Origin of the sequence: Mycobacterium sp. IS-3022, from assembly GCF_001500065.1 — a bacterium.
Taxonomy (GTDB): Bacteria; Actinomycetota; Actinomycetes; order Mycobacteriales; family Mycobacteriaceae; genus Mycobacterium.
In genome coordinates, this window is the sequence record NZ_LQIN01000045.1 from 113,398 (window position 1) to 168,002 (window position 54,605).

Consider the following 54,605-nt stretch of genomic DNA (forward strand, 5'->3'; position numbering starts at 1 on the left):
CACCGACCCGGGCTTGTCCAACACGACCTGGGCATCGACAACACGCATCAGATAAATCATCCACAGGTGCCTGCCCTGGTCCCAGGCGCAGTGATAGTCGACGGTCCCGGCCGCTTCGTTGGCCACGGTGCGGGTGAAAATCTGTGTCTGCGAACCCAATCGGTCATGAGCCAGCCATAATCCGGGCTCCTCGGTAGGGGTGAACCCGCGCAGGCTGTAGGTCCACTCCTCCAGACACCGGGTATCGGCCAGATAGTCGAACAACTCGTCGGGCGGACAGTCGATGTAATCGTTGACGGTGCAGTACTGGCCGTACACCTCGTCGTGCGGGTACACCGACCGCATCATCTCCATGATGATCGGGGTGGCCTTCTCGCGCGGTGAGGTCTCGATGCGGATCAGGCCGTCCAGCGGTTCTGCGGTCCCCCGGTGAGCAGAGATGTCGTCAAGTGCGGGCAGCGACATTGGTCGGGATCTCCTTTGTGACAGACGGATTACTGGTGGCGCCGTCGAGAAACGCTGCGAACGGCGGGATCTCGTCGGCCGAACATTCGATGCTGATGACCGCCGGACCGTCGGTGTCCAGGGCGGCGCCGAGCGCGGCGGGAAGCGAGGCAAGCTCGTCGACGTCCGTCGCGGGCAGTCCGGGGAACATCGCGCTCAGCCCCGCCCCCAACCGGCTGGGCCCGAACCGGTTGTAGCTGTAGCGATCCCGATAGAACATCTGCTCACGGGTGACACACATCGCGTGCGCGTGGTTGTCGAACAGCAGGAAGGTCACCGGCAGCCCGTACTCCCTGGCGGTGTGGATCTCCATGCCGTGCATGAAGAAACTGCCGTCGCCCGCGATGACCACGGTTCGCCTGCCGCGCCCGAACGCCATTCCGATCGCGGCGCCGAAGCTGTACCCCATCCCGCCCATACCGAGCGCGACGACGAACCGGCCGTTGCGCCGCACCGGCAGGTGGTGTATCGCCGCCGCCCCGATGTTGCCCGCGTCGACCACGATGTCCACACCGGCGGGCAGCGTCGCGTCGAGCGCGGCCATCGCGTCTCGGTACCGGATGCCGGGACCGCGGTGCGGCGGCGGTCGCAACTCGGCGTGCGCCACCACATCGGGCACCCGTACCGCAGCAGGGCGGCCCTGCCCGGACAGTGCGGCGGTGAGCGCCGACAGCGACCCGCGGAGGTCTTCGCTCTGCAGGTGTGTGCACGCGAGATACGGTGCCGCCGAACCGATCGAGTACACCGGCACCGAAGCCAGCGCGTCGTCCAGCCCGGCGCGTGCGGTCACGGGCAACCGGGCACCCACGAGCAGGCACAGCGCGCTGCCGGCCACGGCCGCCGCGATGCTCGGATGGCCCATCACACCGGTCACCCCCAGCGCCGAGGACGAGCCCATCCCGGGTGTGCCCGCGACGTCTTTGGCATCGGGCACGGTGGCCACCCGGGCGCGCAGCACGGCCCGCAGCGCCTCGAGTTCGGCGCGCGCGTCGTCACGCGCCACCTGATCCCCGGCGATCAGCGTGACGGGGCCGGCGGCCCGCCGCAACGCTCGGGCGATCGGATGCACATCCGCCTGCTGTACGGTGGCCCGCTCGCCGATGACCACGCCGCCGTTGACGGGCACGTCCGCTTGTTGGATGTCCTTGGGCAGCAACAGCACCGCCGGCCCGCGCATCGCCTGCGCTGCCGCAATCGCGGTGGGCAGCGCGGTGATGATGTCCGCCGGAGCGAGCACCCGTCGGCAGTGCACCGAGACCGCCGAGAACAGCGCGTGGCCATCCAATGCACCGTTACGGCCGCTGGTGTCCTGGAACGCGCCCCGCCCGTCGAGGCGGGTCGGCGGCTGCCCGATCAGGGCCAGCACCGGCACCCGGCTCGCGAGGGCCTCGCCCAGCGCGGGCACCGTGTTCAGGCAGCCGCCGCCGGAGGTCGCGGCGACCACGCCGATGCCGCAGCCGCTGCGGCTGTATCCATCGGCCATCGTCGCTGCGGAGAACTCGTGTTTGGCGAGCACCGCGGTGATGTCGGAACGGAAGAACGCTGCGTCGTAGAGGTCCTCGATGTTGGCGCCGTCGACACCGAAGACATACTCGACGCCGATCGCGGCCAGGTGCTCGACGATGTGGTCGACGACCCGATGGCCCATAGCTCACCTGCTTTCGCACGCTTCAGCAGTGACACGGAGCGTGGGCCGGTTGGGTTCACCCGTCGCGCAGATTCACAGTGAGCGTTCCAGGAGCACCTCGCCCGATTCGGACGAGACCAGTTGCACCGCAGCGATTTCGTCCATCTGCATCGGGGTGTTGGCGCTGGGCAACGCGGTCGCCCCGGACAGTCCCAGCCACGTCGCGATCTGGTTGCGGCTGCCGTCGTCGCCCACCACCACCATCGCCAGGTCCTGGGGCGGCGCATCGCGTTGGCCCCAGTCGCCGTAGGTGCACGCCATGTCGATGCGCGTGCCCCAGCCGTAACCCGTCATCGAAATCGTTGCGTTGATGGGTGTCTCGGACACCTTGTTCATCTCCAGTTGCTCGCCCGACGCCTGCGGCGGCGTACCGGTCTGCTGACCGAAGGTGTCGGGGCGCATCACGATCGCGATACCGACCGCCAGCACCGCGGCGGCCAGGCCGACCGCGGCCGTGGCCATCCAGCGCGACCGTCGGCGCCGGGCCCGCACCTTGTCCAGCAGGCCGGGCAGCAGCTCTGGAGGCGGTTCGGCAGCAGCCGAGTCGAACTCTCGGAAGTCGGCGGGCCCGACCTTGCTCAACAGCGCGGGGATGCCACTCAACTCGGCGACCGCGGACCTGCAGTGCGCGCACGTCTTGAGATGCGCCTCGTATTCGCGGCGCTCCTCGCTGGAGAGTGAACCCAGAACGTAGGCGGCGTCCCAGGTCGCGTACCGATCGTCGTCCGCCCGGACGAGGGCTGGGTCGAATGCGGTCACCGCGTCACCCCCATTTCCTCCAACTTGAGCTTCAGCGCTCGTACCCCGTAGTGCAGCCGCGACTTCACGGTGCCCTCCGCGATGCGCAGGTCGTCGGCGATCTGCGCGGTCGTCCAACCCTGGTAATACGCGCGGCTGATGACCGCGCGATGCTCCTCGGACAGGCAGGCGATGGCTTCGCCGAGCATCATTCGGTCCAAGGCAGCCTCCACCTCGTCGGGTCCGGCCCGGTCCGCGGTTGCCTCGATGTCGGGGGTGCCGGACTCGCTGCGGAACCGGGCGCTGCGCCGCTCATCGATGATGAGGTTACGGGCCACGGTGAACAACCAGGCCCGCACGGACCTCGTGGAATCGGCCGTCACCTCGGGGTGGCGCCACGCTCGCAGCAGCGTTTCCTGCACGACATCCTCCGCCCGGGCCGTATCACCCGTCAGCCGCACCGCATAACGCCAGATCGCGGCGGCGTGCTCCGCGTAGAGCACCCGCACGACGGTCGCCTCCGGGTCGTCCAAATTCAACCTCCGTTATGGATACGAGGTTGCCGGTCGTCCGGTTCAAGTATTCGCCGTCAAGACCCCTGCGTGAGGATGCGAGGTCCGTTCTCGGTGACCGCGACGGTGTGCTCCCAGTGTGCGGCCCGCGAGCCATCGGCGGTGACGACGGTCCACTCGTCTTCGAGGACCACCGTTTTTGTGCTGCCCAGGGTCAGCATCGGTTCGATGGCCAGCACCGAGCCGACCGCCAGATGGGGACCGCGGCCCGGGGCGCCCTCGTTGGGCAGGAACGGGTCCATGTGCATCTGTCTGCCGATGCCGTGCCCGCCGTAGCCGTCGACGATGCCGAACGCACGCCCGTAACGCTTCTCGGCCGCGCGCGTTGCGGTCTCGATGGCGTGCGACACGTCGGTGAGCCGGTTGCCCGCCACCATCGCGGCCGCACCGGCTTCCATGGCCTCCTTGGTGGCCTGCGACAGCGCGTCGTCGACCGGGATCAACGTCCCGATGCCGAACGTGATCGCCGAGTCACCGTGCCAGCCGTCGACGATGGCGCCGCAGTCGATGGACACCAGGTCGCCGTCGGCCATCGTCTCGCTCGCCGACGGGATCCCGTGCACGACACGGTCATTGACCGACGAGCAGATGCTGGCGGGGTAGCCGTGGTAGCCGAGGAACGACGGCACGCCGCCGCCGTCGCGGATGACCGACTCGGCGATCTCGTCGAGCGCCAGCGTGGAGACCCCCGGGGCGGCGGCCCGACGCACCGCGGCCAGGGCCGCGGCCACCAGTGCGCCCGCGACGGCCATCGCGTCGAGCTCACCGGGTGTGCGCTGCGGTACCACCTTGCGGCTGCGCAGACCCATCAGGCCCATGTCCGACTACTTACCGAGCGCCTGCAGCGCCCGCGCGAAAACCTCGTCCAGCGCGCCGACCGCGTCGACCTGTTGGAGGTTGTTGTGGCTGTAGTACTCCAGCAGCGGGTAGGTCTCGTCGCGATAGACCTGCATCCGGTTGCGGATCACGTCTTCGGTGTCGTCGTCGCGGCCGCGCGCCTTGAGCCGCTTGAACAGCTCGTCCTCGGAAACCTTGAACTCCAGCACCGCGTCGAGTTTGGTGTCGTGACGCTTGAGCATCTCGTCGAGCGCCTTGGCCTGCTCCACCGAGCGGGGATAGCCGTCGAGAATGAACCCCGCAGCCGCATCCTCCTGCTCGATGCGGTCCTCGACCAGCTTGTTCGTCAGCTCCGAGGGCACCAGGTCACCCGCGTCGAGGTAACGCTTGGCCTCCAGGCCGAGCGGGGTGCCGTCGCCGATGTTCTGCCGAAACAGGTCGCCTGTCGAGATCTGCGGGATGCCGAGCTTCTCGGAGAGCTTCTGGGCCTGCGTGCCTTTACCGGCACCGGGTGGTCCGAGCAGAACGACTCTCACTTGAGGAACCCTTCGTAATTGCGTTGCATCAGCTGGCTCTCGATCTGCTTCACGGTATCCAAGCCGACCCCGACCAGGATCAGAACTCCGACACCGCCGAACGGCAGGTTCTGCACGGGGCCGCTGGCACCGACCTGAAGGAACATGTTCGGCAGGACGGCGATGACACCGAGGTAGATCGAGCCCGGCAGCGTGATGCGGCTCAACACGTAGCGCAAGTAGTCGGCGGTCGGTTGGCCTGGGCGGATGCCGGGGATGAACCCGCCGAACTTCTTCATTTCGTCCGCGCGCTCGTCCGGGTTGAACGTGATCGACACGTAGAAGTAGGTGAAGAAGACGATCAGCACGAAGTAGACCGCGATGTAGGCGGGGCTACTGGGATCCGTGAGGTAACTGGCGACGAACGAACTCCACCAGTTGGTGCTGTTCGGATTGGAGCTGCCACTCTGGATCAGCTGGGTGATCAGCTGCGGGATGTAGATCAGCGACGAAGCGAAGATGACCGGGATGACGCCGGCCTGGTTGACCTTCAGCGGCAGGTACGTCGACGTGCCGCCGTACATCTTGCGTCCGACCATGCGCTTGGCGTACTGCACCGGGATCCGGCGCTGGCCCTGCTCGACGAACACCACGCCGACGACGATTGCCAGCGCGCCGAGGCACACCAGCGCGAACACCAGGCCGCCGCGGCTCTCCAGAATGGCCTGGCCTTCGCCGGGCATCGCCGAGGCGATGCTCGCGAAGATGATCAGCGACATGCCGTTGCCGATGCCCCGCTCGGTGACCAGCTCGCCCATCCACATCAGAAGCGCCGCGCCCGCCGTCATCACCAGGACGATGACGACGAGGGTGAAGATGTTCAGCCCCTCGCTCTGGCCCTGGATGATGTCGAGCGTGCAGCCCTGCAGCAATCCGCCGTTGGCGGCCAGCGCCACGATGCTGGTGGCCTGCAGAATGGCCAGCGCAATCGAGAGATAGCGCGTGTACTGCGTCATCTTGGTCTGGCCGGACTGTCCCTCCTTGCGCAGCTGCTCGAACCGCGGAATCACCACGGTCAACAGCTGCACGATGATGCTTGCGGTGATGTAGGGCATGATGCCGACCGCGAACACCGACAGCTGCAGCAGCGCACCGCCGGAGAACAGGTTGATCAAGGAGTACACCTGGCCGGCGTCGCCGCCGCTGACCTCAGCGATACACGTCTGGATGTTCGGGAAGTTCACGCCGGGAGACGGTATGGAGGCGCCGACCCGGTAAAGGATCACGATGCCCAGGGTGAACAGGATCTTTCGCCTCAGGTCGGGTGTCCTGAGTGAAGAGATGAAAGCCGAGAGCACTCTTCCTCCTGCGCAGCCGACCTTTTGATCGCGGCGTGCGGATGGGGCTGGATTCGACCAGCGTCTTGGTTAAGTCGTGTGCGGACCCCCGTCAAGCGCACAGCCTGCAGAGTTACCCGCCAAACAGTCTACGAGAGTAACAGTTAGGGCACTGTCGGCCCGCATCCCGCCGACGGTCTGGTTCTCACAGCCACTTCTCAGGCCGGGAACATATCGTGGACCCCATCTCGTTATATCCCCTAAGTAATAACCGGCAGGAGCGGATGAATGGCACGGACGGACAATGACACCTGGGATCTGGCTTCGAGCGTCGGCGCGACGGCGACCATGGTCGCGGCGGCGCGGGCAATCGCGACCACCGGCGATGACCCGCTGATCTGCGATCCCTACGCCGAACCGCTGGTGCGTGCCGTCGGTGTCGACTTCTTCACCCGCCTCGCCGGCGGTGACCTCAAGCTCGAAGATCTCGACGCCGACAACGCGGCGGCCGGGATGGCCCGGATGACCGACAACATGGCGGTGCGGACCAAATTCTTCGACGAGTTCTTCGAAGACGCGGGCAACGCGGGGATTCGCCAGGCGGTGATCCTGGCGTCGGGGCTCGACGCGCGGTCCTACCGGCTGGCGTGGCCGGCCGGCACGACGGTTTACGAGATCGACCAACCCGAGGTCATCGCGTTCAAGAGCCGGACGCTGGCCGACCTCGGCGCCCAACCGACCGCCGACCTCAGGTCCGTGTCCATCGACCTGCGATTCGACTGGCCCGCGGCGTTGAAGCAGGCCGGTTTCGACCCGGCTGTTCCGACGGCGTGGAGCGCCGAGGGTCTGCTCGGCTATCTGCCGCCGGAGGCGCAGGACAAACTGCTCGACACCATCACCGAGCTGAGCGCCCCGGGTAGCCGGGTGGCCGTGGAAAGCGGCCCGACCAGCACGGGCCCCGAAGACCGCGAGAAGGTGCTCGAGCGCATGCAGGCGACCGCGCAGCGGTGGCGCGAGCACGGCTTCGAACTGGATTTCGCCGAACTCGTCTACCTCGGCGATCGCAATGAGGCCGGCGCCTACCTGGCCGACCGCGGCTGGCGGCTGAGCCGCCGCACCGTAGGCGAGCTGCTGGCCGACAGCGGTCTGCCGCCGTTGCCTGAGGACGAAGACGCCGCCCACTTCGGCGAGCTGCAGTACGTCACCGGGATACTCGAGGCGTGAGCCGGACCGATTCGGACAGCTGGGACCTCGCGTCCAGCGTGGGCACCACGGCCACGATGGTCGCGGCCGCCCGCGCGATCGCCAGTCGCGAGGACGACCCGCTGTTCGACGACCCGTACGCCGCGCCACTGGTGCGTGCGGTCGGGGTCGATTTCTTCACGCGTCTGGTGGACGGTGAGATCGAGCTGAACGACGCCGACGGTGCCGGGGCGCGGTTCATGGCGCGCCTCATCGCGGTCCGGACGCGGTTCTTCGACGACTTCTTCCGCGATGCCGGGGCCGCGGGTATCCGGCAGGCGGTGATCCTGGCGTCGGGCCTGGACTCGCGGCCCTACCGGCTGCCGTGGCCCGCCGGCACCGTCGTCTACGAGATCGACCAGCCGCAGGTCATCGAGTTCAAGTCGGCGACGATGGCCTCGCTCGGCGCGGCGCCGGCGGCCGAGCTGCGCACCGTCGGCATCGACCTGCGAGAGAATTGGCCGAAAGCGTTGCGGGACCGTGGTTTCGATCCCGGCCAGCCGGCCGCTTGGAGCGCCGAGGGGCTGCTGGTGTACCTGCCGCCCGAAGCGCAGGACCGGCTGTTCGACAACATCGCCGCGCTCAGCGCACCCGGCAGCCGGCTCGCGACCGAATACCACCCCGACGCCGCGGCGACGATCGGCGAACGTAGCAAGGCGATCAGCAGGCAGTGGGGCGAGAACGGAATGCATTTCGACATCTCCGACCTGTTCTACGCCGGCGAGCGCAGTCACGTCGCCGACTATCTCACCGGCACCGGCTGGCACGTGTCCGCCCGCAACCGCCCCGAGGTGTTCGCCGCATACGGCCAGGAGTTCCCGGAGACGGAACTTCTTGCGCCGATGCGTGATTCACTCGCGATCGTCGCGACCCGCAACTGAGGAGAAGAAATGGCACGCACGGATGACGACTCCTGGGACCTGGCCTCCAGCGTCGGCTCGACCGCGACGATGATCGCCGCACAGCGCGTGTTGAGTCACCGCGAAGGCCTGATCGACGACCCTTACGCCGAACCGCTGGTGCGCGCGGTCGGACTCGACTTCTTCGTGCGGGCGCTCGACGGCGAGATATCGCTGGACGACATCGACCCCCGCTTCAACACGCGTCGCGCCGCCGAGGGGATGGCGGTACGGACGCGCCATTTCGACCGGCTGTTCACCGACGCCGCAGCGGCGGGTGTCCGGCAGGCGGTGATTCTGGCCGCCGGCCTGGACGCGCGCGCCTACCGCCTGCGGTGGCCGGCGGGGTCGACCGTCTTCGAGCTCGATCAGCCCGAAGTCATCGCGTTCAAGAGCGACACCCTGGCCGGGCTGGGCGCCGACGCCAAGGCCGATCGGCGTGCCGTGGCGATCGATCTGCGCGACGATTGGCCGAAGGCGCTGCTGGCCAACGGTTTCGACTCGACGCAGCCGACGGCGTGGATCGCCGAGGGGCTGCTGATCTACTTGCCGCCGGAGGCGCAAGACCTGCTGTTCGACTGGATCGACGAGCTCAGCGCGCCAGGCAGTCGCGTCGCGACCGAGCACATTCCCGACGTCAGTATGTTCTCCGACGAGCGGTCACGGGAGATCGCCGACCGGTTCAAGGCCTACGGCCACGACATCGAGATGGGTGAGCTGATCTACCACGGCGAGCGCAACGACGTGATCGACTATCTGACCGCCCGCGGATGGGACGTCACGACGCAGCCGACCCGGGATGCCTACGCCGCCAACGGGTTCGAGTTTCCCGAGGACGGCCCCATGGTTTCCTTCGCCGACATGAGCTACCTGTCGGCAGTCAAACGTTAGTACACGCCGAACGGACGCTTGTTCACGCCTCTTCTCGCGATTTGTGTACATCAGCCGTAGCGGTCGGCCAGTTCGAGAAACCGGCCGTAGCGGTCGGCGACCGCTGACGCCCAGGCCGGATCGGGTTCGACGACGCGTCCCGTGCGCGCCCAGCGGACGGCGTCGGTGGGCGACGACTCCAGACCCGCCGCCATCCGGGCGAGAAACGCCGCGCCCAGCGCGGCACCTTCGGCGACGGCCGACACCTCGACGGGCAGTCCCGTGGCGTCGGCGATCGCTTGCATCCACGACTCGACCCGGGTGCCGCCGCCGGTCGCGACGATGCGGGTCGCACATGCTCCGCTCATCTCGATCAGTTGCCGCACCACAAATCCCGACGCCTCCAAGGCGGCGCGGCGGATCGCGGCGCCGTCGTGCGTGAGGTCCAGGGCGTCGAGCACTCCACGGCGGTTGGGATTGTGATACGGCACCCGTTCGCCGCGCAGATAGGGCGACCATACCGGGACACGCTGCGGGTCAACCGAATCCCCCGCAGCCACGACGCGGTCGACCCAGTTGAGGAAGATGCCGCCGGCATTGCTCGGCCCGCCGATCTGACACTTGCCCGGCGCGGTGTGCGGCAGCGTCCAGAGCCCCGGCACCTCGCGGTACTCCGGGATCGTCACCCACACGATCAACGTGGTGCCGCACAGCACCAGGACGTCACCATCGCGCTGGGCCCCCGCGACCAGCTGCTCGCACACCGCATCCACCGCCCCTGCACCCAGCAGCGCGTCAGAACCTCGAAGCCGACCCGCGGCAGCGCCGGTGGCTTCGACGCGCGGCAATTGTGCCGGCGTGACACCGCAATCGGCACATCGTGTCTCGCTCCAGCCGGTGTCCTCGAACAACGGGTACATCGTGGCGGCTGTCGCGCTGTCCACGACGTCCTCACCGGCCAACGCGTAGTTCGCGACCGCCGCCGCCGGCCAGTATCCGCGTGCGCCCGGCCGCTGCCCGGCGGTCCAGCGCAAGAATTCGGCCGTCTCCCGACTGAGGAACGTCGAGCTTGCACCGCCCGGCCCGCGCCCGCGGCCGTCGCCGTACAGCAGTCCCGGTGTCTGCGGCGTCCCCTCGTCATCGACGGCGGTCAGCGAAGGCACCATCGCGGTGACGGCGACCGCGGCCACGTCTCGGCGTGCCAGCTGTTCCAGCGCCGCGAGCGGGCCCTGCCGCCACGCCACGCCGGCGTCGTGCTCGAAGCGGTCGGGACTCGGCACGTGGAGCGTGTGCGGGATGCGGGCCCGGGCGGTCACCCGGCCGTCGCCATCGGCGACCACGGCCTTGACGGCGGTGGTGCCGATGTCGACGCCGATTGTGGCCTCTTTGGCTGACACGCGCGTCACCGTACGCCAGCATGTGCAGTCGTGACCCGACTTCGCGCGCTCGTGACGGCCCCACTGCGCGGCCCCGGCTTCGCCAAACTCAACGAGTTGATGGAGGTGCTCTACGACCCGTGGATCGAACAGCGCCCGCTGCGGATCCACACCGCCGAGCAGCTGGCCGAACGGGCCGCCGCCGAGCACGCCGACGTGCTTGTCGTCGAGAGTGATTCGGTCGCCGGACCGGTGTTCGACCTTCAGCTGCGGGCGGTCGCCTCGACGCGCGGCGACCCGAGCAACGTCGATGTCCGCGCCGCCACCGCCGCGGGAATCCCGGTGCTATACACGCCCGCCCGCAACGCAGACGCCGTCGCCGAGATGACGCTGGCGTTGCTGTTCGCCGCGACGCGCCACGTGCTGACCGCCGACGCGGATGTCCGCGCCGGCGAGATATTCCGCGATGGCACCTTGCCCTACCAACGCTTGCGGGCATGGGAGATCGCCGGCCAGACCGCCGGACTGGTTGGACTCGGAGCGGTCGCCCGAGCGCTGCGATGGCGACTGGAAGGCCTCGGCGTGAACGTGATCGCCTGCGACCCCTACAACGACGAGGCCGGCCACACCCTGGACCAGTTGTTGGCCGACGCCGACATCGTCTCGCTGCACGCGCCTGTCACCGAGGAGACCGAGCGGATGATCGGCCCCGAGCAGTTCGCCGCGATGCGCGACGGCGCGGTGTTCCTCAATACCGCCCGCGCGCAGCTGCACGACACGGACGCGCTGGTCGCCGCGTTGCACAGCGGCAAGGTGGGCGCGGCAGGCCTTGACCACTTCGCCGGCGAATGGCTGCCCGTCGACCATCCGCTGACCGGCATGGCCAATGTCGTGCTCACGCCTCACATCGGCGGCGCCACCTGGAACACTGAGGTACGGCAGGCGCAGATGGTCGCCGACGACCTCGAGTCGCTCCTGTCCGGGCGCACACCCGCCCACATCGTCAACCCGGAAGTGCTCAGCTCATGAAGTTCGTCGACCACCCCGAGGACGCCGTGCTCGCCGCCGCGAAAGACATGTTGCGCCGCGGCCTGGTGGAAGGTACCGCGGGCAACATCTCCGCCCGTCGCGAGGACGGCAACATCGTGATCACGCCGTCGTCGGTGGACTATCACGACATGGCACTCGACGACCTCGTGCTCGTCGACCCCGAAGGCGCCGTGGTCACAGCCAAGGACGGCCGCACGCCGTCCACGGAGATGGCACTGCACCTGGCCTGCTACCGGGCATTCGACGACATCGGCAGCGTCATTCACAGCCATCCGGTGTGGGCGACGATGTTCGCGGTTGCGCGCCAGCCGATCCCCGCCTGCGTAGACGAGTTCGCTGTCTACTGCGGCGGGGACATCCGCTGTGCGGACTACGCGGCATCTGGCACACCGGACGTCGGCCACAATGCCGTCAAGGCGTTGGAGGGCCGCGCCGCAGCGCTGATCGCCAACCACGGCCTAGTCGCCGTTGCGCCCCGGCCGGACAAGGCGCTGCACGTCACCGCACTCGTCGAGCGGACCGCCCAGATCGCCTGGGGCGCAAGAGCTCTCGGCGGGCCCGTGTCGATTCCTGACGAGGTGAACGCGAACTTCGCCGCGGTTTACAACTACCTGCGTACCAACCCGAGTTGACTTCTTCGCGAGCGCGCGTGTTTCTGATGCTGGCGTTAGAAGCGGTAGTCGCCCGGCAAGAGCGCGCTGACCCCGCTCAGCGATCGCTCGGCTTCACTGACGACCTGCGCCACCGAGCGACCGAGCAGTGCGGCAACGGCCTCCGGCACCGACGCCGCGGCGGGTTGCGATGACGGCTTGGGCCGCAACCGGTCCAGTAGCGACGAGCCCGGATATCCGACGATGCGCACGTCGGCGTCGGGATCCAAGCCGGCCCGCACCTTGGCCCGGGTCACCGCCTCGCGCAGCCCGCCGAGGTGGTCGACCAAGCCGCGCTCGAGCGCGTCGGCACCGGTCCACACCCGGCCGCGCGCGATCGCATCGACCTCCGTGACGCTCATCGAGCGGCCCTCCGCCACGCGTTCGACGAAATCCCCGTAATACAAGTCGGTTTCGGCGTCCAATTGCGCGCGTTGCTCGTCGCTGAACGGCTCGTTGATCGACCAGACATCCGCGTTCGCGTTGGTGCGCACCGAGTCGAAGCCGATTCCGAGCCGGCCCTTGAGTTCACGAGCGACGAATTTGCCCGCCACCACGCCAATCGATCCCGTGATCGTGCCGGGATTGGCGACGATCTCGTCGGCGGCCATCGACACGTAGTAGCCGCCCGACGCCGCGATCGCGCCCATCGACGCGACCACCGGCTTGCCCTTGTCACGTATCCGGGCCACCTCGCGCCAGATCGTCTCCGAACCGTTGATGGATCCGCCCGGTGTGTCGACCCTGAGCACGACCGCAGACACGTCGTCGTCGGCGCCCACCTCCCGCAGCGCCGCGGCGATGGTGTCACCGCCGACGCTCGAGCCGCCCAGCAGCGGCCGCGGACCACCTCGCCCACTGACAATCGGTCCGTGCACTGTCACCACCGCGATCGTCGCCTTGGTCTTTCGTCCCGGGATGGGCGGTGTCGGTAGGGCATGGCGTTCGGCGGTGGCGCGCGCGTATCGCGACAGGTACAACCGCGGGGGCGCGTCATCGGAGTCCGCGTCGGCGTTTGTGATCTCCGGCGCGCCAACCAGTTCGGTGATCCGGGCGTAGGCCTCGTCGCGGAAACCTATCCGGTCGATCAGGCGAGCGGCAACCGCATCGTCACGCAGCAGCGGTGCCCGGTCCGCGAGCGCGTTGACCTCGTCAGGCTCGATGTGGCGCGAGTCCGACACCGCCCGCAGCACCTGTTCGTGCAAGCTCTGGATGACCCGCGAGTCTGCTTCGCGATGGGCATCGGTGTAGTGGTCCTGCGTGAAACGGTTCGCCGCGGACTTGTATTCGCCGCGAGCGACGAGTTCCGCCTCGAGACCAGCCTTCTCCAGCGCGCCGCGTAGGAACAGCGCGTTGGTGGCGAATCCGACCAACCCCACGGTGCCCGACGGCTGCAACCAGATTTCCCGAAATGCCGTCGCCAGGTAGTAAGAAAGCGTCCCAGGGTAGGTCTCCGCCCACGCCAGCGAGGGCTTCACATCGCTGAACGCGGCGATGGCCGAGCGCAATTCCTGCACCGGACCTGCAGGGGCGAGGGGATACTGCACCCGCGCAATCAACCCCGCGACCCTGGTGTCCTCGGCCGCCCGGTGAATCGCCGCGACGGCCTCCCCGAGCAGCAGGGGCTTGCCGGCGCCGGCCAGCAAGGCGAACGGGTCGAACCCGCCGGTTTCCTCGGGGACAGACAGCAGGTCGAGTTCGAGCACGCACCCGTTCGGCACGCCGTTGTGGCGGGCGGTGTCGACGCGCCGGGTCAGCGCGCGCAAGGTGTCGGGACCGGGCAAGCCCGGTAGTCCGGGCAGGAATGCAGGCATGCTGCGAGCCTACCGACGCCGGATCGACCGGGCCTGTCACCGCGATTGCTGACGATTAGATGCTTTAACTTGTTGATCATGAATGGTAGAACCGAAACCATGACGATCAAGATGAGACTCATCGCACCGGCGGTGTTGGTGGCTGCGGCCGCGATCGCCGCGGCGCCGGTGGCCGCCGGCGAAACCTACGGTGCTGCAGCACAAGCGTCGATCGTCCCGTTGTCGCAAGGCCCCGACTACAGCGGGTGCACCGCCGACGGGACATGCGGTCACGGCGGTGCGGACGGAGGCGGTGGCTGCACGGCCAACGGCGTCTGCGGCCACGGCGGACCGTCGGGCGGCGGCGGCTGCGTGCCGGGTGTCGGCTGTTTCGAGTGGAAGCCGTAGCGCGGAAACAGAAAGCCCCGCCACGCCGTCACGGCGTGCGGGGCTCTCGTCCCCCGCTTGCGCGGGAACCGACCGCTGAGATCAGAGCTCGGTCGCGGAACCGCCTGCGGCGGAGATCTTCTCGCGGGCGCTACCGCTGAACTTGTGCGCAGTGACGTTCACCTTCACGGTGAGCTTGCCGTCGCCCAGCACCTTCACCAACGTGTTCTTGCGCACCGCACCCGCGGCCACCAGCTCGTCGACTCCGACGTCGCCGCCCTTCGGGAACAGCTTGTTGATGTCGCCGACGTTGACGACCTCGTACTCGGTGCGGAACCGGTTGCGGAAGCCCTTCAGCTTGGGCAGCCGCATGTGGATCGGCATCTGCCCGCCCTCGAACGTCGCGGGGACGTTCTTGCGGGCCTTGGTGCCCTTGGTGCCGCGACCCGCCGTCTTGCCCTTGGAGCCCTCACCGCGACCCACGCGGGTCTTGGCGGTCTTCGAGCCGGGGGCCGGCTTCAGGTCATGCAATTTGATGGGTGTCATTTGGTCTCGACCGCCTCTACTTTCACGAGGTGGTGCACGGTCTTGATCAGACCGCGCGTCTGCGCGTTGTCCTCACGGACGACGGACTGGCGGATCTTCCGCAGCCCCAACGACCGCAGGCTCTCCCGCTGCTTCCAGCGCGCACCGATGGTGCTACGCACCTGGGTGATCTTGAGCTCTGCCATGGTTACGCCGACCCTTCACGTGCGGCCGACGCGGCAAGCGCCTCAGCCTCGCGCCGCGCCCGCAGCATGCCCGCCGGCGCGACGTCCTCGATCGGCAGCCCGCGCCGGGCCGCGACCTCTTCCGGACGCTGCAGCAGCTTGAGCGCGGCGACGGTGGCATGCACCACGTTGATCGCGTTGTCGCTGCCCAGCGACTTGGCCAGGATGTCGTGCACGCCAGCGCATTCCAACACCGCGCGAGCGGCGCCGCCGGCGATCACACCGGTACCGGGGCTGGCCGGGCGCAGCATCACGACACCGGCGGCGGCTTCGCCCTGCACCGGGTGGGTGATGGTGCCGCCGATCAGCGGGACCCGGAAGAAGTTTTTGCGGGCCTCTTCGACGCCCTTGGCGATGGCAGCCGGAACTTCCTTGGCCTTGCCGTAGCCGACGCCGACCATGCCTTTACCGTCGCCGACGATCACCAGCGCGGTGAAGCTGAACCGGCGGCCACCCTTGACCACCTTGGACACGCGGTTGATCGAAACGACGCGCTCGAGGTAGTTGCTCTTGTCGCCGCCGTCGCGGCCACGACCGCCACGGTCATCGCGGCGGCCACGGCCGTCGCGGTCACCTCGCGAGCCACGACCTTCCGGGGGGCCGCCGGCAGTTGCCTGTTCGGCCATCATGCAGTCCTTCCGTTGTGAGTCATCAGAATTCCAGCCCGCCTTCGCGCGCCGCATCGGCAAGCGCCGCGATCCGTCCGCCGTAGGTGTAGCCACCGCGGTCGAACACGACCTTCCCGATCCCCGCGGCTTTCGCGCGCTCGGCGATCAGCTGGCCGACCCGCACGCTGTGGGCCTTCTTGTCGCCGTCGACCGCCCGCACATCGGCTTCGGTCGACGAAGCGGCGGCCAGCGTGGTGCCGTTGAGGTCGTTCACCAACTGCACGTGGATGTGCCGCGACGAACGGTTGACCACCAACCGCGGCACTTCGGCCGTACCGGAGATCTTCTTGCGCAACCGCGCGTGCCGACGCAACCGCGCCACCCGCCGGGTCTCGGAGATGTTCTGCCCCACGGGCTTACGCGTCGTCGGCGCCTCAGTCTTCGCAGCCATTTCTTACTTACCTGTCTTTCCGACCTTGCGGCGGATCTGCTCACCCTCGTAGCGGATGCCCTTGCCCTTGTAGGGATCGCTCTTCCGCAGGCGGCGGATGTTCGCCGCGACCTGGCCGACCTTCTGCTTGTCGATGCCCGAGATCGAGAACTTCGTCGGCGTCTCCACCGCGAACGTCACACCCTCGGGGGCGTTGATCGTAACGGGGTGGCTGTAGCCGAGCGCGAACTCGAGGTTGGAACCCTTGAGTTGCACGCGGTAGCCGACGCCGAAGATCTCCATCTTGGTGGTGTAACCCTCGGTGACGCCGGTGATCAGGTTCGACACCAGCGTGCGTGACAATCCGTGCAGCGAACGGCTGCGCCGCTCGTCGTCGGGGCGGGTCACCAGGATGGCGCCGTCGTCGTCGCGCGCCACCTTGATCGGCTCGGCGACCGCCAGTTCGAGGGTGCCCTTGGGCCCCTTGACCGACACGTTCTGCCCGTCGATCGACACATCGACCCCGGCGGGAACCGGGACCGGTTGCTTTCCAATACGCGACATTTGAGCTCTACTCCCCTACCACACGTATGCGAGGACTTCGCCGCCCACGCCCTCTTGGGCTGCCTGGCGGTCGGTTCGGAGGCCCGACGACGTGGAGATGATCGCCACGCCGAGGCCGCCCAGGACCCGCGGCAGATTGGTGGATTTCGCGTACACCCGCAGGCCGGGCTTGGACACCCGGCGCAGCCCGGCGATGCTTCGCTCCCGGCTGGGGCCGTACTTCAGTTGCACGACAAGCGACTTGCCCACCCGCGCATCCTCGGTGCGGTAGTCGGCGATGTAGCCCTCTTTCTTCAGGATCTCGGCGATGTTGGCCTTGATCTTGGAGTGGGGCAGCGTCACCTCGTCGTGATACGCCGAATTGGCGTTGCGCAGACGGGTCAAGAAGTCTGCGATCGGGTCCGTCATGGTCATGACAGCCGGCTCACCTTTCTCGCGGTGGTTCCCGGTCCCAGAGCCTGGAGTCGGGCCTGCCGCAACCTGTTTGGTTGGTCTGGTCGGTTGGCTGGATTACCAGCTGCTCTTCTGCACACCGGGCAGTTCGCCGGCGTGGGCCATCTCGCGCAGGCAGATCCGGCACAGGCCGAACTTGCGGAAGACGGCGTGGGGGCGGCCGCAGCGCTGGCAGCGAGTGTAGGCGCGCACCTTGAACTTCGGCTTCTTGTTGGCCTTGTTGACCAGTGCCTTCTTTGCCATTACTCAGTTCTCCTTGAACGGAAAGCCCAGCGCCCGCAGCAGCGCTCGGCCTTCGTCGTCGGTCGTCGCCGAGGTGACGACGGTGATGTCCATGCCACGGGGCCGGTCGATCGAATCCACGTCGATCTCGTGGAACACCGACTGCTCGGTCAGGCCGAAGGTGTAGTTCCCGGTGCCGTCGAACTGCTTGGGCGACAGCCCGCGGAAGTCGCGGATACGCGGCAGTGCGATGGAGATCAGCCGGTCGAGGAACTCCCACATGCGGTCGCCCCGCAGCGTGACGCGCGCGCCGATCGGCATACCCTCACGCAATTTGAACTGGGCGATCGACTTACGTGCCCGGCGGATCTCCGGCTTCTGACCGGTGATCAGTGCCAGGTCGTTGACCGCACCGTTGATCAGCTTGGCGTCGCGGGCGGCGTCGCCGACACCCATGTTGACGACGACCTTGACCACGCCGGGGATCTGCATGACGTTGCCGTAGCCGAACTCTTTTTGCAGCGCGGTCCTGATCTCCTCGCGGTAGCGCTGCTTGAGGCGAGGCAGGGTCTTTTCAGCAGTAGTCATCAGATGTCCTTGCCGTTGGTCTTGGCGATGCGGACCTTCTTGCCGGTCTCGTCGTCAACCCGGAACCCGACGCGGGTGGGCTTGCCGTCGGAGTCGACGACCATCACGTTGGAGGCGTCGATCGGCGCCTCCTGGGTGACGATGCCGCCGGACTGCGCGCCGCGCTCGTTGCTCGACACCGCGGTGTGCTTCTTGATCCGGTTGACGCCCTCGACGAGCACCTTGTTGCGGGCCGGGTAGGCGACCAGGACCTTGCCCTTGGCGCCCTTGTCCTTGCCGGAGATGACCAGGACGGTGTCGCCCTTGTGGACCTTCATCTACAACACCTCCGGAGCGAGCGAGACGATCTTCATGAAGCGCTTCTCGCGCAGTTCCCGGCCGACCGGGCCGAAGATGCGCGTGCCACGCGGATCGTTGTCGGGCTTGATGATGACGGCGGCGTTCTCGTCGAACTTGATGTAGCTGCCGTCGGCACGACGGCGCTCCTTGACGGTGCGCACGACGACGGCCTTGACGATCTCGCCACGCTTGACGTTGCCGCCGGGAATGGCTTCCTTGACGGTCGCCACGATGACATCGCCGATGCCGGCATAGCGCCGCGACGAGCCGCCGAGCACGCGGATGCACAGGATCTCCCTGGCACCCGTGTTGTCGGCGACCTTCAGCCGCGATTCCTGCTGAATCACTCGATCTCCTCGACCTGGTTTTTGTCTGCACGCCAGATACCGACCTGGACGTGCGCGGTCTTGCTGTCACCGAAGAGCACGCGGGGCCTGCCACGAAGGCTGGCCGAGGTCTGCCCAAGGCAACCGCCTGATTCTATGGGACGACCTGCGGGAAACCAAATCCGTGCCATTGCCGCGACCGACCGCGTCTGTACGCCGACACGCCGTCTCTCCATGTACGGGAGCGGTCGCTCGCGGGCGGTGAGAACCCGCTACAGGTCGGCGACGCAGCGGAAGCCGATGTGGCTGGTCGCGCTGTCCTGCGATTGCGGCGAACGGGCGGCCGGTCGGTAGCGAAGGCAGTACTCGGGAGCGCACAGATGCGAACCGCCCTTGAGGGCTTGGTTCACGTTCGGGTCCGCGCGGCCGCTCGGCGCGCAACACGCCTTGACCGGCTGATCGAGGCGGTGGTGGGCAAAGAACTGCGTCGTCGTCCACTCCCAGACGTTGCCGATCATGTCGACCAGTCCGAACCCGTTCGGCGGGAAGGTGCCGACCGGCGAGGTTCCTACCCACCCCCGCGCACCGGTGTTGCGGTAGGGGAACCTGCCCTGCCAGGTGTTGGCCATCAGCCGACCGTCGGGAGCCGCCTCCTCGCCCCACGGGTACGTGGTGATGGCCCCGCCGCGCGCCGCGTACTCCCATTCCGCCTCGGTGGGCAGCCGGCGCCCGGCCCACCGGGCGTAGGCCGCGGCGTCGGGATAGGCGATCTGCACGACGGGGTGGTCGAGTCGGTCCGCGAAAGTGCGGTTGCCGCTGTCGGGCCCGAACGGGTGCCGCCAGTCGGCCCCAGGCGTCCAGCGCCACCATTGCCGCCAGTCGCGCAGGTCCACCGGCCCGGGCGTCGGCCGGAACACCAGCGCCCCCGCAACCAGATCCTGCGGCGCGGCCCCGGGATAGAGACGCGGGTCCGGGGCTTCTTCGGCGACGGTTCGGTAGCCGGTCGCGGCGACGAACTCGGCGTACTGCGCATTCGTGACGGGATGGCGATCGACGGCGAACGCGGACACGTGGACGGTGTGCGCGGGCGCCTCTTCGGGATAGAACTTCGTCGAACCCATCCGGAAAGATCCCCCCGGCAGCTCGACGAGCTCGGTGAGCATGAAGCCAGGGTATGACGAGCAGACCTCAATCCTTCGCGAAAGCCCGCGCGAACTCCTTCTCCAGATCCGCATACGGCTTGCCCGAGACGTCGATGTTCACCTGGGCGATGGTGCCGCCGGTGAACGCGAAGGGTGCCTTGTACGAGCGCGAGACCGGCGAGCCGGTGTTGCGGCCGACGCTCAGGCTGGCACCGGCGAGCCCGAACGTCCCCGGATGCACACGCATCCCGGTCAGCGCGGCGACCTGTTCGACGTCGATGTACAGCGCGGCATCCCCTATCGGGGTGTGACTGCCCTCCACCGTTCCGGTACGCACGTACGCGACTCCGAGGGTGTGGCGCCCCATCGGCACTGCACCCGGCGACGACAACTCCTGCTCTTCCTCGCCCAGGAAGTTGTAGACGTAGTGCAGCCGCCCGTCCTGGACGAACATCACATGTCCGCCGTGGGCGCCGCCGTGTTTGAACACCACGCCTTCGACGCCGGGGGTTTCGACGGTCACCTCGGCCATCGCCGAGAACGACCGGCCCTGGATCTCGACCGCCGCGCCCATGCCGACGTCGGCCGTGCCCGGGTAGTAGAGGTACGAGTCACGCCGGCCCGCGAGATGAGGCCGCCATCGCGAGATCGTGTCGAAGATGTTCAGGTCGCCGAGCGGCAACCCGTTGTACTTGTCGGCCTCGGCGAACCACAGCGCCTTGAGTTCTTCGAGTTTCTCCGGGTTTTCGGCCGCCAGGTCGTGGCACTGACTGCGGTCGGCCTCGATGTGGAACAGTTCCCAGCGGTCGCTGTCGAAGTGCGACCACCCGGCAGGGGATGCGGCGTGAACCGTGTTGGCGAACCAGCCGTCGTGCCAGATACCCCGGGTACCGAGCATCGTGTAGAACTGCGTCTGCTTGTCGGTCGATGCCGACGAGTCATCCAGTATCTGCCTGAAACTCACACCGTCCAGCGGCTTCTGCGCCACTCCCTTGACCGTTTCGGGCGGGGTGATACCGAGCAGTTCGTAGATCGTCGGCGTGACATCGCAGACGTTGATGTAGTCGTCGCGTACTTCACCATGTGCCGCAATGCCTTTGGGCCATGAGATGATCGCCGGATCGGCGATCCCACCCTCGTGTGACGCGTAGCGCTTGAACAGTTTGTAGGGCGTATTGAACGCCATCGCCCAGCCGGTTGGATAGTGGTTGTACGTCTCGGGACCGCCGAGGTTGTCGAGCAGTCGCAGGCTCTCCTCGACGGTGTCGATGTATCCGTTGAAGAACTTGACCTCGTTGACCGAGCCGTTCGGGCCACCCTCTCCACTGGCGCCGTTGTCGGAGATGACGACGACGATCGTGTTGTCGAGCTGACCCGATTGCTCCAGATAGTCGAGAATGCGCCCGATCTGGGCGTCGGTGTAGGACAGGAAGCCGGCGAACACTTCGGCCATGCGGGCGAAGACTCGCTTCTCGTCGTCACCGAGTTCGTCCCAGGGCCGTACCGTGTCTTGAGCCGGCCACGGTTCGCCGTTGGGGCCCTTCACATCTCGGTACGGATTGATCGGCGAGAGTTCGGTGTCGGCAGGCACGATACCGAGCGCCTTCTGCTTCTCGAGCACCATCTCGCGGTACCGCTCATAACCCATGTCGAACTTGCCGGCGTACCGGTCGGCCCACTCCTTGAAGACGTGGTGCGGCGCGTGCCCGGCTCCGGGGCAGACGTAGGAGAACCACGGTTTGTCGGGCGCGATGACCTTCGCGTCGCGGATGAACTCGATGGTCTTGTCCGCCAGGTCCTTCGACAGGTGGTAGCCGTCCTCCGGAGTCGCCGGCGGCGCCACGGGATGGTTGTCGTAGACCAGGTCTGGATACCACTGGTCGGTCTCGCCGCCCATGAAGCCGTAGAACCGCTCGAAGCCCCGCGCCAGCGGCCAATGTCGTTTGGTCGACGCCAGATTGGACTCTTCAAGCGGCGTCAGGTGCCATTTCCCGACACAGTAGGTGTTGTATCCGTGTTCGGCGAGCACCTCCGGCAACAGCGCGGTGTCGAATGGTATGCGCCCGTTGCAACCGGGGAAGCCGTCGGTGAACTCCTCGATGGTCGCCATGCCGACCGTCGTCGGATTTCGACCGGTCAACAGGGACGCGCGGGTCGGCGAGCAGAGCGCGGTGGTGTGGAACTGCGACAGCCGGACACCGCGTTCGGCGATGCGGCTCATCGTCGGCATCTCGACCAGACCGCCGAAACAGTCCCAGGTGGCGATCCCGGTGTCGTCCCAGACGATGTAGAGCACATTGGGTGCATCGTCCGGGGCCGTCGGTGCGGCGTACGGGCCCCAGTCCGGTTCGGAGTCACGGATATCGAGTTCGATCCTGCCGTTGAATTCGGTAGCCATGCTCTGCCTCGTCCCGTGTCGCCTCGCAGTTGGCCGGAGATTACACCCGCGACGTCTCCGTCAGCCGACGAATTGACGACGACGCCATTAATGGCCGCCTGATCAACCACCACTGCACGATTCCCAGCGGGACGGTCCAGCCCAGCCATCCCCCGAGGCCGGCGACGAACCACAGGAAGTGCTCCGGATTGCCACCAAAAACGCTGTCCTGCAACGGTTGACACGTTACGAAGATGATCGGCGTCCAGATCCGGTTGGTAATGACCGACAGCGCCAGCGTCGCGCTGCGCACCATGTGGCGGCGGTGCACGGACAGGCGTCGCTGCCGTGCGGCGAGGAAGCCGTTCACCGTGAACCACAACCACAGGGCCGCGAGCACGACGTTGCTCACCGCGAGCAACGGCCCGAACGGGGTGGCTGCCCCGATCACCATCGCAGACGCGGCCGCTGGGATGGCGGCGGCGACGTAGATGCGACCGCACCGCCGGTGCAGCGCCGGACGACGGGCCCGCAGGCGGGGCCAGATCTGCACGACGGCGGCGACCATCGCGACGCCGGCGAGCATCACGTGGATCACCAACAGCGGGTAGTGCAGCGGGAAGGTGGCGGGCACGCGCGTGCCGCCGGCGAAATAAGGCGGAAGAGAGAAAGCGAGAAACCCCGCGACGACGACCGCGAGCACGGCTGCGAGCCAGCGCGGGCGGGCACTTGATGCGTATGACATACGCAACAAGCGTACGGCATACGCTAGCGTTGTCCAGTCGTTTAGGCTGGCGATCGATGAGCGAACCACTGCCCCGCGCGCTGCGGATTCTCTGGCACGAGCCGAGCGCGCCCGGGCGGTCCAGGGGGCTGACCCGGGAACGGATCGTGCGCGCGGCCATCGAACTGGCCGATGCCGAGGGGCTGGCGGCCTTGTCGATGGCGCGACTGGCCGAGCGCCTCGGCTGCGGCACGATGTCGCTGTACCGGCACGTCGCGAACAAGGACGAGCTGGTGATGTTCATGCTCTCCGCTGCTCCCGGCCCCCCACCGTCGATGGATACGACGAATTGGGCTGCCGCACTGACGAACTGGGCGGTCGGACTGTGGGAGGTCTATCACTGCCACCCGTGGATCCTGCAGGCAGCGGCCGCGGGCGCACCTGTGGACCCCGGCCAGCTGGCATGGCTGGACGCCGGACTCGCAGCGCTGGGCGACACCGGGCTCGCCGAACGCGACAAGCTCACCGCCGTGATGGCGGTTCTGCACTTCGTCCGCGGTGCGGCCGCGTTGGACATCGAGGCGGGCAGCGTGGACTGGCCCGACTATCCGGCCTTGCTGCGCAGGCTGGTCGAGCCGGAGCAGTTTCCCGCGCTCGCGGCGGCGTTGCAGGACGGTGTGTTCGACCGAACGGATGACGATCCCCATGCGCAATTCCGTTCGGGTTTGAACCAATTGCTCGACGGTATCGCCGCCCGGATCGGCTAGCGGAACGCGGGCGAGTTGCTCGCAGTCGAGCGAGCCGTATCGTCTCAAACGCGCCCGTCAATATGTGAAGTCAGCCGCGCAATTCGGATACCGTTCCCTACGTGTCTACGTCGTTGCCGGGATTCGATGACTGGCTGAACCGCTCGCTCGAAGAATGTGCCCGCAACGCAGGCGAGGACCGCGATACCTATGTCGCGCGTGCCGTGGCCAGACAAATGATGGCCGACAAGGTGCGAACCGACAAGACGTCGACCAGGGAACTTCTCGACCACCTCTCCGAATGCGGGGTGCTCGATACCGACTTGATGCCGGACGTATCGGCTGTGATAGCCGACCCCGATCGGCTGCGCTCTGTTCGTGCCACCGGGCTGCTCGATACGCCGCCGGAAGAGGTCTACGACCGGATCACCCGCGCAGCCGCCGACGCGCTGGATGTCCCGTTCGCGGCATTGTCGCTGGTAGACGCCAACCGGCAATTCTTCAAGAGCACTGCGGGACTGGGCGATTTGTCAGTCCAGGAAAGTCAGACGCCACTGGACCAATCCATCTGTCAGTTCGCAGTCGCCGCCGGCACGCCGTTGGTTCTCGAAGATGCAAGAAGTGACCCGGTTTTCAGGAATCATCCGGTGGTGCGCAGCGGTGCGGTCATCGCCTATCTCGGCATACCCCTGAACGATCACGACGGAAACGCCATCGGCACGCTTTGCGTATTCGACAGCAAGCCACGACTGTGGGGCACCGGCCACGTCCAGGTCTTGAGTGATCTGGCGCAACTCGCCGCCGAGCGAATTTTCGGTCCAATGCCTGCTTCGAGCCAGTAAGACGTCTCCCGGTTTCTCCGCGGGTGGGGCAGCCGTCCCTGCGACGGGCAAAGATGCGACCGAGCCGCTCATTCGGCTGTCTGCCTCGCCGCGGCGCATCTAGGATTGGTTGCCACTGTTCCGTTCGGGGGGTTGAAGATGCAGCTAGACGCGCGTTCGACGACGGACCCGTCAATTAGCCGTCCCACGATCCCGCGACTGGAGGCCACGCCGGAACCGGTCCAAATCGGCGTCCCGACGCTGCCGCGCTGGCTCGAACGCATTCGCACCGACCCGTGGTACTCGATGATCACCGTGGTGGTCGATGCTCTGTACGCCGCCATCGCGGTACTCCTGGCCCATTGGTGGATCCCGGGCGAGCTGGAGCAAGAGCGCAACATCGCCCTGTATTCGTGGATCTTCGTGCCGGTAGTGGTTTTCGCGTTGGCCACCCGGTCGCTATACCGGCAAAAGCTCAACGACGGATTTCTCGACGACTTCGAACCGGTGGAGACGTCAATCGCAGTGGCCGCTCTGGCGACGTTGACGATCATGCTGCTGCTTGTGCCTCGCTTCGAGGCCGGCGACGTTGTCGTCCCCTATGTCCGTCCCAGCGAGATTGTCTTGCGGATCTGGGTATGCGCGGCCATTCTCATCCCGGCGGTCCGCCTGCTCAGGTCGTTGATCAACCGCTGGCTACGACGCAAGTTCCATGTTGGTGTGCCGGCGCTCATCGTCGGCTCCGGCCCGATCGCCCATCAGCTCATCTCCCGGATGCGCCAGGTGCCGGACTACGGCCTCTGGCCCGCAGGCATGCTGGACGATGTACGGCCAACTGACGCAGAGGAATCCGGGGTGCCGTACCTGGGCACCACGGGCAATCTCGAGAGCGCCGCGCGCTACTGCCGCGCCGAGGAGCTCCTCATCGCGCCGTCGACGTTGTCTGACGAGCAATTGGCGCGGACCGCCCATCAGGGCCAGCAGCTCGGAATGCGGGTTCATGTTGTGCCCCGGTTGATGGACGCCGTCGGCAGCGGCACCAGGATCGAGCACCTGGGCGGCATACCTCTGATGGTGCTAGCCCGCGTGGATCCAAAAGGTTGGCAGTTCGCCGTCAAGCACGTCCTCGACCGGGCGGCTGCCCTGGTCGGCCTGGTGCTCGTCTCTCCTCTGTTGATCGTGCTGATGCTCGCGGTAAGACTCAGTTCGCCCGGGCCGATCTTCTTCGGTCAGGAGCGGATCGGACGCGACGGAAAAGTCTTCCGCTGCCTGAAATTTCGCACTATGCGCCGCCAGGATCCGGCCGAGGCGAGTTTTGAATTGGAGACAGGGGCGGCACCTGGCGGAGTGGAGGGCGATGATCGGCGCACTCGGATAGGCAAGATCATGCGCAAGGCGTCGCTGGATGAGCTGCCTCAACTGTTCAATGTGCTGCGCGGGGAAATGAGTCTGGTCGGCCCGCGTCCCGAACGCCCCGAGTTCGTCGAGTTGTTCGAGATGCACGTACGGCGCTACGGCGAGCGGCACAGGGTGAAGGCAGGCGTCACGGGCTGGGCTCAAGTGCACGGCCTTCGGGGACGGACCTCAATTGCTGACCGGGCCGAATGGGACAACTATTACATCGACAACTGGTCGCTACACCTGGACTTCAAGATCCTGGTGCTGACCCTACTGGCGGTGCTGCGCCCCGTGGAAGATTGAAGTCGTCTTCGTTGCGATCACCCGCGATGTCCGAGTCGGCGGGACGCGAAAGCCCCCGCGTTGCGGGGGCTTTCGGCTGAATAGGGCTACTTGGCCTTTTCGAGGATCTCCACGAGCCGCCAGCGCTTGGTCGCCGACAACGGGCGGGTCTCCATCAGCGACACGCGGTCGCCGATGCCCGCGACGTCATTCTCGTCGTGCGCCTTGACCTTCTTGGTGGTGCGGATGATCTTGCCGTACAGCGGATGGCTCTTACGATCTTCCAGCTCGACCACGATGGTCTTCTGCATCTTGTCCGACACCACGTACCCGATGGCCGTCTTGCGGCGGCCCCGCTGCTCTTCCTTGCGCGGGGTGCGCTTGGGTCCCTTGGTCTGTTCTGCTTTTTGCGCCATTACGAATCCTCACCAACGGGTCCGGAGGCCAGACCCAACTCACGTTCACGCAGCACGGTGTACACGCGCGCGATCTCCTGACGCACCGTGCGAAGCCGGCGGTTGTTGGACAACTGGCCGGTCGCCATCTGGAAGCGCAGGTTGAACAACTCTTCCTTGGACTCGCGCAGCCGATCCTTCAACTCGTCGTCGGTCAGCTCGCGCAGTTCGCCCGGCGTCACTCCCACTGCCATCAGAAGTGCTCCTCTCGGGTAACGATGCGTGCCTTGATCGGCAGCTTGTGGATCGCGCGGGTCAGCGCTGCCCGGGCGGTCGCCTCGTCGGGGTAGCTCAGCTCGAACAGCACGCGACCCGGCTTGACGTTGGCCACCCACCACTCCGGCGAACCCTTACCCGAACCCATGCGGGTTTCGGCCGGCTTCTTGGTCAGCGGACGGTCCGGGAAGATGTTGATCCACACCTTGCCGCCACGCTTGATGTGCCGGTTGATCGCGATACGCGCGGACTCGATCTGCCGGTTGGTGATGTAGGCGTGCTCCAGTGCCTGGATGCCGTAGTCACCGAAGCTCACCGTGGTGCCACCGCTGGCGATGCCGCGCTGCCTCGGGTGATGTTGCTTGCGGTGCTTGACCTTGCGGGGAATCAGCATTGTCTAGCTCTCCGTCTTTTCAGTCGTCTCCGCCGCAGCACCGGCCGCGGCTTCGGTTCCCGCAGCTGCCTCGGCGGCGGCGGGCGCAGCTTCGGTGGCGGCGCGGCCGGCCTCCGTGCTCGTCGCGGTGGTGCCCGATGCGCCGCTACGGCGCGGCCGAGTACCCGAAGGACGTTCGCGGCGTGGCCGATCCGAGCCCGCCGGCACCGCGGCCGCCAGCTCGCGCTTGCCACCGACGATGTCGCCCTTGTAGATCCACACCTTCACGCCGATGCGACCGAACGTCGTCTTCGCCTCGTACAGGCCGTAGTCGATGTCGGCGCGCAGCGTGTGCAGCGGCACGCGGCCTTCGCGGTAGAACTCGGAGCGGCTCATCTCGGCGCCGCCGAGACGGCCCGAGCACTGCACCCGGATGCCCTTGACGTTGGGCTGGCGCATCGCCGACTGGATCGCCTTGCGCATGGCGCGGCGGAACGCCACGCGGTTCGAAAGCTGCTCGGCGACACCTTGTGCCACCAACTGAGCTTGCGACTCAGGGTTTTTCACCTCGAGGATGTTCAGCTGCACCTGCTTACCGGTCAGCTTCTCCAGGTCGGCGCGGATGCGGTCGGCTTCGGTGCCGCGGCGGCCGATCACGATGCCCGGGCGAGCGGTGTGGATGTCGACTCGAACTCTGTCGCGAGTCCTTTCGATCTCCACATCGGCGATGCCTGCGCGCTCGAGACCGGTGGCCAGCAGCCGTCGGATCGCCACATCTTCCTTGACGTAGTCCTTGTACTGCTTGTCGGCGTACCACCGGGACTTCCAGTCGGTGGTGATACCGAGTCGGAAGCCGTGGGGATTGATTTTCTGGCCCACTACTCCGAGCCCTCCTTCGATTCGGAAGCTTCAGCCTTCTTGGCGGCCGCCTTCTTGGCCGGGGCGGCCTTCTTGGCCGGTGCCTTCTTGGCGGGCGCCTCAGTCTCAGCCTTGCTCGCCGGAGCCTTGCTCGCCGGCGCCTTCTTCGCCGCTGCCGCCTTGCTGCCCTGCGCGCGACGCGAACGTGCGCTGGCGGCCGAGGCCTGCCCGGCACGCTGCTCGCGGCTCGGACGGGATTCGACGATCACCGTGATGTGGCTGGTGCGCTTGCGAATCCGGAACGCGCGGCCCTGGGCGCGCGGCCGGATGCGCTTGGCGGTCGGACCCTCGTCGGCGTAGACGGTGGCGACCACGAGCGTGGACGGATCCAGGCCTTCGTTGTTCTGCGCATTGGCCGCGGCGCTCGCGATCACCTTGGCGACCGGCTCGCTGGCCGCCTGCGGTGCCCACCGCAGGATGTCCAGCGCGTCGGACACCGATTTGCCGCGCACCAGGTCGATGACCCGGCGCGCCTTCGTCGCCGACACGCGCACGAAGCGCGCCTTGGCGACGGCAGTCGGATATTCAGTCGTCGTACTCATTACCGGCGCTTAGCCTTCCGGTCGTCCTTGATGTGACCCTTGAACGTGCGGGTCGGCGCGAACTCGCCGAGCTTGTGCCCGACCATCGCCTCGGTGACGAACACCGGGACGTGCTTGCGGCCGTCGTGCACCGCGAAGGTGTGCCCGATGAAGTCGGGGATGATGGTCGACCGACGTGACCAGGTCTTGATGACCTGCTTGGTGTTCTTCTCGTTCTGAGCGTCGACCTTCTTGAGCAGATGGTCGTCGACGAACGGACCCTTCTTCAAACTACGAGGCATCGCTGCTACTCCTTCCGCGGCCTAGCGCTTCTTGCCGGTGCGCCGGCGTCGGACGATGAGCTTGTTGCTCGACTTGTTCGGCTTGCGGGTCCGGCCCTCGGGCTTACCCCACGGGCTCACCGGGTGGCGACCACCGGAGGTCTTACCCTCACCACCGCCGTGCGGGTGGTCGACGGGGTTCATCACGACACCGCGGACGGTGGGGCGCTTACCCTTCCACCGCATGCGGCCGGCCTTACCCCAGTTGATGTTCGCCTGCTCGGCGTTGCCCACCTCGCCGACGGTCGCGCGGCAGCGCACGTCGACGCGGCGGATCTCACCGGACGGCATGCGCAGCGAGGCGTAGGTGCCTTCCTTGCCCAGCAACTGGATGCTGGAGCCGGCGGACCGGGCGAGCTTGGCGCCGCCACCGGGACGCAGCTCCACCGCGTGAACCAGGGTGCCCGCGGGGATGTTGCGCAGCGGCAGGTTGTTGCCGGCCTTGATGTCGGCGTTGGGACCCGACTCCACGATGGCGCCCTGCTTGAGTCCCTCGGGGGCGATGATGTAGCGCTTCTCGCCGTCGAAGTAGTGCAGCAGCGCGATGTTCGCGGTGCGGTTCGGGTCGTACTCGATGTGCGCGACCTTGGCGTTGACACCGTCCTTGTCGTTGCGCCGGAAGTCGATCACCCGGTAGGCGCGCTTGTGCCCGCCGCCCTTGTGCCGTGTCGTGATGCGGCCGTGGGCATTTCGACCGCCCTTGCCGTGCAGCGGCCGAACCAGCGACTTCTCCGGATGGTCGCGCGTGATCTCAGCGAAGTCGGAGACGCTGGCACCGCGGCGACCGGGGGTCGTCGGCTTGTACTTGCGAATTGCCATGATTCTCTAGGTCTTCCTCCGTCGCCGGCCTGAACAAATCAAGCCGGTGCTCCGAACAGGTCGATGGGCTTGCTGCCCGCGGCCAGCGTCACGATGGCGCGCTTGGTGTTCTTGCGCTTGCCGTAGCCGGTGCGGGTGCGCTTGCGCTTGCCCTGCCGGTTCGCGGTGTTCACCGAATCGACCTTGACGCCGAAGATCTTCTCCACCGCGATCTTGATCTGCGTCTTGTTCGAGTCGGGGTGCACGATGAACGTGTACACGTTGTCTTCGATCAACCCGTAGGACTTCTCGGAGATGACCGGGGACAAGATGATGTCGCGGGGGTCAGTGACGGTCGCCATCAGGCCGACACCTCCTCTTTGTCCTTCTTGGTATTCGCGCTGATGTAGCTGTTCAGCGCTTCCACGCTGAACACCACGTCATCGGCCTTCAGCACGTCGTGGGTGTTGAGCTGATCGGGTGAGATCACGTGCACGCCGGGGAGGTTGCGCACGCTCTTGGCGCCCGTCTCGTCGGTCCGGCCGATCACGACCAGCACGTGCTTGCGATCGGTGAGCGTGGCGAGAAACGCCTTGGCGCTCTTGGTCGACGGCGTCTGGCCCTCGATCAGCTCCGTGACCGCGTGGATGCGGCCGTTGCGCGCCCGGTCCGACAGGGCCCCGCGCAGCGCGGCGCGGATCATCTTCTTCGGAGTGCGCTCGCTGTAGTCACGCGGCTTGGGGCCGTGCACGGTACCGCCGCCGGCGAACTGCGGCGCCCGGGTCGAGCCCTGACGGGCGCGGCCGGTGCCCTTCTGCCGGTACGGCTTCTTGCCGCCGCCGGACACCTCTCCGCGCGTCTTGGTCGAGTGGGTGCCCTGCCGTGCCGCGGCCAGCTGCGCCGTCACCACTTGGTGCATCAGCGCGATGTTCGCCTCCACATCGAAAAGGGCAGCCGGTAGTTCTATCGAGCCGTCCTTCGTACCGCCCGGGGTGTGGACGTCGATCTTGAGTGTCTTTTCGGCAGCCATTACTTCTCGCCTCGCTTGATTGCGCTGCGGACCATCACGAGCCCGCCGTTGCGGCCGGGGATCGCGCCCTTGATGAGCAGCACGCCATTCTCGGCATCGACCTTGTGCACCAGCAGGTTCTGCGTCGTCACCCGGTCGTTGCCCATCCGCCCGGACATCCGGGTGCCCTTGAACACCCGGCCCGGGGTGGCGCAACCACCGATGGAGCCGGGGCGGCGGTGCACCGCCTGGGCGCCGTGGCTGGCGCCCTGGCCGCGGAAGCCGTGGCGCTTCATCGTGCCGGCGAAGCCCTTGCCCTTGCTGGTGCCGGTCACGTCGACGTAGTTGCCGTCGGCGAAGATCTCGGCGGTCAGCTCCTGTCCGACCTCGTATTCGGCGGCGGCGGCCTCGTCATCGAGCCGCAACTCCGCCAGATGCCGGCGCGGGTTGACCCCGGCGGCCGAATACTGACCTGTCACAGGCTTGTTCACCTTGCGCGGGCTGATCTCGCCGTAGGCCAGCTGCACCGCGCTGTAGCCGTCACGCTCCGTCGTGCGGATGCGCGTCACAACATTGGGCCCGGCCTTGACGACCGTCACCGGCACGACCCGGTTGTTCTCGTCGAACACCTGCGTCATGCCCAGCTTGGTGCCCAGAATTCCTTTTCTCGCCATGGTTTTCTGGAATCTCCTACTGAATGTTGACGTCGACGCTGGCCGGCAGGTCGATGCGCATGAGCGCGTCGACCGTCTTCGGCGTGGGGTCGAGGATGTCGATCAGCCGCTTGTGGGTGCGCATCTCGAAGTGCTCCCGCGAGTCCTTGTACTTGTGCGGGGACCGGATGACGCAGTACACGTTCTTCTCGGTCGGCAGCGGCACAGGGCCGACCACACTGGCGCCGGTTCTGGTGACCGTTTCCACGATCTTGCGCGCCGAGGCGTCAATCGCCTCGTGGTCGTAGGCCTTGAGCCTGATGCGGATCTTCTGTCCCGCCACGCTTCTCCTACCTCACTCATACAGGGCCCGAAATCGGGCCGCCGGCAATCGAGCCTCGCGCTGCTATGCCGCCGCTGTTCTTCTGTCTGTGGTCCACCGGTCCCCGCGGTCGGGTGTGTCGCCCGCACGCACACTCGTCCGCGGCGAAAATCGTCACGATCGAGAATGGCACCGGATGCGCCCGGTTGGGCGCCGGTCGTATGCCCCGACCACGTGGTCCGAACAGGCACCATCCCGGCTCAAGGCAACCCGAACAGTATGCCCTAGAAAACGGCACGCTCCAAATCCCTGGCCACGGGAAACCCGGCGACGCCGGTGTCACCGCGCCGGGACGATCTTACCGATGAGTAAGGTATTCCCACATGGCCGCTCCGACCTCCACATATCGCGCATGGAAACGCCTGTCCGCGATGCCGGGCGGCACCCGGGTGTTCTCGGCCGCGGCGATCGCGCGGGTGCCGTATTTCGCCTCCATCGCCCCGCACGTCGTGCGAATGGAACCCGGCTACGCCGAGGTCACGGTGCCCAAGTGGTTCTTCGTTCACAACCACCTGCGCACGGTGCACGCGATCGCGTCCTGCAACGCCGCCGAGATGGCGATGGGCATGTTGATGGAGGCCACCGTGCCGGCCAGCCACCGCTGGATCCCCAAGGCGATGAACGTCGAATATCTGGCCAAGGCCACCACGTCGCTGCGCGCCCAGGCGCGCCTGGCCCCGCCGGACTTCTGCTCGATCACCGAGGGCGCCGATCTCGTGGTGTCCGTGAGCGTGGTGGACCGGGCCGGCACCGAAGTCGTACACGCGGACATCACCTGCTGGGTCACACCGGCCTGATCATCGCCGGCTCAGCTCGGCAGGCCTCCCCAGAACGCGCACTGATGTCGCTGTTCGAAGTCGGTGACGACGTGGCTGGCGTCCGGTTGCAACCACATCCGCTCACCCGCCACGGCTGTTGTGAGTTCCGGCCAGTCCGGCCCGGGCGAACCGGTCGCGACGAATCGCACCCAGTAGTCGATCATTTCGTCGGACAGCCGCTGTTGGGCGGGGCTCAGCGGTGGTGCGCCGCCGACGTCGAACAGGTACCGCAGCTCGAGCGAATGGGCGGCCCCGACCGGGAACGGCGCTTCGCGCAACGGCTCTGGCGCCGGCGCCTCATCGTCGCCGAACTCGTAGGCGTAGACGGGTTGGCCGGACAGTGCATCGGCCATCCGGTCGGCCACGCAGGCGAAGTCAGCCGCCGTCACGGCTGCCGAGTAGGCCAGTGCGACGTTGCCGCCGTACCGGTCGGGCGGGTAGTGCGCCGCCACCGCGGCCGCGTGCGGCCCGAAGACCTCGGCGAGCAGTTCCGGGTAGTGGGCGGCGTCGAACGGGCGGCCGCGCAGAAATTGCAACGCCGCGAACAAGGCGAACTCGTCTTCGGTGGTGCCGATCATCACCGGTACCCGGGCGGCCTTCCCGCTGGTGATCGCGGTGAACGAATTCTCCGGCAGGGCAGGCGTTCCCGCGACCGGACCGCTCAGCCGTTCGGTCCCGAACCCGGCATACGTCAGCGGGGCCCGGAATCGGTCCGCGGGCAGCGATCGAAGACACTGCGCGGCGACAAGCGGATCGGCGCATCCGATTCCGGAGGCGTAAGCGGTGCTGGCCTGCTGTGCGGCCGGCAGGTCGTATTGCGCCTGACACGGCGCGCTCTGGATGATCGCCGCGCTGAACAAGCCCCGGGACCCCGGTGCGACGAGGTGGTCACACACCGCCATTCCGCCCGCCGATTCGCCCGCGATCGTGACGTTGTCCGGATCGCCGCCGAATTCGGCGATGTTGTCGCGGACCCAGCGCAGCGCCGCCTGTTGGTCGGCCAACCCGTAGTTGCCGATTTCACCGTCGGAGCCGAGTGCGGGGTGGGCGAGGAAGCCGAGGGCGCCGAGGCGGTAGTTCATCGTGACGACGACGACACCGCGACTGGCCAGCTGCCGCGCCCGGTAGATGTCGCCGCTGCCGTTCAGGAAGCTGCCGCCGTGGATCCATACCATCACCGGCCTCGCATCGCCCGCGGGTGGTGGCGTCCAGACGTTGAGGGTCAGACAGTCCTCGCTCGGCGGACGATGGTCGACGTCGGAACTCGTGTCCTGGATGCAGCGCGCGCCGGGGCGGGTCGCATCGCGGAATCCCGTCCAGGGGGCGACCGGTGCCGGCGGTTGCCAACGTAACGCGCCGAGCGGTGCTGCGGCGTAGGGGATTCCGGCGAAGTAGCGATGATCGGCGGCGACGGTCCCGCGGACCGCACCGGCAGTGGTCTGCGCCACCCCGGGATCGACGGGCACACCTTCGGCGGCCGTCTCTTTGCCGGCACATCCCGCGAGCAGACCCGCGACGGCGAGCAGCACCGCGGTAGCCCGGACTCGACGGGGGCAGCGCAAGGGCACGAACGCCGAGCCTACTGAGCAAGTTGGCCGCGGCCCTTTGCGACGTGGCGCCCGTCACATAGACTGTCGACTTGACACGCGTCAAGTTTGTCCGCAGCCCGGTAGTGAAGGAGCCCCGATGAGCATCCCGACGATGGATGACGCCGCGAAGGTATTGGCCGACCCGAAGGGCTATGCCGACGACGCGCGACTCCACGAGGCGCTGACCCATCTACGGGCGAACAATCCGGTGGCGTGGGTCGACAACCCGCCGTACCGGCCGTTCTGGGCAATCACCAAGCACGCCGACATCATGACGATCGAGCGCGACAACAACCTCTGGCTGTCCGAGCCGCGGCCGTTGCTCGCGACCGCCGAGGCCGACGACGTCCTGAAGGCGCAATTGGAGGCGGGTATCGGGTTGCGGACGCTGATCCACATGGACGACCCGCACCACCGCAAAGTGCGCGCGATCGGCGCGGACTGGTTCCGCCCCAAGGCGATGCGCGCGTTGAAGGTCCGCGTCGACGAACTGGCCAAACGCTACGTCGACAGGATGCGCGAGATCGGTCCGGAGTGCGACTTCGTCACCGAGATCGCGGTGAACTTCCCGCTCTACGTGATCATGTCGCTGCTCGGCCTGCCCGAAGAGGACTTCCCCCGCATGCACATGCTCACCCAGGAGATGTTCGGCGGCGACGACGAGGAGTTCCAGCGCGGCCAGAATCCCGAGGACATGCTCGCGGTGCTCGCAGACTTCTTCAACTATTTCGCCAAGCTCACCGCGTCGCGCCGGGCCAGCCCGACCGAGGATCTCGCGTCGGCGATCGCGAACGGCCGCATCGACGGTGAACCGTTGTCGGACATGGACACCGCGTCCTACTACGTGATCGTCGCCAGCGCGGGGCACGACACCACCAAGGACGCCATCTCCGGTGGACTGCACGCCCTGATCGAGAATCCCGGCGAACTGGACCGGCTGCGGCACGATCTGGCCCTGATGCCGACGGCCGTCGAGGAGATGATCCGGTGGTCGACGCCGGTCAAAGAGTTCATGCGCACTGCGGCCGAGGACACCGAGGTCAGGGGCGTGAAGATTGCCAAGGGTGAATCCGTTTACCTCGCTTACGTTTCCGGAAACCGGGACGAAGAGGTGTTCGACGAGCCGTTTCGCTTCGACGTCGGCCGCGATCCGAACAAACATGTCTCATTCGGCTACGGCGTGCACTTCTGCCTTGGTGCCGCGCTGGCGCGGATGGAGATGAACAGCTTCTTCACCGAACTCCTCCCCCGCCTGGAGTCGATCGAGTTGGCCGGCACTCCCGAATTGACCGCCACCACCTTCGTCGGCGGCCTCAAGCACCTCCCGATTCGCTACTCGCTGAGGTGATGCCGTCCGGCTTCTTGGCATGCGCGGCCAAGAAGCCGTCGACGGCCGCCTCGGCGCACGCACGGTAGTCGAAATCGGCCACGGTGGACAGCTTGCCGAGAACCAACGGGCCGATGAGCAGGGCGATGGCCTGCATGCGATCCACCTCGTCGAGCTCCTCGACCGCCTGCGCACTGTCGAGGATCGCGTCGAACGGCACCGAGTACAGCTGGATGATCCGCGCCCTGAGAGTGCCGACGGCGTCCGAACCAGCTTGCTGCGCTTGGGGGTACGTGTCGACATCGGGTCCGGAGGCCATCCACGTCATGGCCGTGATCATCGCGGGCACTTCGGCGATCGACTCCGCCCAGCCCACCACCACGGCGATCAACCGGTCGCGCAGACTGCCTTCGGCGGGCGGCATCGGCGCCGGGTTGAGCAGGCTCATGAACGCCGCAGCCATCAGGTCATTGGCGCTGGAGAAGTGGCGGTACAGCGTGGCCCGCGCCACGTTGGCGGTACGGGTGACCGCGTCGATCGTGACGGCGTTCGGCCCCCCGGACCGCAGCAACGTCGTCGCAGCGTTGACCAGGCGGGCCCGGGAGCGGGCCGGCCGCGGATCAGTACTCCCGCCGCTCATCGTGTGATCCCCTCCGTTGTCTCGACGCAGCCTCGTCCGGCCCGCCCAGGATATCGACGCCTTGATGCTTCTGCTGGGAGCAGTTCGCTTCCGTCAAGTCCGACCGAAGCGGTCAGACGACGAATCCGGCCGCCCGATGCCCGAGCATGACGATCGTCGCGTGCGGCCCGCGGCTGGGGATCGCCGGCAACACGGACCCGTCGACCACCCACAACCGGTCGACACCCCGCACGCCGCACCGCGAATCGACCACTGCCGCCTCGTCCCCGTCGGCGCCCATCGGCGCGGTCCCCGACAGGTGCTGCGATGTCGACCACGTCACCGGACCAAGTTCTGTTGTCGCACCGATGAGTTCACGAGCCAGCTCGGTTCCGGTCTGCAGTTTCGCGATGTCGTCGGGTTCGGTGTCGTAACGATGTTCGATGGCCGGGGCGACATCAGGGTCAGCGGTGACGACGCGTACCCGTCCTCGAGACTTCGGCCGCATCAACGTCACCCCGATGTGGGGATGGTCGCCGGGATCGTCGCGGCGGCCGCTCACCATCGCACCGAAACCTGCAGTGTAAGGGCGGATCTCGAGAGAATCCTCCGTGGTCAACACCGCCTCCAGCGGAGGCAGTCCGTGCGTTTCCGACCAACTCACCGGTAGTACCCATTCCGGGTGGTCCGACGTTTGCGTGCCAACCGGCAGATCGACGGTCACAGGTATTCCCGCCGCCGCCAGAACGTCATTCGGTCCGATGCCGGACAACATCAGAAGGTGAGCCGAACCGATTGCGCCCGCACACAAGACGATCCGGTCGGCGTCAAGCTCGACGGCGCCATGCGGGCCCACGCAGCTCACTCCGACCGCACGGCCGGCGACGATCCGGATTCGCAGGACGCGGGTATTGGCGAGCAGTGTCAGGTTTGGCCTGTCCACCGCGGGTTGCAGATGGGCACCGCCGGGACCGACGCGGGTGCCCTGGTGGATGTTCAGCGGCACCGCTCCCACTCCGGGGCGCAGCGGCGCCTCGGGCGTCGACCCGTTGAGATCGTCGATCCACGGGTGTCCCGCGGCGGTGGCGGCGTTGACGAAAGACGCTGTGCATCCGTCGAATTCGGCCACCCGCCGGATCAGTATCGGACCCTCCGACCCGTGTATCGCGTTGTCGAAGTCCAAATCGGTTTCGATGGCGCGAAAATGCGGCAGCACTTCCGTCCATGCCCACTCGGGGAGTCCCCAGCTGTCGAAGTCCGACGGCAGTCCTCGGCAGAAGTAGCCGCCGTTGACCGCCCCGGACCCGCCCACCACGGCGCCGCGCATGATCTGCGCATGCCGTGGGGGGTCGACGGTCAGGGTGGTCGGATATCGTCGCACCACCGAACTGGCGGCCCCGATCGGCAGCCGCAACCCGTCGCTGATCTGCGTCAGCACCCGAGGATCCGACGGTCCCGGGCCCGATTCGACGACCGTGACAACGCACGACGGATCTGTGGAGAGTCGCTCGGCCAGAACGGAACCGGCGCTGCCGGCACCGACGATCAGGACGTCACTGCGCACGCGAGGAGCGAAAGATTCATTGCGCACGCGAGGAGCAATAGATTCATTGCGCACGCGAAGAGCGTCGTTTCAGGTCCGGATCTGGGGTTTGAGCGCGCCGAGATGACGCTCGCGGACCACGCCCGCCCACAAACCCGTGCCGTAGGCGATGTCATCGAGGCGTTTGAGGGCGATGTAGGTGAGCAGCCCGACCCGTGGGGTGTCGTCCTCGGCGCTGCCGTTGCGAGCCAACCAGTCGACAACACCTTCGATCACCGCGGCCAGCAGTACCACTTGCCGGCACCGCCTGGACAGCAGCGCCGCGATCAGCGCCAGCGGCCAGTAGTGCCGACAGATCGCCGACGCGAGCTGCATGGCGGCGGACCACAGTCCGTGCGCCGCCACCACCGCGACGTCCCTGGGCTCGGTCTCGACGCTGGACAGCGACTTGGCGATGCGGCGGCCGGTGACGGTCGCAACGATGATCGACGCCAGATACCCGATCGATGAGCCCATCGCCATCAGCATCCATGCCAGCAGCGTCCAGCCCGAGATCACCAGCGGAGCGGTCTTGCCGGGATGCCGGACCGACAGCGGCGCGGCGGCTTCACCGTAGAAAGACCTGCGCGAGAACCACTCTCGCAGTTGGGTGCGATGGTCGTGCGCGACCAACGCGATGGGTTCGTAGCGCAGACGCGCTCCCGACTCGATGAGACGCCAGCACAGGTCGACGTCTTCGCCTGACCTCAGCGTCTCGTCGAAGCCGCCGACCTCGCCGAGCATGGACCGGCGGCAGATGATCGCGGCGCTGGGGACGTAGGACACCGTGCCGTACGGCATCACCGGGGCCTCCCGCAGACCGAGGTCGAGCGACGACCGCACCGCCTCGTACCGGGCGACCACGTTGTCGGGTTCGCGCAGGCCGACGATGCGGGGCGCCACCAGCCCGACGGCGGGATCGCAGAAGTGGCCGAGCAGCGCCTCCAGCCATCCGCGTCGCGGCACGACGTCGCTGTCCAGGAAGGCCACGAAGTCGGTGTTGCACGCCGCCAGGCCGGTGTTGCGGGCCGCCGCCGGCCCCCTGCTGCGGTCGTGGCGAAGCACCAGCACGTCGCCGTGCAGATCTATGAAGTCGGACCGCTCGAGCGGGGTGGCCGAGCCGTCGTCCACGACGATGACCCGGAGGCCGCGCACCGCCGTGAGCAGCCGGCGCACGCCAGAAGCATTGTCGCGCACCGGGATCACCACAGTGACATCCCGGTGGGACGGGCCGCTGGCGGGCCGTGGATGTGCCACGGTCGCATCGAGCAGCGCTCGTGCCACCTGCGCGCTGACCGCGTCGTGCACCTCGAGTCGGCCGCCGCTGAGCATGGTCTGCGCGGCCGGCGCCAGGCGCAGAAGACGGGTCGGGGAACCGCCGAGGAGGGCGGACCCTTCACCGAGCACCTTCACCCGCCGATCGACCTGGACGGCGAAGCCGTCGGGTAGCCGCGGTCCTGTCATGTCAACATCCCGTCGCGGTCAGGTACCCAGCGGGTGATCCGCCGCAAGCATGCCTCGACCATATCGGGGAAGATCCGGGCGCCGTCTTCCTCCGTCGCGGTGGTGGGGTCGCCGAGCACGCCGATCTCGCTCACCGCGGCGACGCCTGCCCGTCGCAGTTCCGGAATGAGTTCGCGAAGCGGCGCAACATTGCCGGGCACGGTTTCGTGGATACGAACGTCCTGCGGCGAAATATGTAGCAATACAGACGTTTCGGTGTGACCGGCGTGCGCATCGGCGCCCGCCACGGTGCATGGGCACCAACCCGCGTCGCGGCCCTCGTAGCGCAGCAAAGCCGTCGCCGCCGCCAGCGCCTCGACGTTGCCTCCGTGACCGTTGACGAAGACCAGCCGCGACGCCCACCGCGATGCGGACCGGCCGTACTCCACCAGCAACAACCGCAGTGCAGCCGTGCCGATCGACACGGTGCCACTGAACTCCTCGTGCTCGCCGCTCGCGCCGTAGCCGATCGCGGGCGCGACCATCCAGTTCAATTCATTGCGGCCGGCCAGTTGGTCAGCAACGGCTCGAGCGACGGCCGTCGCGATTCTGGTGTCGGTGTCCAGCGGTAGATGCGGACCGTGCTGCTCGGTGGAGCCGACCGGGACGAGCAGGGCTGACGGGGTGCTCTGCAGCTGCTTCGACGTCGCATTCGCGAGTTCGCTGACAGATGGCACCCGCCGATGGTAGGCCGAATTCACCTGTCGTGCGCCAATTGTTGGCGCATGCGCAGCAATTCATTCGGTGGAATTTTCGCTAGCACCATCGACATCGTCCCGCCAGCCTCGTGCGTCCCGCCTCTACCAGCGAGTTCCCTCGGACGCGGTCGGGTCAAGCGGTCGGGCCGGGGGGCACGCCGAGTGCCCGGACGAAGTCGGGCGGAACCAGGATGTCCTCGGCCTCGAGATCATGGACCGACGCGCGACCCAGGCCCATCAATGCAGAATCGATGCCGCCGCGCAGGACGTCGAGCACGTTCTCGACTCCGGCCTGACCGTTGGCAGCGAGGCCCCACAGGTACGCCCTGCCGATCATCACCGCACGAGCGCCGAGCGCGACGGCCTTCACCACATCGCTGCCCCGGCGGATGCCGCCGTCGAGCAACACCTCGACGTCGTCTTTGACCGCCTCGGCGATCGCAGGCAGGGCACGGATCGATGCCGGGGTCCCGTCCAGGTTGTTGCCACCGTGGTTGGACACGGAGATCGCCGAAACCCCAGCATCCACAGCGCGTTTGGCGTCGTCAACCCGCATCACGCCCTTCAGCATGAAGGGACCGCCCCACAGCTCGCGAAGCCACGCGATGTCTTCCCAGGTCGGCGGGGGCGTGCCCATCCACTCGCCGTACGCGGCGAAGAACGGCGGCCCCGGCTCGCCGCGCGCCGCCTGATTGGGCACCCGCAGGTTCGGCGGCCGCAGGGTCTTGCCCCACTGCCACATCCAGCTCGGCCGGGTCAGGCCGGTCGGGAGCATGCGCACGGTCGTGCGCAGATCCATCTGCTCGGGGATCTTCGGGCTGCCCCAGTCACGGCCGTGCGAGAAGCTCCAGTCGGTGGTCACGATCAGCCCGACGGCGCCGGCCTCCCGGGCCCGCTCGACCCTGGCCGCGATCGCGTCCCGGCCACCGAGCCAGTAGACCTGGAAGAAGAGCTTGGGGTTGGCCGCGATCACCTCTTCGATCGGCTTGCTGGCGAAAGACGACAGGCCCATCGCGGTGCCGCGGGCGGCTGCCGCGCGTGCGACCGCGACCTCGCCTTCGGGGTGGACTGCCTGCACCCCGGTCGGCGAGATCAACACGGGCAGCGAAATCTCTTGTCCCATCACGGTGGTGGCCAGATCGCGCTTCTCGGTCGCCCCGATGACGTGCGGCGCGAAGCCCAACTCGGCGAAGGCGTCGACGTTGTCGGAAACCGTCACGCCCTTCTCGCTCGCGGCGATCAGCGCCGAGTACACCGGCTTGGGAAGTCGACGCTTGGCCCGCTCCTGAGCGGCGGCGACTGTCTCGAACCACGTGTCAGCCATGATCACACCGGACTTTCGTTGCAGAATCGGGCCGGGGGTTTGGTCAGCAGCTTCAGGGCCACCGGACCTTGTTTGGTTCCCCTGGAGTGGTCACCACTGGGCTTCGGTTTGACGCGCTCCCGCTCCAAGGCCGGGGCACCCCAACCCTCCACGCATTCGGGGTCAGGGCCGTCCAGTGGCAAACCGGTGAAGAACTTGGCAGCCATGCAGCCGCCGCGGCAGCTGTCGTAATGGCCGCAGCTTCCGCAGGCACCTGCCGACTGTGGCTCGCGCAGCTCGCGGAACAGTGGTGCGTGCTGCCAGACGTTCTGAAAACCACCGTCGGACAAGATGTTTCCGGCCAGGAACTTGTCGTGGATGGCGAACGGGCAGGCGTAGACGTCGCCGACGGGGTCGATGAGGCAGACCACCCGGCCGGCGCCGCACAGGTTGAGCCCGGCCAGCGCGCCGGGTGCACCCAGTCCGGACAGGTGGAAGAACGAGTCGCCGGTGAGCACCCCGTCCCCCTTGGCCACCAGCCAGTTGTACAACTGTCGCTGCTGATCGGCCGTCGGGTGCAACTCGTCCCAGGTGTCGGCGCCGCGGCCGGAGGGCCGCAGTCGCGTGATCCGCAACGTGGCGCCGTACTGTGCTGCGAGAGCGGCGAATTCGTCGAGCTGGTCGACGTTGTGGCGGGTGACGACCACCGAGATCTTCGCGTCCTTGAAGCCGGCGTCGGCGAGGTTCTGCAGCGCCCGGGTGGCCATCGCGAACGAGCCGGTGCCCCGCACGGCGTCGTTGACGTCTGCGGTCGCGCCGTCGAGCGAGATCTGCACATCGACGTAGTCGCTGGCGGCCAGCCGAGTTGCCACCTCGGGCGTGATGCGTACGCCGTTGGTGGAGAACTTGACGCCGACGTGATGAGCGGTGGCGTAGTCGACGAGTTCCCAGAAATCCGAACGCACGGTCGGCTCGCCGCCGCCGATGTTGACGTAGAACACCTGCATGCGCTCGAGCTCGTCGATGATGTCCTTGCACTGCCGGGTGGTCAACTCACGCGGGTCGCGTTTGCCCGACGATGACAGGCAGTGCACACACGCCAGGTTGCACGCGTAGGTCAGCTCCCAGGTGAGGCAGATCGGGGCGTCGAGGCCGTGCTCGAACTGCTCGACGAGCCGAGGCACGGGCTGGGCGAGCTCCGAATTGGTGGCCGGCGCGAGCGCCGAATCAGTGGACGTCATTGCGGGACCAGCATTTTCGATTGGGCAAGCACAGAAAGTGCGTGCAGGTACGGTGCCTGCTGCGCGTCGTCGATACCGGCGGCGCGGCAGGCGGATCGGACGTCGGGATGGTCGGACAGCGCGTTGACGACGTCAACGATCGTCCTGTTCTTCAGGAATGACAGCTTGCGCGTTCCGAAGTGGTAGAGCAGCGCCCCGAACGGCTCCGGCCGAACCGCCACCTGGTGGTGCAGCCGCCAGCCGAGTCCCGGGTCGAACACCGGGCCGGGGCCCGAATCCAATCCGGTGCCAGGGCCCGAATCCAACCGGGCGCCGGGGCCCGAATCCAACACCGGGCCGGCGCCCGAGTCGGGCCCCGTTCGGGACGCCGCTCTCGACGAAGTCACGGTCAGTAGACCCCGCACATCCCGTCGATCGACACCTCTTCGACCAGCGTCTCGGTGACGAGTTCGTCGGCCTGCACCTGCTCATTCGGTTCCATGGGCTTGCCTTTCTCGGGGCGCTTTCGCTGTTCTCGACAATTGTGATCGAGATCGCAATATTATGGCATCGGGTGCCAGAAAGGAAGAGGGGCCCGGAAGAGGAGCGCGCATGGGCTCGGAAGCCCCGCATCGAGTGGGCCGCCGGCGCGCGACGACGTGGGCGCACATCAGCAATGTCGCCATCGACATGTTCGCCGAGCACGGCTTCGAAGAGGTCAGCGTCGACGACGTCGCCGAGGCCGCGGGCATCGGTCGGCGCACGCTGTTTCGCTACTACCCATCCAAGAACGCGCTGCCGTGGGGCGATTTCGACGCCCACCTCGAGCACCTGCAAGACCTTCTCACCGCCCTCGATCCGGGCGTGCCGATCCGCGATGCGTTGCGCACAGCGCTGTTGGCGTTCAACACCTTTGACGAGGCCGAGACCGCGCGCCACCGACAGCGCATGCGAGTGATCCTCGAGACCGCGGCGTTGCAGGCCTACTCGATGACGATGTACGCCGGGTGGCGCGGCGTCGTCGCGGCGTTCGTCGCCCACCGGCTCGGTACCGGGGCCGGTGACCTCGTGCCGCAGACCGTCGCGTGGACGATGCTCGGCGTGGCGCTGTCTGCCTACGAACACTGGCTGGCCGACGAGTCGGAATCGCTGGCCGAAGCGCTGGGTGCGGCGTTCGATGCGGTCGCCGACGGCCTCGATGCGCTCGGCTGAGCGGCGCGGCAGAATTTTTTTCGATTGGGGCGTCGGAGTTCGGTCCCCCGCGGCGACGATAAGGGTGTGAGCGCCGAACCGGATGGCACCGACGCTCCGCGGGCACTGCTGGCGCTGTACGACGAGGCGCTGCCGGTTGTGTACGGATACTTCGTCCGGCGCTGCGGTGACCGTGGAACCGCCGAAGACCTGACGTCGGAAACGTTTCTGGCGGCGATGGATGCCGCCCGGAAGACGGCTCCACCCCCGATGAGCGTGCCGTGGCTGATCGGGGTGGCGCGTCACAAGCTGGCCGACCACTACCGGCGCCGCCACGACCGGTTCAGCATCCCCGTCGCCGACCTGCCCGAGCCCGCAGAGGCGGCCGACGACTGGGATGAGGAGCTCGACCGCATCGTCGCCGAAAGTGTGTTGGCCAAGCTGCCCGAGCAGCATCGGACGGTCCTGGCGCTGCGCTACATGGACGACTGCTCGGTGCCCGAGTGCGCCGAGCTGATCGGCCGAACGGTGCACGCCACCGAGGCGCTGCTGGTGCGGGCCCGCAAAGCGTTTCGAGCTCACTACCCCGAACCGGAAGGAGGGCGGTCGTGAACAACAGCCACGATCCGCTGGCCGTGCTGCACGGCGACGAGCTTCCGGTAGCACCCGATCCCGCGTTCGCCGCCCGGTTGCGCGCACGCCTGGAAACAGCATTGTCACTGCCCAATCGGACACAAGGAGTTCAAATGAGTGGCACCGATACCGCGATCGCCGAACTCACCGAACCGTCGGTCGCGACGTCCGTCGTCCCCCGCAGCGCCGCGCTGCCATACCTGACCGTCAGCCCGGCGCGCGACGCGATCGCCTGGTACGTCGATGCGTTCGGGGCGAGGGTGGTCGGCGATCCGATCGTGATGGACGACGGCCGCATCGGCCACGCCGAGCTGGCGATTTCGGGCGGCGTGTTGTACCTGGCCGACGAGTATCCCGAGCTCGGCCTCAAATCACCTGCCCCGCAGGCTACTTCGGTGTCCCTGATGCTCGAGGTCGCCGATACCGACCGTGTGCTGGCCCGGGCCAGGGACCGCGGCGCGACGGTGCAGCAGGAGGTCGGTGAGGCGCACGGTACGCGCAGCGCGACCATCGTCGACCCGTTCGGCCACCGCTGGATGCTCAGCGGGCCGTTGACCGGCTCGGCGGTGCCGATTCAGCACGGCGACGTCGGCTACGTCTCGGTGTGGGTGCCCGATGCCGAGCGTGCCGCGGCGTTCTACGGCCACGTTCTCGGCTGGAGCTACGATCCGGCGACCCACCAGGTGACCAACACCGATCAGCCGATCGGCATCTACAGCGTCGAGAGTGCGCAGGGAATGCTGTGCTGCTACGCGGTCACCGACCTCGACGGCGCACGGCAGTCCATCATCGACGGCGGCGGCGTGGTCGGCCAGACCCAGGAGTTCGACTTCGGCACCGTTCTCGATGCCACCGATCCCGCCGGTACTGCGTTCGCGGTGTTCCATCCGGCACCCGGCACGCCCCGGCCGGCGCTCAACGGCACTGGGCCGGGCGAACTTTCGTACATCACCTATCAGGTCCCGGATTCCGCCGCGTTCAAGGCGTTCTACGGCAGGTTCCTGTTCTGGACGTTCGAGCCGGGCCGCGTCGACGACGGCTGGGGGGTGCGCGAAACCCATCCGATGGCGGGGTGCGCCGGCGGCAGCACCGAGGCGGTGACCGTCCCGATGTGGACCGTCGCCGACATCGACGCCGCGGTGGCGCGGGTGCGTGAAGCGGGGGGCACCGTCATCGAGGAGCCGTCGCAGCAGTCGTACGGGCGTTCGGCGCTGTGCACGGACGACCAGGGCACCCGCTTCTACCTCGGCGAACTATAGCGATTTCGGTGTAGTTGGTTGCGGTCACAGCGACTAACTACACCGAAATCACTCAGCCGAGGACGTCGGCGATGGGTGCGCCCGCCGCGATCTTGGCGCGCACCTTCATGACCTTGCCGGGCATGCCGCCGCCGACCACCCCGACGACCACGCCGTCGCGTTCGTAGAAGGCCAGGAACTTGCGGCCGTCGTCCTCGACGACGTGCACCGTGTCGTCGGCGTGCGGTTCGCCGAGGCACTGGATCTTGACGTCGTACTGATCGCTCCAGAAGTACGGCACCGAGACCGCGGTCGGCGGCTCCTGCCCGAGCATCGTGGGCACCAGGACCCGGGCCTGATCGGCGACGTTGCTCCAATGCTCCACGCGCACTTGATGTCCCGTTTCGTGCCGCCAGGAAGCGACGTCGCCGATCGCCCAGACGTGCGGCGCGCTCGCGCGGCCGCGGTTGTCGCAGACGACGCCGTTGTCGACCTCGATGCCGCTGCCCTCCAGCCAGCCGGTGGCAGGGTGAGAGCCGATACCGACGACCACCAGGTCGGCCTCGAGAGCGGTGTCGTCGCTGAGCACGACCGTCTCGACGCGACCGGCGCCGCGCACCTCTGCGACCCCGATGCCGCAGCGCACGTCCACGCCCTCGGCGCGGTGCACCCTGGCCACCAGCTCACCGATCTGCTCACCGAGCACCGACGCCAGCGGCGCCGGCTGCGGCTCCACCAGGGTCACCTCGACGCCGAGCTTGCGCAGGCTCGCAGCCACCTCACAGCCGATGAACCCGGCACCGACGACGACAGCGCGCCGGGCCGAGCCGGCCTCCTTCCGCAGCGCCACGCTCTCGTCGTAGTTGCGCAGTACGTGGATGCCCTCGAGATCGGGGAACGACGGAATGCGTTTGGGTACCAGCCCGGTAGCGATGATGAGCTCGTCGTAGCCGAGCTCGCTGCCGTCGGCGAGGCTCAGTGTCTGCGTAGCCGTGTCGACCGACCGTGCGCCGCTGCCGAGCCGCACGGTGATGTCGTTCTCCTCGTAGAACTCCGCGGGCTTGAGCGTGACGTCGTCGGTCTCGGAACGCAACACTTCCTTCGACAGTGGCGGGCGGTCGTACGGCAGATGGTCCTCGTTGCTGACGATCGTGACCGGTCCGGTGTACTCGGATCGACGCAACTGCTCGGCCGTGCGGGCCGCGGCCAGTCCGCCACCGACGATGACGATGCCCCCTGATGTGGTCATGGGCAGTTCTTACACGATGCCTGCGGCGATTTGTCTGCCACCCCGGCCGAATCCTACGGCCCGGACATCAGCCGTGACCGCGGTCGATGATGTTCGTCAGCACCACGATGCTCTCGCTGCGCTCCACCTCGGCGGCCGAACGGATGCGCTCCAGCGCCTTCTCTAGGTGGGCCATGTCGCGAGCCACCACGTGCAGGATCGCGTCGGCCGTACCGGTGACGGTTGCCGCGCTGATGACCTCGGGAATGTCAATCCACGCCGCCCGCAACCGGTCTGGGGCGATGGTGCCGTGACGAAACACCTGCACGTACGCCTCGGTGGTCCAGCCCAGCGCGCTGCGGTCGACGACGGTGGTGAAGCCGCGGATCACGCCGTTGTCGAGCATGCGGTCGATCCGCCGCTTCACCGCGGGCGCGGAGAGGTTGACCCGCTCTCCGATGTCGGCGTAGGTCGCGCGGGCATCGTTGGTCAGCGCGGCGAGGATCTGCTCGTCGGTGTCGTCGAGACGATCCATGTCCACCTCCGCACAATGAATCGCTGTGTCACCGGACCCTACACAACAAAACGCTGGTAGACACGCAATAAACGACGATTGATTGCGCCATCAGCGCGTCTTACCGTTTGTTCATGACGCTCGATACCGCTCCCGTCATGTTCGGACCTCGCGGTCCACAGCGGGACGCAGGGATGACCGCCACCGAAGCGGCGATCACGCTCGACCACCGCTATGTGGCACACAACTATTCGCCGCTGCCGGTAGTCGCCGCCAGCGCCGACGGCGCGTGGATCACCGACGTCGAGGGCCGTCGGTACCTGGACTGTCTGGCCGCGTATTCGGCGGTGAACTTCGGGCACCGGAACCCGGAGATCACCGCCGTCGCGCACGCCCAGTTGGACACCGTGACATTGGTCAGCCGCGCCTATCACTCCGACCGGCTCGGCTCTTTTTGCGCGGCATTGGCCGAGCTCTGCGGTAAAGACATGGTGTTGCCGATGAACAGTGGCGCCGAGGCGGTGGAGAGCGGCCTGAAGGTCGCCCGCAAATGGGGCACCGACGTCAAGGGCGTGGCGACCGACGCGGCCAACATCGTGGTGGCGCACAACAACTTTCATGGCCGCACCACGACCATAATCAGTTTCTCCGACGACGAGACCGCCCGCCGGGGCTTCGGCCCCTACACGCCCGGGTTCCGGTCCGCACCATTCGGTGATGCCGACGCGTTCGCCGACGCGATCGACGAGAACACCGTCGCTGTGCTGATCGAACCGATTCAGGGCGAAGCCGGAATCGTGGTTCCGCCTGACGACTTCCTGCCGCGGCTTCGGTCACTGTGCACCGAGCGCAACGTGCTGATGATCGCCGACGAGATCCAGTCCGGTCTGGCCCGAACCGGCCGGACGTTCGCGTGCGAGCACTGGGGCGTCGTGCCGGATGTCTACCTGCTCGGTAAGGCGCTCGGCGGCGGCGTGGTGCCGTTGTCGGCTGTGGTGGCAGACGCCGACGTGCTCGGCGTGCTGCATCCCGGTGAGCACGGTTCGACGTTCGGGGGCAACCCGCTGGCCGCGGCAATCGGCTCGACCGTGGTGGCGATGTTGCGAGGCGGCGAATTCCAATGCCGCTCCACCGAACTCGGCGAGCATCTACACCGAAGGCTGAGTGAGCTGATCGGCCACGGCGTCGTCGCGGTCCGCGGCAAAGGGCTGTGGGCCGGCGTCGACATCGACCCCGCGTCGGGTCGCGCCAAGAACGTGACATTGCGCATGGCCCGCCGCGGGGTCCTGGTCAAGGACACCCACGGCTCGACGCTGCGATTCGGTCCGCCATTGGTGATCACCGTCGACGAAATCGACTGGGCCGTCGACCAGTTCGCCGCCGCACTGGCGGAATGAGGTAGGGGCTTTTCATGGCGTGAGCAGACGCGAAGTGTTCGGAAATACCCCCGAAAAGGAGCAATTTGCGTCTGCTCGCGAGTGAAAGGTCAGTGCTTCATGGCGCCGCGGTCGACGGCGATCTGGCTGCCCGACAGCGTCTTGGAGCCGTCACCGGCCAGCCATGCAACGACGTCGGCGACTTCCTCCGGCTCCATGAAGCCCTGCAGACCTTTGCTCTCCTCGTCCAACGGCTGGTACGGCATCGGCGAGAAGCTGTGCAGGTAGCTGGGGTACTTGGCGAAGATCGCCATCATCGCGTCTTTCTCCACCATCGGCGTCTCGATCGAGTACGGATGGATCGAGTTCACCCGGATCCCGAATTCACCGGCCTCGATCGCAAGGGCGTTCGTCAACGCGGTCAGCCCGTGCTTGGACGCTCCGTAATGCGCATTGCCGGGCGTGGCCTTCAGCCCGGCCGACGAGCTGACGATGATGATCGATCCGCCGTTGCCCGCAGCGATCATCGCGGGCACCGCCGCGCGCAGGGTGCGCCAGGTGCCGTTGAGGTTCACGTCGATGACGGTGTCCCACTGCTCTTCGGACATCTCCCAGATGCGGCCCCAACTGAGTACACCGGCATTGGCGACCACGATGTCGAGCCTGCCGAACTGCTCGACGCCGTCGGCCACCACCTGCTGCAATGCGGCCAGATCCCTGATGTCGACCTCGCGCGCAAGCACCTTGCGCCCAGTCGCCTCGACGGCGCGCACCGTTTCGGCCAGTTCTTCTGATGTCGCCATCGGATAGGTGATGGTTTCAGATATCGGCGCACAGATGTCGATCGCGATGATGTCGGCGCCCTCTTCGGCCAGCCGGATCGCGTGCGCCCGCCCCTGCCCGCGCGCGGCTCCGGTAATGAAGGCCACTCGGCCTTCCAGAGGTTGCTTCGTCGGCGCCACCGCTGCTCCTTTCGGGATGCTGCGCACAGGCTAACAGCCCAACTGAAACGTGTTCTAGTAGCCGTCCCGTGAGCCGGGACAGCTCAGAGCTCGGCGATGATCTGCTGCCGCTTGGCGGTGTACTCGTCTTCGGAGATCGCGCCGGTGGCACGCAACGTCTCGAGTTCCTGCAGGCGTTGGGCGGTCGACGGCTCGGGCGCCGCGATCGGCGAGGCAGTCGGTGCCGAGGAAGCCGGCGGTGCGGTCGCGGCCGGCGCCTGCTGGGCGGCTACTCGTCGCACGACCGCCTGAACTTGTTGTCGTGCAGCGGGATTGGATCGCAGGTCGACCATGTTGTTCAGGCCGATGTTGTGCGCCTTGAGGATCTGCAGGATCTCCATCAGCGCAGCGGTCTGACCGGTCAGGTCGTACGTCCGGTTGTCCTCGGCGATGGTGAAGTTGGCGGGCATCAGCCCGCTGACCAAACCGCTTCGCTCCCAGTCGATCTGATACTCGTTGGTCGTCGGGTCCACCAGTGCGACCAGTTTGCGGTTGGTGATCATCGGCAGCCTGGTGATCGAGGCGAGCACTCGGTCCTGGCTGGCGAACGGCGCGATACCGGGCCCGGAGATCTGCAGGTCGAGTTTCACCAATGGCTGTTCGTTGATCCGCGTGCCCGTTTCGTGAATGCCGGTGACCTGAGCCAGCGCGAGCACCCCGGTCTGCTCGAGCGCGGCAGTCTTGGCGGCTGACCTAGCGCCCGCGGCAGTGATCGCCAACGCGATCAGCACGTCGACGGCGGTGATCAGCAGGCCTGCCCAGAACATCCACTTCATCAGCGGATCGCCGCCCGTCGCGAAGTAGATCACCAGGAAGATCGGCCCGACGATGCCGCACAGCAACACGAACGCCTGGACCTTGATGTAACGCCACAACATCTGCCTGCCACGCTCCCGTCGTCCGCGACTGCGTGTCAGATTATCGCCAAACCGCCGTCGGCGAGGTTACACAAGCTTTGGAGCGGCTGACGATCACTCGGACGGGGCCGTTGCGTGCAGAGGCGTCGTCGCACCCAGCGGTGCGATCGGAAGCGCCTCGGGTGCCTCGGTCGCAGTCGCGGGTCCGACGAGTTGATACAGCGGCTTCGTCCACCGGTACCCACCGGCGGCCGTCGTGTAGCTGGTGTGGATGACGGTCGACACCTTCGACACTTCCTCGGCGTCCGGATCGTAGTCGCAGACCGCGTCGCCGAGTTCGCACACGCTGATAGTGCGCGCGCCGATGGCGGGTGGCAGCGGTTGCGGAGCGTGGGCCAGAATCGGCCAATCCTGCGCAACGCCCTTCCCGGCGCCCGGAACACTGGTGACCGAGCCGATGTTGATGGTCGGGTCGGCGGGCAGCCGGTCGCCGTCGGCGATCAGTAACGCGGCAACCATATTCGGGTTCGTACCGGCCGTGTGCAGGTTGCGGTGTACCACCATCGCCCCCTGCGAGTACCCGGCGAGCACCACCTTGGACTCCGGGCAGCGCTGGGTAAACGCCGTGTACTGCGAGCCGAGCGCCGCGGCGCCGGCGTCCACACTGCTCATGAAGCCCATCCACTCCCCGACGCCGCCATCGTCATCGGGCACCGCGACGGCGGGATACTCGACGGCCTCGGCCGTCATCGTGCGCCCATCGCGCTGCACCAGCTGGCGCAGATCGAGGTAGGACTGATAGATGTCGTCGCCCATTCCGGCGTTCGCGGTCAGGTCGCCGTCACGCTGACCCGAGCCCGCCGCGCCGAACCAGTGCACGTCGGGACAGCCCGGAGCGGCTTGTGCCTGCCCTGCGGAGAGGCCGGCGAACGCGGCACCGGCGATCGCGGCCGCGCTGGCGAGCGTAGTGAGACGACGAAGCATGAACCCAACCCTTCCGCGCCCCGACCAGGGCAGTCGGAAAATACATCGTCACAGTCGTCTCAGCCGTTACACCGCACCTCGCGAGGCGCCCAACCGGAGGTGAGCGCCGCTAGCCGGCTGACAAGACGCAAAATGCCCCGAAACCTGTCGGTTTCGGGGCATTTTCCGTCTGCTCGCGCAGAGACTAGATCACTTGATGATCTTGGTGACCCGGCCGGCGCCGACGGTACGGCCGCCCTCGCGGATCGCGAAGCGCAGACCCTCATCCATGGCGACGGGCTGGATCAGCTTCACCGAGATGTCGGTGTTGTCACCAGGCATCACCATTTCGGTGCCCTCCGGCAGCGTCACCACACCGGTCACGTCGGTGGTGCGGAAGTAGAACTGCGGACGGTAGTTGTTGAAGAACGGCGTGTGCCGGCCACCCTCGTCCTTGGACAGGATGTAGACCTGGCCCTCGAACTCGGTGTGCGGCGTGGTGGTGCCGGGCTTCACGACGACCTGGCCGCGCTCGACGTCCTCACGCTTGATGCCGCGCAGCAGCAGACCGACGTTGTCACCGGCCTGACCCTGATCGAGCAGCTTGCGGAACATCTCGACACCGGTGACCGTGGTCTTGGTGGTGTCCGGACGGATGCCGACGATCTCGACTTCCTCGTTCACGTTGATCACGCCACGCTCGACGCGACCGGTGACCACGGTGCCGCGGCCGGTGATCGTGAAGACGTCCTCGACGGGCATCAGGAACGGCTTGTCGGTCTCGCGGACGGGATCCGGGATCGACTCGTCGACGGCCTCCATGAGCTCCTCGACCGACTTGACCCACTTCTCGTCGCCCTCGAGCGCCTTGAGCGCCGACACGCGGATGACCGGGGCGTCCTCGTCGAACTCCTGGGCGGCCAGCAGTTCGCGGACCTCCATCTCGACGAGCTCGATGAGCTCCTCGTCGTCGACCGCGTCGGCCTTGTTCAGCGCGACCAGGATGTAGGGCACGCCGACCTGGCGGGCGAGCAGCACGTGCTCACGCGTCTGCGGCATCGGGCCGTCGGTCGCCGCGACCACCAGGATCGCGCCGTCCATCTGGGCGGCACCGGTGATCATGTTCTTGATGTAGTCGGCGTGACCGGGGGCGTCGACGTGCGCGTAGTGACGCTTGTCGGTCTGGTACTCCACGTGGGAGATGTTGATCGTGATGCCGCGCTGACGCTCCTCAGGCGCATTGTCGATCTGGTCGAATGCGCGCGACTCGTTCAACTCGGGGAACTTGTCGTGCAGCACCTTGGTGATTGCTGCGGTCAGCGTCGTCTTGCCGTGGTCAACGTGACCGATGGTCCCGATGTTGACGTGCGGCTTCGTCCGCTCGAACTTCGCCTTCGCCACTGTGTGGTCCTCCTGGACTGTGTTGGTGCTTGTCTAAAGCAGTGTTGATCTTTGCAGTTGTTTCTCGCCGCGGTAACGACGGGTCCGATTAATGACCCGTCGCCTTCGCGATGCTCATTGCTCGACTCCGGGTCAGCTCCGATCCTCGGGCCTGGCGGCCCTCGATTCTCACTGCCCCGTCGCCTTCGCGATGATCTCCTTCGACACGGCCGCCGGAACTTCTGCGTACGAGTCGAACACCATGGAGTAGTTCGCCCGGCCCTGGGTCTTCGACCGAAGGTCTCCGACATAGCCGAACATCTCCGACAGCGGCACCTGCGCCTTGACGACGCGGGCACCGGATCGCTCCTCCATGGCCTGGATCTGACCACGGCGGGAGTTCAGGTCGCCGATCACGTCACCCATGTAGTCCTCGGGTGTGGTCACTTCGACCGCCATGATCGGCTCGAGGATCACCGGCTGCGCAGCCTGTGCCGCTTTCTTGAGCACCTGCGAACCTGCGACCTTGAAGGCCATTTCCGACGAGTCCACCTCGTGGTACGCACCGTCGAGCAGCGTCACCTTGAGGTTGACCAGTGGGTAGCCGGCTAGCACGCCGTACTGCATGGCGTCCTGAGCGCCGGCGTCCACCGACGGGATGTATTCGCGAGGGATCCGGCCGCCGGTGACCTTGTTCTCGAACTCGTAGGTCGCCCCGTCCTCGCCGGTGAACGGCTCGAGGTCGATGAGCACCTTGGCGAACTGGCCCGAGCCACCCGTCTGCTTCTTATGGGTGAACTCGACCTTCTCGACCTTGCGCTTGATCGTCTCGCGGTAGGCGACCTGCGGCTTGCCGACGTTGGCCTCGACCTTGAACTCGCGCTTCATCCGGTCGACGAGGATGTCGAGGTGAAGCTCGCCCATACCGCCGATGACGGTCTGGCCGGTCTCCTGATCCAGGTGGACCTTGAACGTCGGGTCCTCCTCGGCGAGCTTCTGAATCGCGGTGCCGAGCTTCTCCTGGTCGCTCTTGGTCTTGGGCTCGATGGCCACCTCGATCACCGGATCGGGGAAGGTCATCGACTCCAGCACGATCTGCTCGTTCGCGTCGGACAACGTGTCACCGGTGGTGGTGTCCTTGAGCCCGATGACCGCGTAGATGTGGCCTGCCGAGGCACGCTCGACGGGGTTCTCCTTGTTGGCGTGCATCTGGAACAGCTTGCCCAGCCGCTCCTTCTTGCCCTTGGTCGAGTTGATGACCTGTGAACCGGACTCGACGGTGCCGGAGTAAACGCGAACATAGGTCAGCTTGCCGAAGAACGGGTGCACCGCGATCTTGAACGCCAGCGCCGAGAACGGCTCGTCGACCGACGGCTTGCGGCTGATGACCTCGTCCTCTTTGCCGGGCACATGACCCTGCACGGACTCCACGTCCAGCGGCGACGGCAGGTAGTCGATGACCGCGTCCAGCATGGGCTGCACGCCCTTGTTCTTGAACGCGCTGCCACACAGCACCGGGTACAGCTCGGAATTGACCGTCAGCTTGCGGATCGCGGCCTTGATCTCGGCGACCGTGAGTTCCTCACCGCCGACGTACTTCTCCAGCAGCTCCTCGTCGGTCTCGGCGACCGCCTCGAGCAGCTTGGTCCGGT

At 67.0% G+C, this 54,605-nt stretch carries 64 protein-coding genes (2 of these 64 only partly in view); 15 read left to right on the top strand and 49 right to left on the bottom strand.

The features are described 5' to 3' along the window. The 7 genes from AU188_RS19455 to secY form a co-directional block, all read right to left on the bottom strand. Nucleotides 1-465, bottom strand: partial view of a hypothetical protein gene (locus tag AU188_RS19455; RefSeq protein WP_059165137.1) — the 5' portion only. It extends 201 nt beyond the left edge of the window; only the first 465 of its 666 coding nucleotides appear in the window; its start codon is at nt 463-465; its stop codon lies beyond the left edge, outside the window. After that, nucleotides 446-2,152 (bottom strand): thiamine pyrophosphate-binding protein, encoded by a 1,707-nt coding sequence (locus AU188_RS19460; protein ID WP_059165138.1) that lies wholly within the window; start codon nt 2,150-2,152, stop codon nt 446-448. The genes AU188_RS19455 and AU188_RS19460 overlap by 20 nt, the downstream gene beginning before the upstream one ends. Nucleotides 2,153-2,224: 72 nt before the next feature. Next, complete coding sequence (locus tag AU188_RS19465; RefSeq protein WP_059165139.1) at nt 2,225-2,950, bottom strand: anti-sigma factor family protein; 726 nt, start codon at nt 2,948-2,950, stop codon at nt 2,225-2,227. Continuing rightward, nucleotides 2,947-3,462 (bottom strand): sigma-70 family RNA polymerase sigma factor, encoded by a 516-nt coding sequence (locus AU188_RS19470; protein WP_059165140.1) that lies wholly within the window; start codon nt 3,460-3,462, stop codon nt 2,947-2,949. Before AU188_RS19470 ends, AU188_RS19465 begins: the two co-directional genes overlap by 4 nt. Nucleotides 3,463-3,518: 56 nt before the next feature. Further along, a complete protein-coding gene (gene map, locus AU188_RS19475) occupies nt 3,519-4,319 on the bottom strand; it encodes a type I methionyl aminopeptidase (protein ID WP_059165141.1) in 801 nt (266 codons plus the stop codon). A gap of 6 nt (nt 4,320-4,325) precedes the next feature. Next, entirely contained in the window at nt 4,326-4,874 is a 549-nt protein-coding gene (locus tag AU188_RS19480; protein ID WP_059101379.1) for an adenylate kinase, read from the bottom strand. Next, nucleotides 4,871-6,211 (bottom strand): preprotein translocase subunit SecY, encoded by a 1,341-nt coding sequence (gene secY, locus AU188_RS19485; RefSeq protein WP_059165142.1) that lies wholly within the window; start codon nt 6,209-6,211, stop codon nt 4,871-4,873. The genes AU188_RS19480 and secY overlap by 4 nt, the downstream gene beginning before the upstream one ends. 267 nt (nt 6,212-6,478) lie before the next feature. On the opposite strand from secY, the gene AU188_RS19490 reads away from it, so the two are divergent. Genes AU188_RS19490 through AU188_RS19500 form a run of 3 tightly spaced genes read left to right on the top strand, consistent with a single transcriptional unit; the run spans nt 6,479 to nt 9,222 of the window. After that, complete coding sequence (locus tag AU188_RS19490; protein ID WP_059165143.1) at nt 6,479-7,414, top strand: class I SAM-dependent methyltransferase; 936 nt, start codon at nt 6,479-6,481, stop codon at nt 7,412-7,414. Next, a complete protein-coding gene (locus tag AU188_RS19495; RefSeq protein WP_059165144.1) occupies nt 7,411-8,313 on the top strand; it encodes a class I SAM-dependent methyltransferase in 903 nt (300 codons plus the stop codon). Before AU188_RS19490 ends, AU188_RS19495 begins: the two co-directional genes overlap by 4 nt. 9 nt (nt 8,314-8,322) lie before the next feature. Continuing rightward, a complete protein-coding gene (locus AU188_RS19500; RefSeq protein WP_059165145.1) occupies nt 8,323-9,222 on the top strand; it encodes a class I SAM-dependent methyltransferase in 900 nt (299 codons plus the stop codon). A gap of 50 nt (nt 9,223-9,272) precedes the next feature. Here the strand turns inward: AU188_RS19500 and AU188_RS19505 are convergent, their stop codons facing one another. After that, a complete protein-coding gene (locus AU188_RS19505) occupies nt 9,273-10,598 on the bottom strand; it encodes a xylulokinase (RefSeq protein ID WP_059165270.1) in 1,326 nt (441 codons plus the stop codon). A gap of 30 nt (nt 10,599-10,628) precedes the next feature. Between AU188_RS19505 and AU188_RS19510 the strand changes: the two genes are divergently transcribed. Together AU188_RS19510 and AU188_RS19515 are read left to right on the top strand one after the other, a co-directional pair. Continuing rightward, nucleotides 10,629-11,606, top strand: coding sequence for an NAD(P)-dependent oxidoreductase (locus AU188_RS19510; RefSeq protein ID WP_059165146.1), 978 nt, complete (start codon nt 10,629-10,631; stop codon nt 11,604-11,606). Next, nucleotides 11,603-12,259, top strand: a complete 657-nt coding sequence (locus AU188_RS19515; RefSeq protein ID WP_059165147.1) for an L-fuculose-phosphate aldolase — start codon at nt 11,603-11,605, stop codon at nt 12,257-12,259. Before AU188_RS19510 ends, AU188_RS19515 begins: the two co-directional genes overlap by 4 nt. Before the next feature lie 35 nt (nt 12,260-12,294). On the opposite strand, the gene sppA is transcribed toward AU188_RS19515, so the two are convergent. Continuing rightward, on the bottom strand, nt 12,295-14,091 hold the full coding sequence (gene sppA, locus AU188_RS19520) for a signal peptide peptidase SppA (protein ID WP_059165148.1): 1,797 nt from the start codon (nt 14,089-14,091) through the stop codon (nt 12,295-12,297). Nucleotides 14,092-14,169: 78 nt separating this feature from the next. Here sppA and AU188_RS19525 point away from each other — a divergent pair, with 78 nt between their 5' ends. Then, the gene (locus AU188_RS19525; RefSeq protein ID WP_156426750.1) at nt 14,170-14,478 is read left to right on the top strand and encodes a PE-PGRS family protein; all 309 of its coding nucleotides are present in this window, start codon (nt 14,170-14,172) and stop codon (nt 14,476-14,478) included. Nucleotides 14,479-14,559: 81 nt separating this feature from the next. On the opposite strand, the gene rplO is transcribed toward AU188_RS19525, so the two are convergent. The 13 genes from rplO to AU188_RS19590 form a co-directional block, all read right to left on the bottom strand. Beyond that, complete coding sequence (gene rplO / locus AU188_RS19530; protein WP_059165150.1) at nt 14,560-15,003, bottom strand: 50S ribosomal protein L15; 444 nt, start codon at nt 15,001-15,003, stop codon at nt 14,560-14,562. After that, nucleotides 15,000-15,188 carry a 50S ribosomal protein L30 gene (gene rpmD, locus AU188_RS19535; RefSeq protein WP_059165151.1) on the bottom strand — a complete coding sequence of 63 codons (189 nt, stop codon included), beginning with the start codon at nt 15,186-15,188 and terminating at the stop codon, nt 15,000-15,002. Before rpmD ends, rplO begins: the two co-directional genes overlap by 4 nt. 2 nt (nt 15,189-15,190) lie before the next feature. Next, nucleotides 15,191-15,853 (bottom strand): 30S ribosomal protein S5, encoded by a 663-nt coding sequence (rpsE, locus tag AU188_RS19540; protein WP_059165271.1) that lies wholly within the window; start codon nt 15,851-15,853, stop codon nt 15,191-15,193. A 25-nt stretch (nt 15,854-15,878) separates the two neighbouring features. Then, complete coding sequence (gene rplR, locus AU188_RS19545; RefSeq protein WP_059165152.1) at nt 15,879-16,286, bottom strand: 50S ribosomal protein L18; 408 nt, start codon at nt 16,284-16,286, stop codon at nt 15,879-15,881. A 3-nt stretch (nt 16,287-16,289) separates the two neighbouring features. Beyond that, nucleotides 16,290-16,829, bottom strand: coding sequence for a 50S ribosomal protein L6 (gene rplF, locus AU188_RS19550; protein ID WP_059101365.1), 540 nt, complete (start codon nt 16,827-16,829; stop codon nt 16,290-16,292). Nucleotides 16,830-16,844: 15 nt separating this feature from the next. Next, nucleotides 16,845-17,243, bottom strand: coding sequence for a 30S ribosomal protein S8 (gene rpsH, locus AU188_RS19555; RefSeq protein WP_059165153.1), 399 nt, complete (start codon nt 17,241-17,243; stop codon nt 16,845-16,847). A gap of 96 nt (nt 17,244-17,339) precedes the next feature. Further along, nucleotides 17,340-17,525, bottom strand: coding sequence for a type Z 30S ribosomal protein S14 (locus AU188_RS19560; RefSeq protein WP_059101363.1), 186 nt, complete (start codon nt 17,523-17,525; stop codon nt 17,340-17,342). Nucleotides 17,526-17,528: 3 nt separating this feature from the next. Then, nucleotides 17,529-18,092, bottom strand: coding sequence for a 50S ribosomal protein L5 (gene rplE / locus AU188_RS19565; protein WP_059165154.1), 564 nt, complete (start codon nt 18,090-18,092; stop codon nt 17,529-17,531). After that, nucleotides 18,092-18,409: a 50S ribosomal protein L24 gene (gene rplX / locus AU188_RS19570; RefSeq protein WP_059165155.1), complete on the bottom strand. Its 318-nt coding sequence runs from the start codon at nt 18,407-18,409 to the stop codon at nt 18,092-18,094. Before rplX ends, rplE begins: the two co-directional genes overlap by 1 nt. Then, on the bottom strand, nt 18,410-18,778 hold the full coding sequence (gene rplN / locus AU188_RS19575) for a 50S ribosomal protein L14 (protein ID WP_059101360.1): 369 nt from the start codon (nt 18,776-18,778) through the stop codon (nt 18,410-18,412). Nucleotides 18,779-19,029: 251 nt separating this feature from the next. Next, a complete protein-coding gene (locus AU188_RS19580; RefSeq protein ID WP_059165156.1) occupies nt 19,030-19,920 on the bottom strand; it encodes a formylglycine-generating enzyme family protein in 891 nt (296 codons plus the stop codon). A gap of 25 nt (nt 19,921-19,945) precedes the next feature. Next, nucleotides 19,946-22,297 (bottom strand): arylsulfatase, encoded by a 2,352-nt coding sequence (locus tag AU188_RS19585; protein ID WP_059165157.1) that lies wholly within the window; start codon nt 22,295-22,297, stop codon nt 19,946-19,948. A gap of 40 nt (nt 22,298-22,337) precedes the next feature. After that, nucleotides 22,338-23,021: a DUF2306 domain-containing protein gene (locus AU188_RS19590; RefSeq protein ID WP_059165158.1), complete on the bottom strand. Its 684-nt coding sequence runs from the start codon at nt 23,019-23,021 to the stop codon at nt 22,338-22,340. Nucleotides 23,022-23,077: 56 nt separating this feature from the next. Here AU188_RS19590 and AU188_RS19595 point away from each other — a divergent pair, with 56 nt between their 5' ends. The 3 genes from AU188_RS19595 (at nt 23,078) to AU188_RS19605 (ending at nt 26,268) form a co-directional block, all read left to right on the top strand. Continuing rightward, complete coding sequence (locus AU188_RS19595) at nt 23,078-23,767, top strand: TetR/AcrR family transcriptional regulator (RefSeq protein WP_059165159.1); 690 nt, start codon at nt 23,078-23,080, stop codon at nt 23,765-23,767. 101 nt (nt 23,768-23,868) lie between these two features. Further along, nucleotides 23,869-24,588, top strand: coding sequence for a GAF domain-containing protein (locus tag AU188_RS19600; protein ID WP_286137569.1), 720 nt, complete (start codon nt 23,869-23,871; stop codon nt 24,586-24,588). A gap of 138 nt (nt 24,589-24,726) precedes the next feature. Continuing rightward, complete coding sequence (locus AU188_RS19605; RefSeq protein ID WP_082686707.1) at nt 24,727-26,268, top strand: sugar transferase; 1,542 nt, start codon at nt 24,727-24,729, stop codon at nt 26,266-26,268. 86 nt (nt 26,269-26,354) lie between these two features. Here the strand turns inward: AU188_RS19605 and rpsQ are convergent, their stop codons facing one another. From rpsQ to rpsJ, 11 genes are read right to left on the bottom strand one after another with little or no spacing between them, the layout of a single operon-like run. After that, entirely contained in the window at nt 26,355-26,663 is a 309-nt protein-coding gene (rpsQ, locus tag AU188_RS19610) for a 30S ribosomal protein S17 (protein ID WP_059165161.1), read from the bottom strand. Then, entirely contained in the window at nt 26,663-26,896 is a 234-nt protein-coding gene (rpmC, locus tag AU188_RS19615; protein ID WP_059101354.1) for a 50S ribosomal protein L29, read from the bottom strand. Before rpmC ends, rpsQ begins: the two co-directional genes overlap by 1 nt. Beyond that, complete coding sequence (gene rplP / locus AU188_RS19620; RefSeq protein ID WP_059101353.1) at nt 26,896-27,312, bottom strand: 50S ribosomal protein L16; 417 nt, start codon at nt 27,310-27,312, stop codon at nt 26,896-26,898. The genes rpmC and rplP overlap by 1 nt, the downstream gene beginning before the upstream one ends. A gap of 3 nt (nt 27,313-27,315) precedes the next feature. Then, nucleotides 27,316-28,170 (bottom strand): 30S ribosomal protein S3, encoded by an 855-nt coding sequence (gene rpsC, locus AU188_RS19625; RefSeq protein WP_059165162.1) that lies wholly within the window; start codon nt 28,168-28,170, stop codon nt 27,316-27,318. Continuing rightward, nucleotides 28,170-28,751: a 50S ribosomal protein L22 gene (gene rplV / locus AU188_RS19630; protein ID WP_059165163.1), complete on the bottom strand. Its 582-nt coding sequence runs from the start codon at nt 28,749-28,751 to the stop codon at nt 28,170-28,172. Before rplV ends, rpsC begins: the two co-directional genes overlap by 1 nt. After that, on the bottom strand, nt 28,751-29,032 hold the full coding sequence (gene rpsS, locus AU188_RS19635) for a 30S ribosomal protein S19 (protein ID WP_007167837.1): 282 nt from the start codon (nt 29,030-29,032) through the stop codon (nt 28,751-28,753). The genes rplV and rpsS overlap by 1 nt, the downstream gene beginning before the upstream one ends. Nucleotides 29,033-29,053: 21 nt before the next feature. After that, nucleotides 29,054-29,890, bottom strand: coding sequence for a 50S ribosomal protein L2 (gene rplB / locus AU188_RS19640; RefSeq protein ID WP_059165164.1), 837 nt, complete (start codon nt 29,888-29,890; stop codon nt 29,054-29,056). Nucleotides 29,891-29,928: 38 nt separating this feature from the next. Further along, nucleotides 29,929-30,231 carry a 50S ribosomal protein L23 gene (rplW, locus tag AU188_RS19645; protein WP_059101349.1) on the bottom strand — a complete coding sequence of 101 codons (303 nt, stop codon included), beginning with the start codon at nt 30,229-30,231 and terminating at the stop codon, nt 29,929-29,931. Next, nucleotides 30,231-30,899, bottom strand: a complete 669-nt coding sequence (gene rplD, locus AU188_RS19650) for a 50S ribosomal protein L4 (protein WP_059165165.1) — start codon at nt 30,897-30,899, stop codon at nt 30,231-30,233. The genes rplW and rplD overlap by 1 nt, the downstream gene beginning before the upstream one ends. Beyond that, nucleotides 30,899-31,552 carry a 50S ribosomal protein L3 gene (rplC, locus tag AU188_RS19655; RefSeq protein ID WP_059165166.1) on the bottom strand — a complete coding sequence of 218 codons (654 nt, stop codon included), beginning with the start codon at nt 31,550-31,552 and terminating at the stop codon, nt 30,899-30,901. Before rplC ends, rplD begins: the two co-directional genes overlap by 1 nt. A 16-nt stretch (nt 31,553-31,568) precedes the next feature. Beyond that, the gene (rpsJ, locus tag AU188_RS19660; RefSeq protein ID WP_003883485.1) at nt 31,569-31,874 is read right to left on the bottom strand and encodes a 30S ribosomal protein S10; all 306 of its coding nucleotides are present in this window, start codon (nt 31,872-31,874) and stop codon (nt 31,569-31,571) included. A gap of 362 nt (nt 31,875-32,236) precedes the next feature. Here rpsJ and AU188_RS19665 point away from each other — a divergent pair, with 362 nt between their 5' ends. After that, the gene (locus AU188_RS19665) at nt 32,237-32,710 is read left to right on the top strand and encodes a hotdog fold domain-containing protein (protein ID WP_059165167.1); all 474 of its coding nucleotides are present in this window, start codon (nt 32,237-32,239) and stop codon (nt 32,708-32,710) included. A gap of 11 nt (nt 32,711-32,721) precedes the next feature. Here the strand turns inward: AU188_RS19665 and AU188_RS19670 are convergent, their stop codons facing one another. Further along, on the bottom strand, nt 32,722-34,299 hold the full coding sequence (locus AU188_RS19670) for a carboxylesterase/lipase family protein (RefSeq protein WP_502687624.1): 1,578 nt from the start codon (nt 34,297-34,299) through the stop codon (nt 32,722-32,724). Between the two features lie 118 nt (nt 34,300-34,417). On the opposite strand from AU188_RS19670, the gene AU188_RS19675 reads away from it, so the two are divergent. Further along, nucleotides 34,418-35,668: a cytochrome P450 gene (locus AU188_RS19675; protein ID WP_059165168.1), complete on the top strand. Its 1,251-nt coding sequence runs from the start codon at nt 34,418-34,420 to the stop codon at nt 35,666-35,668. On the opposite strand, the gene AU188_RS19680 is transcribed toward AU188_RS19675, so the two are convergent. From AU188_RS19680 to mftA, 8 genes are all read right to left on the bottom strand, one after another. Beyond that, nucleotides 35,634-36,287, bottom strand: a complete 654-nt coding sequence (locus tag AU188_RS19680) for a TetR/AcrR family transcriptional regulator (protein ID WP_059165169.1) — start codon at nt 36,285-36,287, stop codon at nt 35,634-35,636. The genes AU188_RS19675 and AU188_RS19680 overlap by 35 nt on opposite strands. Nucleotides 36,288-36,399: 112 nt before the next feature. Beyond that, nucleotides 36,400-37,830, bottom strand: coding sequence for a mycofactocin dehydrogenase MftG (gene mftG, locus AU188_RS19685; protein ID WP_059165170.1), 1,431 nt, complete (start codon nt 37,828-37,830; stop codon nt 36,400-36,402). Between the two features lie 69 nt (nt 37,831-37,899). After that, complete coding sequence (gene mftF / locus AU188_RS19690; protein WP_059165171.1) at nt 37,900-39,312, bottom strand: mycofactocin biosynthesis glycosyltransferase MftF; 1,413 nt, start codon at nt 39,310-39,312, stop codon at nt 37,900-37,902. Further along, nucleotides 39,309-40,052, bottom strand: coding sequence for a mycofactocin biosynthesis peptidyl-dipeptidase MftE (gene mftE / locus AU188_RS19695; RefSeq protein ID WP_059165172.1), 744 nt, complete (start codon nt 40,050-40,052; stop codon nt 39,309-39,311). The genes mftF and mftE overlap by 4 nt, the downstream gene beginning before the upstream one ends. Before the next feature lie 130 nt (nt 40,053-40,182). After that, nucleotides 40,183-41,373, bottom strand: a complete 1,191-nt coding sequence (gene mftD / locus AU188_RS19700; protein WP_059165173.1) for a pre-mycofactocin synthase MftD — start codon at nt 41,371-41,373, stop codon at nt 40,183-40,185. A 2-nt stretch (nt 41,374-41,375) separates the two neighbouring features. Next, nucleotides 41,376-42,593, bottom strand: a complete 1,218-nt coding sequence (gene mftC / locus AU188_RS19705) for a mycofactocin radical SAM maturase (RefSeq protein ID WP_059165174.1) — start codon at nt 42,591-42,593, stop codon at nt 41,376-41,378. Then, nucleotides 42,590-42,898, bottom strand: coding sequence for a mycofactocin biosynthesis chaperone MftB (mftB, locus tag AU188_RS19710; RefSeq protein WP_059165274.1), 309 nt, complete (start codon nt 42,896-42,898; stop codon nt 42,590-42,592). Before mftB ends, mftC begins: the two co-directional genes overlap by 4 nt. An 83-nt stretch (nt 42,899-42,981) precedes the next feature. Beyond that, nucleotides 42,982-43,074: a mycofactocin precursor MftA gene (gene mftA / locus AU188_RS25080; RefSeq protein ID WP_067217694.1), complete on the bottom strand. Its 93-nt coding sequence runs from the start codon at nt 43,072-43,074 to the stop codon at nt 42,982-42,984. Between the two features lie 110 nt (nt 43,075-43,184). Here mftA and mftR point away from each other — a divergent pair, with 110 nt between their 5' ends. The 3 genes from mftR to AU188_RS19725 all read left to right on the top strand — a co-directional run bounded on the left by mftR (nt 43,185) and on the right by AU188_RS19725 (nt 45,655). Further along, nucleotides 43,185-43,784: a mycofactocin system transcriptional regulator MftR gene (gene mftR / locus AU188_RS19715; RefSeq protein ID WP_059165175.1), complete on the top strand. Its 600-nt coding sequence runs from the start codon at nt 43,185-43,187 to the stop codon at nt 43,782-43,784. A gap of 66 nt (nt 43,785-43,850) precedes the next feature. Then, nucleotides 43,851-44,375, top strand: coding sequence for an RNA polymerase sigma factor (locus tag AU188_RS19720; RefSeq protein WP_059165176.1), 525 nt, complete (start codon nt 43,851-43,853; stop codon nt 44,373-44,375). Further along, nucleotides 44,372-45,655, top strand: coding sequence for a VOC family protein (locus AU188_RS19725; RefSeq protein ID WP_059165177.1), 1,284 nt, complete (start codon nt 44,372-44,374; stop codon nt 45,653-45,655). The genes AU188_RS19720 and AU188_RS19725 overlap by 4 nt, the downstream gene beginning before the upstream one ends. Nucleotides 45,656-45,707: 52 nt before the next feature. Here AU188_RS19725 and AU188_RS19730 read toward each other — a convergent pair whose 3' ends face one another. Together AU188_RS19730 and AU188_RS19735 are read right to left on the bottom strand one after the other, a co-directional pair. Beyond that, nucleotides 45,708-46,883, bottom strand: a complete 1,176-nt coding sequence (locus AU188_RS19730; protein WP_059165178.1) for an NAD(P)/FAD-dependent oxidoreductase — start codon at nt 46,881-46,883, stop codon at nt 45,708-45,710. Between the two features lie 67 nt (nt 46,884-46,950). After that, nucleotides 46,951-47,397: an Rv2324 family transcriptional regulator gene (locus AU188_RS19735; protein ID WP_059165275.1), complete on the bottom strand. Its 447-nt coding sequence runs from the start codon at nt 47,395-47,397 to the stop codon at nt 46,951-46,953. Between the two features lie 137 nt (nt 47,398-47,534). On the opposite strand from AU188_RS19735, the gene rocD reads away from it, so the two are divergent. Continuing rightward, entirely contained in the window at nt 47,535-48,773 is a 1,239-nt protein-coding gene (gene rocD, locus AU188_RS19740) for an ornithine--oxo-acid transaminase (protein WP_059165276.1), read from the top strand. An 89-nt stretch (nt 48,774-48,862) separates the two neighbouring features. Here rocD and AU188_RS19745 read toward each other — a convergent pair whose 3' ends face one another. The 5 genes from AU188_RS19745 to fusA form a co-directional block, all read right to left on the bottom strand. Further along, nucleotides 48,863-49,714, bottom strand: a complete 852-nt coding sequence (locus AU188_RS19745; protein WP_172799544.1) for a mycofactocin-coupled SDR family oxidoreductase — start codon at nt 49,712-49,714, stop codon at nt 48,863-48,865. Nucleotides 49,715-49,797: 83 nt separating this feature from the next. Next, nucleotides 49,798-50,631: an SHOCT domain-containing protein gene (locus AU188_RS19750; protein WP_059165179.1), complete on the bottom strand. Its 834-nt coding sequence runs from the start codon at nt 50,629-50,631 to the stop codon at nt 49,798-49,800. Between the two features lie 93 nt (nt 50,632-50,724). Further along, nucleotides 50,725-51,594: a cutinase family protein gene (locus tag AU188_RS19755; RefSeq protein ID WP_059165180.1), complete on the bottom strand. Its 870-nt coding sequence runs from the start codon at nt 51,592-51,594 to the stop codon at nt 50,725-50,727. A gap of 189 nt (nt 51,595-51,783) precedes the next feature. Then, nucleotides 51,784-52,974 (bottom strand): elongation factor Tu, encoded by a 1,191-nt coding sequence (gene tuf / locus AU188_RS19760; protein ID WP_059165181.1) that lies wholly within the window; start codon nt 52,972-52,974, stop codon nt 51,784-51,786. Nucleotides 52,975-53,142: 168 nt separating this feature from the next. After that, a protein-coding gene (gene fusA, locus AU188_RS19765; RefSeq protein WP_082686709.1) for an elongation factor G crosses the window boundary here: on the bottom strand, nt 53,143-54,605 show its 3' portion. 643 nt of this gene lie beyond the right edge of the window; 1,463 of the gene's 2,106 nt are visible here — the last part of the coding sequence; the start codon falls outside the window, past its right edge; it ends in the stop codon at nt 53,143-53,145.

Bases quoted from the DNA above. Each gene is read 5' to 3' on its own strand.
- AU188_RS19460 (WP_059165138.1), bottom strand. From the start codon at position 2,152: ATGGGCCATCGGGTCGTCGACCACATCGTCGAGCACCTGGCCGCGATC.
- map (WP_059165141.1), bottom strand. From the start codon at position 4,319: ATGGGCCTGATGGGTCTGCGCAGCCGCAAGGTGGTACCGCAGCGCACA.
- AU188_RS19490 (WP_059165143.1), top strand. From the start codon at position 6,479: ATGGCACGGACGGACAATGACACCTGGGATCTGGCTTCGAGCGTCGGC.
- AU188_RS19500 (WP_059165145.1), top strand. From the start codon at position 8,323: ATGGCACGCACGGATGACGACTCCTGGGACCTGGCCTCCAGCGTCGGC.
- AU188_RS19515 (WP_059165147.1), top strand. From the start codon at position 11,603: ATGAAGTTCGTCGACCACCCCGAGGACGCCGTGCTCGCCGCCGCGAAA.
- sppA (WP_059165148.1), bottom strand. From the start codon at position 14,091: ATGCCTGCATTCCTGCCCGGACTACCGGGCTTGCCCGGTCCCGACACC.
- AU188_RS19525 (WP_156426750.1), top strand. From the start codon at position 14,170: ATGAATGGTAGAACCGAAACCATGACGATCAAGATGAGACTCATCGCA.
- rplO (WP_059165150.1), bottom strand. From the start codon at position 15,003: ATGACACCCATCAAATTGCATGACCTGAAGCCGGCCCCCGGCTCGAAG.
- rpmD (WP_059165151.1), bottom strand. From the start codon at position 15,188: ATGGCAGAGCTCAAGATCACCCAGGTGCGTAGCACCATCGGTGCGCGC.
- rpsE (WP_059165271.1), bottom strand. From the start codon at position 15,853: ATGGCCGAACAGGCAACTGCCGGCGGCCCCCCGGAAGGTCGTGGCTCG.
- rplR (WP_059165152.1), bottom strand. From the start codon at position 16,286: ATGGCTGCGAAGACTGAGGCGCCGACGACGCGTAAGCCCGTGGGGCAG.
- rplF (WP_059101365.1), bottom strand. From the start codon at position 16,829: ATGTCGCGTATTGGAAAGCAACCGGTCCCGGTTCCCGCCGGGGTCGAT.
- rpsH (WP_059165153.1), bottom strand. From the start codon at position 17,243: ATGACCATGACGGACCCGATCGCAGACTTCTTGACCCGTCTGCGCAAC.
- AU188_RS19560 (WP_059101363.1), bottom strand. From the start codon at position 17,525: ATGGCAAAGAAGGCACTGGTCAACAAGGCCAACAAGAAGCCGAAGTTC.
- rplE (WP_059165154.1), bottom strand. From the start codon at position 18,092: ATGACTACTGCTGAAAAGACCCTGCCTCGCCTCAAGCAGCGCTACCGC.
- rplX (WP_059165155.1), bottom strand. From the start codon at position 18,409: ATGAAGGTCCACAAGGGCGACACCGTCCTGGTCATCTCCGGCAAGGAC.
- AU188_RS19580 (WP_059165156.1), bottom strand. From the start codon at position 19,920: ATGCTCACCGAGCTCGTCGAGCTGCCGGGGGGATCTTTCCGGATGGGT.
- AU188_RS19585 (WP_059165157.1), bottom strand. From the start codon at position 22,297: ATGGCTACCGAATTCAACGGCAGGATCGAACTCGATATCCGTGACTCC.
- AU188_RS19590 (WP_059165158.1), bottom strand. From the start codon at position 23,021: ATGTCATACGCATCAAGTGCCCGCCCGCGCTGGCTCGCAGCCGTGCTC.
- AU188_RS19595 (WP_059165159.1), top strand. From the start codon at position 23,078: ATGAGCGAACCACTGCCCCGCGCGCTGCGGATTCTCTGGCACGAGCCG.
- AU188_RS19605 (WP_082686707.1), top strand. From the start codon at position 24,727: ATGCAGCTAGACGCGCGTTCGACGACGGACCCGTCAATTAGCCGTCCC.
- rpsQ (WP_059165161.1), bottom strand. From the start codon at position 26,663: ATGGCGCAAAAAGCAGAACAGACCAAGGGACCCAAGCGCACCCCGCGC.
- rpmC (WP_059101354.1), bottom strand. From the start codon at position 26,896: ATGGCAGTGGGAGTGACGCCGGGCGAACTGCGCGAGCTGACCGACGAC.
- rplP (WP_059101353.1), bottom strand. From the start codon at position 27,312: ATGCTGATTCCCCGCAAGGTCAAGCACCGCAAGCAACATCACCCGAGG.
- rplV (WP_059165163.1), bottom strand. From the start codon at position 28,751: ATGAGTACGACGACTGAATATCCGACTGCCGTCGCCAAGGCGCGCTTC.
- rpsS (WP_007167837.1), bottom strand. From the start codon at position 29,032: ATGCCTCGTAGTTTGAAGAAGGGTCCGTTCGTCGACGACCATCTGCTC.
- rplB (WP_059165164.1), bottom strand. From the start codon at position 29,890: ATGGCAATTCGCAAGTACAAGCCGACGACCCCCGGTCGCCGCGGTGCC.
- rplW (WP_059101349.1), bottom strand. From the start codon at position 30,231: ATGGCGACCGTCACTGACCCCCGCGACATCATCTTGTCCCCGGTCATC.
- rplD (WP_059165165.1), bottom strand. From the start codon at position 30,899: ATGGCTGCCGAAAAGACACTCAAGATCGACGTCCACACCCCGGGCGGT.
- rplC (WP_059165166.1), bottom strand. From the start codon at position 31,552: ATGGCGAGAAAAGGAATTCTGGGCACCAAGCTGGGCATGACGCAGGTG.
- AU188_RS19665 (WP_059165167.1), top strand. From the start codon at position 32,237: ATGGCCGCTCCGACCTCCACATATCGCGCATGGAAACGCCTGTCCGCG.
- AU188_RS19675 (WP_059165168.1), top strand. From the start codon at position 34,418: ATGAGCATCCCGACGATGGATGACGCCGCGAAGGTATTGGCCGACCCG.
- AU188_RS19680 (WP_059165169.1), bottom strand. From the start codon at position 36,287: ATGAGCGGCGGGAGTACTGATCCGCGGCCGGCCCGCTCCCGGGCCCGC.
- mftF (WP_059165171.1), bottom strand. From the start codon at position 39,312: ATGACAGGACCGCGGCTACCCGACGGCTTCGCCGTCCAGGTCGATCGG.
- mftD (WP_059165173.1), bottom strand. From the start codon at position 41,373: ATGGCTGACACGTGGTTCGAGACAGTCGCCGCCGCTCAGGAGCGGGCC.
- mftC (WP_059165174.1), bottom strand. From the start codon at position 42,593: ATGACGTCCACTGATTCGGCGCTCGCGCCGGCCACCAATTCGGAGCTC.
- mftA (WP_067217694.1), bottom strand. From the start codon at position 43,074: ATGGAACCGAATGAGCAGGTGCAGGCCGACGAACTCGTCACCGAGACG.
- mftR (WP_059165175.1), top strand. From the start codon at position 43,185: ATGGGCTCGGAAGCCCCGCATCGAGTGGGCCGCCGGCGCGCGACGACG.
- AU188_RS19730 (WP_059165178.1), bottom strand. From the start codon at position 46,883: ATGACCACATCAGGGGGCATCGTCATCGTCGGTGGCGGACTGGCCGCG.
- AU188_RS19735 (WP_059165275.1), bottom strand. From the start codon at position 47,397: ATGGATCGTCTCGACGACACCGACGAGCAGATCCTCGCCGCGCTGACC.
- rocD (WP_059165276.1), top strand. From the start codon at position 47,535: ATGTTCGGACCTCGCGGTCCACAGCGGGACGCAGGGATGACCGCCACC.
- AU188_RS19750 (WP_059165179.1), bottom strand. From the start codon at position 50,631: ATGTTGTGGCGTTACATCAAGGTCCAGGCGTTCGTGTTGCTGTGCGGC.
- AU188_RS19755 (WP_059165180.1), bottom strand. From the start codon at position 51,594: ATGCTTCGTCGTCTCACTACGCTCGCCAGCGCGGCCGCGATCGCCGGT.